This window comes from Rhodococcus sp. ARC_M5 (genome assembly GCF_022810405.1).
GTDB classification, from domain to species: domain Bacteria; phylum Actinomycetota; class Actinomycetes; order Mycobacteriales; family Mycobacteriaceae; genus Rhodococcoides; species Rhodococcoides navarretei.
The window spans coordinates 173,015-230,685 of the sequence record NZ_JALGQE010000006.1; the positions used below are offsets into that span (position 1 = coordinate 173,015).

The following is a 57,671-nucleotide window of genomic DNA, read 5'->3' on the forward strand; positions in this document are numbered from 1 at the left end:
GAACTGCCGATGGAATACGCGCTCGAGCTCAACCGGCTCATCGAGCTGCAGATGGAAGGGTCGGTCGGATAAGTGAACAACCCTCTCACCGGAGTGATGGGTGCCGTGGCATCCGAAAACCCCGAAGCGGCCAAGGAAGACAAGTCGAAGCTGGTCGAGAACAAGGGCACTCAGTTCACGTCCTACGACGTGAACGCGTTCGAGGTCCCGTCCGGTCGTGACGAGCTGTGGCGTTTCACGCCGCTGCGTCGGCTGCGCGGCTTGCACGACGGTTCCGCCGTCGCCGACGGGGCCGCTCAGGTCACCGTCGGGGCCCCGGAATCGGTGGTCGTGGAGACCGTAGGCCGTGACGACGAGCGACTGGGCAAGGCCGGCGTTCCGGCCGATCGTATTGCCGCTCAGGCATTCTCGGCGTTCACCGAGGCCACGATCGTCTCCGTGCCGAACGAGGTCGAGGTGGCCGATCCGATCGAGATCACCGTCGACGGCCCCGGTGTCGACCACGTCGCCTACGGGCACGTGCAGATCAGGCTCGGCACGTTCGCTCGCGCCACCGTCGTGATCGACCAGCGGGGCAGCGGCACGTACGCCGAGAACGTCGAGTTCGTTCTCGGTGACAGCTCGCAGCTGCACGTCGTGCTGATTCAGGACTGGCAGTCCGACGCCGTGCACGTCGCGGCGCATCATGCGCTGCTCGGACGCGACGCCGTGTTGCGGCACTACAACGTCAGTCTCGGTGGAGATCTGGTGCGCATCAGCCCGACCGTGCGCTACGGCGCCCCCGGCGGCGATGCGAACATGCTCGGTGTGTACTTCGCCGACGCCGGTCAGCATCTCGAGCAGCGTCTGCTCGTCGACCATTCGGCTCCGCATTGCAAGTCCAATGTGATGTACAAGGGCGCACTGCAGGGCGAAACCGGACCCGGCACCGTCGACGCGCACACCGTGTGGATCGGAGATGTGCTGATTCGAGCCGAGGCCGAGGGAACCGAGACCTACGAGCTCAATCGCAACCTGGTGCTCACCGACGGCGCTCGCGCCGACTCGGTACCCAACCTCGAGATCGAGACCGGCGAGATCGTCGGAGCAGGCCACGCCAGCGCCACCGGCCGTTTCGACGACGAGCAGCTGTTCTACCTCCGCGCTCGTGGCATCTCGGAGGAAGTCGCTCGTCGACTCGTCGTGCGCGGGTTCTTCCACGAGATCATCGACAAGATTCCGGTCCCCGCCGTACGCGAGCGTCTCGACGCCGCCATCGAGACCGAACTCGCCGTCGTCGGCGCGTAGGTCCACCCGAACTTTTCTCGACTGCACAAAGGAACTGTGATGTCCACACTCGAAATCCGCGATCTGCACGTCAGCGTCGCCAACACCGATTCGTCCGCCGAGCCGATCAACATCCTCAAGGGTGTCGATCTGACCGTGAAGTCCGGCGAGACGCACGCGATCATGGGACCCAACGGTTCCGGCAAGTCCACCTTGTCGTATGCCATCGCAGGCCACCCGAAGTACACGGTGACCTCCGGCACCATCACCCTCGACGGTGAAGACGTGCTCGAGATGAGCGTCGACGAGCGCGCCCGCGCCGGCCTCTTCCTGGCGATGCAGTACCCGGTGGAGGTGCCCGGCGTCTCGATGTCGAACTTCCTGCGTACCGCCGCAACCGCTGTGCGCGGTGAGGCCCCCAAGCTGCGGCACTGGGTCAAGGAAGCCAAGACCGCCATGAGCGAGCTCGAAATCGAGGCCAACTTCCTCGAGCGCAACGTCAACGAAGGCTTCTCCGGAGGCGAGAAGAAGCGTCACGAGATTCTTCAGCTGGGACTGCTCAAGCCGAAGATCGCCATCCTCGACGAGACCGACTCCGGCCTCGACGTCGACGCTCTGCGAGTGGTGTCCGAGGGCGTCAACAAGTACAAGGAGCGCGAAGAGGGCGGAGTGCTGCTGATCACGCACTACACCCGCATCCTGCGGTACATCAAGCCAGATTTCGTCCACGTCTTCGTCAACGGTGAAATCGTCAAGTCCGGCGGTGCCGAGCTGGCCGACGAGCTGGAAGCCAACGGATACGTCGGCTACACGCAGGCCGCGACCACCGGAGCATGAGCATGGCTGCACCGGCAGCTGTGGCGGTGGCGGCATCGTTCGATGTCGCCACGGTTCGCCGCGATTTCCCCATTCTCTCGCGCACCGTTCGCGACGGAAAGCCGTTGGTGTACCTCGATTCCGGTGCAACTTCGCAGCGGCCGGTTCAGGTACTCGACGCCGAGCGCGAATTTCTGACCACATGCAACGCTGCGGTGCACCGTGGGGCGCATCAGCTGGCCGAGGAGGCCACCGACGCGTACGAGGGTGCCAGGGCGGCCATCGCGTCGTTCGTCGGGGCCGACGTCGACGAGATCGTGTTCACCAAGAACGCGACCGAGTCGCTGAACCTCGTGACCTACGTTCTTGCGGATCAGCGATTCGATCGCCATCTCGGTCCCGGCGACGAGATCGTCGTCACCGAGCTCGAGCATCACGCCAATCTGGTGCCGTGGCAGGAGCTTGCAGCTCGGACCGGTGCCACCCTGCGTTGGTACGGCGTGACCGACGACGGACGGATCGATCTCGACTCGCTCGAACTGTCGTCCGCCGTCAAGGTTCTCGCGTTCACGCATCAGTCCAACGTGACCGGTGCGGTGGCTCCGGTCGAGGAGTTGGTTCGTCGAGCCAGGTCGGTGGGTGCATTGGTCGTCCTCGACGCGTGCCAGTCGGTGCCGCACATGAAGGTCGACTTCCACGGCCTCGACGTCGACTACGCCGCATTCTCCGGGCACAAGATGCTCGGCCCATCGGGTGTGGGCGTGCTCTACGCCAAGTCCGCACTCCTCGAATCGATGCCGCCGTTCATCACCGGTGGTTCGATGATCGAGACCGTCACCATGGAGAAGACGACGTTCGCCGCGCCGCCACAGCGGTTCGAGGCCGGCGTGCCCATGACCTCGCAGGTCGTAGGACTCGGTGCCGCTGTGCGATACCTGGAGAACATCGGCATCGACGTTATCGCCGCGCACGAAAAGGCCTTGGTCGCAGCAACTCTCGCCGAGTTCGCGAAGATCGACGGGGTCCGGGTGATCGGCCCGACCGAGAATGTCGACCGCGGATCGGCTGTGTCGTTCGTCGTCGACGGTATCCACGCCCACGACCTCGGACAGATTCTGGACGACGAGGGCGTCGCCATTCGCGTCGGGCATCACTGCGCGTGGCCCCTGCATCGTCGGTTCGGCGTCGCCGCGACCGCGCGCGCCTCGTTCGCGCTGTACAACACGGTCGAGGAAGTGCAGGTCCTCGCGCGAGCAATTCGCCGCGCACAGTCGTTCTTCGGCACCACCGACGTCGGCGGGGGAGGTCAGCAGTAGATGCGCATGGAACAGATGTATCAGGAAGTGATTCTCGATCACTACAAGCACCCGCACGGCCGCGGACTGCGCGAGCCGTTCGGCGCGGAGGTACACCACGTCAACCCCACCTGCGGCGACGAGGTCACCCTGCGCGTGCACATCGAGAACGGCACCGTCGCGGACGTCTCGTACGACGGCCAGGGCTGCTCGATCAGTCAGGCAGCGACATCGGTGCTCACCGACCAGGTCGTCGGACTGAGCGTCGACGATGCGCTGAAGACGGTGGACGCGTTCAGCGACATGGTCGGCAGCAGAGGTACCGTCGAGGGTGACGAGGACGTCATCGGTGACGGAATCGCGTTCGTCGGAGTCGCCAAGTACCCGGCTCGCGTGAAGTGCGCATTGCTGGGCTGGATGGCTTTCAAGGATGCGGTTGTTCAAGTAGTGGACGCAGATACGACAGCTACGACGGGCGGGACCGCCCAGACGGCACTTTCCGGAGGACAGCAATCATGACCGAAGCAACAGAGACCACACCGGCTGTGACCGCGACGCCGGTGGAACTCACCGCAGACGAGATCAAGGTGCTCGAGGACCTCGAAGAGGCGATGCGCGACGTCGTCGACCCCGAGCTGGGCATCAACGTCGTCGATCTCGGTCTGGTCTACGACATCAAGATCGATGCCGAAGACATCGTCACGGTCGACATGACGCTCACCTCTGCGGCATGTCCGCTGACCGACGTCATCGAGGACCAGGCCAGGGGCGCACTCGTACGCAGCGGACTGGCTGCCGACCTGAAGATCAACTGGGTCTGGATGCCGCCGTGGGGCCCGGACAAGATCACCGACGACGGTCGCGAGCAGCTCAGGGCCCTCGGCTTCACTGTCTGACCTGCGGCCGAGTCGGCCTCCTACGCACCTTTTGCTTCGTCGGCCTTGGTGTCGGCGGACTTCGTGGAGGTCGACTTCTTGGCCGCTGTCTTCTTGGCCGGGGCCTTTTTGGCAGCGGTCTTCTTCGCCGGCGCTTTCTTGGCAGGCGTGGACGCGGTGGATCCTGCTTTCGCGTTCTTACCGGCAGCCTCGACGCTGCGCTGCAGCGCGGCCACCAGATCGACGACCTCGGCGTCCTCGCCGTCGTCGTCCTTCTTCGACTCGGTGTGGACGACCTTCTCGCCCCCGTTGGCCAGCGTCTCGTCGATCAGCTTCCGTAGCTCGGTCTGGTAGTCGTCCGTGTACTCGGTGGGATCGAATTCCGAGGACATGCTCTCGACCAGGGACGTCGCCATTTTCACTTCCTGGGGACGCGCGGAGGGCGCATCGTCGAGCGACGGGAATTCTGCGGCCCTGACCTCGTCCGGCCACAGCAATGTCTGGATCACCAGGATGTCGTCGCGCACGCGCAGCGCAGCCAGCCGGGTTTTCTGCCGCAGAGTGAAGTGAACCAGCGCAGTGCGCTCGGTTTCTTCCAAGGTCTCGCGCAGCAGCACATAGGCCTTCGGTGACGCTGAATCCGGCTCGAGGAAGTAGCTCTTGTCGTAGAGGATCGGATCGATCTGCTCGGTCGGCACGAATTCGAGTACCGGGATCTCGTGCTTCTCCGCCGCCGGCAGCTTGTCGAAGTCCTCGTCGGTGAGAATCACGCGTTCGCCGTCGGGGGAATCGTAGGCCTTGTCGATGTCGGCGAACTGCACCGACTTGCCGCATTCTTGGCAGATCCGGTCGTACTTGATGCGACCGCCGTCCTTCGCGTGCACCTGATGGAATCGGATGTCGTGCTGCTCGGTGGCCGAGTAGACCTTCACCGGAACATTGACCAGTCCGAAGGCGATCGAGCCCTTCCAAATGCTGCGCATCTGTCCATGATCGCCGACCGGGCGCCCGCGTGTCGACCGATGGGAAGAAACTCAGCCGCGGCCCGGAGTCCGCATCATCGTGCGCGCGATCGCGAGCCTGGCCGAGGACGGGAGTGTCGGGAACATCTTGAGCATCGCCGTCATCGTCCCGGCGGCGTCGTCGTGGCCGGACAGGTACGAGCGCTGCAGTTCGACCGGGAGCGAGAAGAAGCTGGAGAAGAACTGAGGAACCATCTCCGGGTCGAGACTCAGCGCTGTCCGAAGGCCGAGATTGCGAAGCTTCTGGACCGTCCAGACATGTATCGGGCGGGCGAGGCGTGACCGACCGCCGCCACTGAACCTCTCGACGAGGTGATCTGCCGATGCGAGCGACGCCGCGACGCTGTACCCCGTGGCGGGATGCATCAGATTCGAGCGAGAGCCGAACAACACCGGACCGCTTGGCCCGGTGTGCAGTCGTGACCGAGGCGGCGGTTCGACCGAGAAGCGCACTCGCTCGATGTCCTCGTGGCCGGTCGGTTCCAGATCCCGGTGGGCCAGACGGTGGTGCAGCCGTGATCGAAGCACTGCGAGTTCCAGCGGGGGTCGGCCGACCAGACAGGTCTCTTCGAGCAGAATCCGATCTTCGTCGAGCGCCACGGCGTACAAAAAACTCGGTGCTTCGCCGGGCCGAGCGCCGTTGTCGGTGCGCCAGTCCATGAACCAGGCGTCGGATCCTTCGAGGATCGGTTCGGCGCGGTGCCGTTCGACGACGATGCCGTACGCCGTCTGCTGTGCAAGGTCGCGCGAGTCGAGCGTGCCGCGGGCGTCGACGACGTGCCGAGCATCGACGACGGTGCCGTCGGCCGTGGTAACGCGAGATCCGGTGACGTCGACGGCCGTCCCCGCCAGCACTCGCACGCGGTCCAGAGACAGGGTCGCCTGCAGGGCAGGTGTGTCCAGCACGCAGTACGTCCGGTCGATGATCCGATGACGATCGGTCCATACCGCAGGCTTCTGCGCAACCGAGGCGACGGCGGTCTCGGGCAACCACGACGGCAACTCGTCGGCCCAGGCGGAATACGTCGGTGTCCAGGTACGCGACGGATGCGGATCGACGACGACCACGTCCAGGCCGGCCTCGGCGCATCGGTGGGCCACCGACCGTCCCGCGGGACCGAGTCCGACCACCGTGACGTCGGCCGAGAAATCGTTCACATTCCGCCGGTGGCGAGCAAACCACCGTCCACGCGCACGGTCTCGCCGGTGATCCAGGAGGACGCGTCCGACACCAGGAACGCCACCAGAGCCGCTACGTCCTCCGGGTTTCCGAGGCGCTTCATCGGGTAGCCGGCCGCTGCCGCGTCCTCGCCGTTCGCGACGAGCGCTTCCGCGAACTTCGTCTTCACCACGCCCGGTGCCACGGCATTGACACGAATCCGCGGACCGAGCTGCCAGGCGAGCTCCTCGGTGAGGCGGATCAGAGCGGCTTTGGATGCGCCGTACGCGGCGATCACGCCGGTGGAGCGGATGCCTGCCACGCTCGCGACGTTGACGATCGCTCCGCCGTGCTCGCCCATCCAGGCATGAAACGCCTGCTGGACGAAGCCGAGAGTACCCACGACGTTGGTCTCGAAGATCTTGCTCACGCCCGCCAGGTCGGCATCCATCAGCGAGCCGTAGACGGGATTGATGCCGGTGTTGTTCACCAGAATGTCCAGTGATCCGAATGTCTCGACGGTGCTCGCCACTGCGTTGCGTCGGTGCTCGGGGTCGCCTGCATTGCCGTCGATCGCGAGCACGGAATCGCCGAGCTCTGCGGCTGCGGCAACGAGAGGTTCGCGCTTGCGTGCGGTGATGGCGACATTTGCGCCGCGAGCGAGCAGTTCGGCGGCGATGGCCTTGCCGATGCCCCGGCTGGCGCCGGTGACGAGAGCGGTGCGCCCGGTGAGATCGGGGATCGGCGCGCTGGGAGGGCTGACTGTTTCGGAGGCGTCGGTCATCGGTCAGACGTTACCGGTGTCACCGTCGTTCCTGGGTGGGGCCACGTGAATGCTGAGCTAAAATGGGGGTTTACTGTGCCGTACTTCGGCGCACCTGAGGTTTGCTCGTCGGTCGACGGGCAACGATGTTGTTCTGCAATCGCTAGGAGCTCACGCGTGATCACCGCCACCGACCTGGAAGTTCGTGCCGGTGTGCGGACCCTTCTGTCCACCGAGGGGCCTGCGCTCCGCGTACAGGCAGGCGACCGCATCGGATTGGTCGGTCGTAACGGTGCCGGCAAGACCACCACTCTGCGCATCCTGGCAGGAGAAGGCGAGCCGTACGCGGGCGAGGTCGTGCGTACCGGAGAGCTCGGCTACCTACCGCAGGATCCCAAAGAGGGCGATCTCGACGTGCTGGCCAAGGACCGAGTGCTCTCGGCCCGGGGTCTCGACACGCTCCTGCACAAGATGGAGAAGCAGCAGGCCCTGATGGCCGAGGTGGCCGACGAGGCCCTGCTCGACAAGGCCGTTCGCAAGTACGGCGAACTCGAAGAGCGTTTCGCCTCGCTCGGCGGCTACGAAGCAGAGAGCGAGGCTGCGCGCATCTGCAACAGTCTCGGCCTGGCGGACCGCATCCTCGGTCAACCGCTGCGGACTCTCTCCGGTGGCCAGCGCCGGCGCGTCGAACTGGCTCGCATTCTGTTCGCCGCGTCCGACGGCAGTGGTGGACGCTCGAACACCACGTTGCTGCTCGACGAGCCAACCAACCACCTCGACGCCGATTCCATCACCTGGCTGCGGGGTTTCCTGCAGAACCACGAGGGGGGACTCATCGTGATCAGTCACGATGTCGAACTGCTCGGAGACGTGGTGAACAGGGTGTGGTTCCTGGACGCGGTGCGCGGCGAGGCCGACATCTACAACATGAACTGGAAGAAGTACCTCGACGCCCGCGCCACCGACGAGCAACGCCGCCGCCGCGAACGCGCCAACGCGGAGAAGAAGGCGGGGGCGCTGCGCGTGCAGGCCGCCAAGATGGGTGCCAAGGCGACGAAAGCCGTTGCAGCACAGAACATGGCAAAGCGCGCGGACAAGCTGATGGCCAACCTCGACGCGGAACGCGTGTCCGACAAGGTGGCGCACATCCGCTTCCCTGAGCCCGCACCGTGCGGCAAGACGCCGCTGATGGCGAAGAACCTGACCAAGATGTACGGATCGCTGGAGATCTTCGCCGGCGTGGACCTCGCCATCGACCGAGGCAGCCGCGTGGTGGTACTCGGGCTCAACGGTGCAGGCAAGACGACGCTGCTGCGCATTCTGGCCGGCACCGAGAAGGCCGATACCGGAGAGATCGAGCCCGGCCACGGCATGCGCGTCGGGTACTTCGCACAGGAACACGACACCCTCGACGACCTTGCGTCGGTCTGGGAGAACATCCGTCACGCTGCACCCGACACCGGCGAGCAGGAACTACGGTCTCTCCTCGGTGCCTTCATGTTCACCGGCCCCCAGCTCGACCAGCCTGCGGGAACACTGTCCGGCGGTGAGAAGACCCGCCTGGCACTCGCCGGATTGGTGTCTTCCGCCGCGAACGTTCTTCTGCTCGACGAGCCGACCAACAACCTCGACCCGATTTCACGCGAGCAGGTCCTCGATGCGCTCCGCAGCTACAAGGGAGCCGTCGTACTGGTGACCCACGATCCCGGTGCCGCCGAAGCGCTTTCACCGGAACGGGTCATTCTCCTCCCCGACGGTACCGAGGACCACTGGTCGCAGGAATACCTGGAACTGATTCAGCTGGCGTGAACGGCCGGGGTCAGTCCTGCCGCCGGACGGATTCCTCGACGAGATCGAGGATCGCTGCGAGGTTGGATCTGCCGTGGCCGGACGCTATGCGCGCCACCAGGCCGTCCAGTACCAGATCCAGGTAGTCGGCCAGGACGTCGTTGGGCACATCGTCACGCAGTCTTCCTGCGGTCTTCTGACGCTCGAGTCGCCCGAGTGTCGCGTCGGTCAGCTCTGCCGACCGTTCGGCCCAGCTGCTCCGGAAGTCCGCGTCGGTGCGCAGTCGTCGGGTGATCTCGAGTCGGGTGCCGAGCCATTCGAATTGCTCGGGTTGCGCCAGCATGTCTCGCATCACCTGCACCAGACCCTGAGTGGCCGCAACCTCGGCCATGCGTCGAGCGTCTTCCTGTGCCAGCGCCAGGAAGAGGCCGTCCTTGTCCTTGAAGTGATGGAATATGGCTCCGCGCGACAGGCCGGTGGCCTCTTCGAGACGTCGCACCGTCGCGCCTTCGTAGCCGAACTCGCCGAAGCACCTGCGCGCGCCGTCGAGAATCTCGCTACGGCGGGCCGCCAGGTGGTCTTCGCTGACCTTGGGCACGTGTGGGTTTCCTACTTTCGATGAGGGCCTCGACCGATACGGCGATGGGCCCGGAAACACGTTCTCGGTTCCGGGCCCATCGCCGTTCGAGGCGTACGTCAGACGACGCGCACTCAGCCTCTGATCATGTTGCGCAGCACGTACTGCAGGATGCCGCCGTTGCGGTAGTAGTCCGCTTCACCGGGGGTGTCGATGCGAACCACAGCCTCGAACTCGACCTTGGTGCCGTCTTCCTTGGTGGCGATCACGGTCATCGTCTTCGGGGTGGTGCCCTCGTTCAGCTTCGCGACGCCGACGATGTCGAAGGTCTCGGTGCCGTCGAGCTTGAGCGACGACGCGCTCTCACCGGCCGGGAACTGAAGGGGAACGACGCCCATGCCGATGAGGTTGGAGCGGTGGATGCGCTCGAACGACTCGGTGATGACGGCCTTGACGCCCAGGAGCGAGGTTCCCTTGGCCGCCCAGTCGCGTGAGGAGCCACTGCCGTACTCCTTGCCACCCAGCACGACCAGCGGGATGCCGGCCTTCTGGTAGTTCTGCGACGCGTCGTAGATGAAGGACTGCGGTCCGCCGTCCTGCGTGAAGTCGCGGGTGTAGCCGCCCGAGACGTCGTCGAGGAGCTGGTTCTTGAGGCGAATGTTCGCGAACGTTCCGCGGATCATCACCTCGTGGTTACCACGACGCGAACCGAGCGAGTTGTAGTCCTTGCGCTCGACACCGTGCGAATCGAGGTACTGCGCGGCAGGCGTGCCTGCCTTGATCGGACCTGCCGGGCTGATGTGGTCGGTGGTGACCGAATCGCCCAACAGAGCCAACACGCGTGCACCCGTGATGTCCTCGACAGGAGCCGGGTCCATCGTCATGCCGTCGAAGTACGGAGGCTTACGCACGTAGGTCGACTTGGGATCCCACTCGAACGTGTCGCCCTCGGGGGTCGACAGGTTCTGCCAGCGGCTGTCGCCGGCGAAGATGGTCTCGTAGGACTTGCTGAACATGTCCCGGCTGATCGAGGACTTGATGGTGTCTTCGATCTCCTGCGAGGACGGCCAGATGTCCTTCAGGAACACGGGGTTGCCCTCGTGATCCTCGCCGAGTGGGTCGGTCTCGAAGTCGAAGTCCATCGTGCCTGCGAGGCCGTATGCGATGACCAGCGGCGGTGAGGCCAGGTAGTTCATCTTGACGTCGGGGGAGATGCGACCCTCGAAGTTGCGGTTGCCCGACAGCACTGCGGTGACCGAGAGGTCGTTGTCGTTGATCGCCTTCGAGATCGGCTCGAGCAACGGGCCGGTGTTACCGATACACGTGGTGCAGCCGTAACCACCGAGGTAGTAGCCGAGCTTCTCGAGGTACGGCCAGAGGCCGGCCTTCTCGTAGTAGTCGGTGACGACCTGCGAGCCGGGGGCCATGTTGGTCTTGACCCAGGGCTTGGTGGACAGGCCCTTCTCGACGGCGTTGCGGGCGAGCAGTGCTGCGCCGAGCATCACCGACGGGTTCGAGGTGTTGGTGCAGGAGGTGATGCCTGCAACCACGACGGCACCGTGATCGAGGACGAACTCGCCTGCCTCGTCGGTGGTGACCCGGATCGGCTTGCTCGGACGACCCTCGGAACCGTATGCGGCAGAACGAACGTCGACGGAATCCTCTTCGGCGAAGCTCAGCGAAGCGGAGTCGCTTGCCGGGAACGATTCGTCGAGGGCCTCGTCGAGCTTGCTGTCACCCTCGTGCTTCGGGTGGTTCTCCTCGACGTAGTTGTGGATGTCCTTGCGGAACGCAACCTTGGAGTCGGACAACAGGATTCGGTCCTGCGGACGCTTCGGTCCTGCGATGGACGGGACGACCGTGTTGAGGTCGAGCTCGATGTACTCGGAGTACACGGCCTCGTTCTTCGGGTCGTGCCACATGCCCTGTTCCTTGGCGTACGCCTCGACGAGCGCGAGCTGCTCGTCGCTGCGGCCGGTGAGGCGCAGGTAGTTGATGGTTTCCTCGTCGATCGGGAAGATCGCTGCGGTGGAACCGAACTCGGGGCTCATGTTGCCCAGGGTGGCGCGGTTCGCGAGGGGAACCTCGGCCACGCCCTCGCCGTAGAACTCGACGAACTTGCCGACGACGCCGTGCTTGCGCAGCATCTCGGTCGCGGTCAGCACCACGTCGGTCGCGGTGACGCCGGGCTGGATCTCACCGGATAGCTTGAAGCCGACGACGCGGGGGATGAGCATCGAGACGGGCTGGCCGAGCATGGCAGCTTCCGCTTCGATGCCGCCGACGCCCCAGCCCAACACACCGAGGCCGTTGACCATCGTGGTGTGCGAGTCGGTGCCGACACAGGTGTCGGGGTAGGCCTGGCCCTTGCGGGTCATGATCGTCGGCGCGAGGTACTCGATGTTGACCTGGTGCACGATGCCCATGCCCGGGGGGACGACCTTGAAGTCGTCGAACGCGCCCTGTCCCCAACGCAGGAACTGGTAGCGCTCACCGTTGCGCTCGTACTCGAGGTCGACGTTGCGCTCGAGAGCGTCGGCGCGGCCGAAGACGTCGAGGATGACCGAGTGGTCGATGACCATGTCGGCGGGGGAGAGGGGATTGACCTTGTTGGGGTCGCCGCCCAGGGTGGTGACGGCTTCACGCATCGTGGCGAGGTCGACGATGCACGGAACGCCGGTGAAGTCCTGCATGATGACGCGTGCAGGGGTGAACTGAATTTCGACACTCGGGTCGGCCGCGGGGTCCCACGACGCGATCGAGCGAATGTGGTCGGCGGTGATGTTGGCACCGTCCTCGGTGCGAAGGAGGTTCTCCGCGAGGACCTTCAGCGCATAGGGCAGTTTCTCGGCACCGGGCAAGGCCGACAACCGGAAGATCTCGTACGAGTTCTCTCCGACTTCGAGGGTGCCCTTTGCACCGAATGAGTTATTACTTGCGGTCACTTCAGCTCCACTCGTCTATGAGGCACACCGCCGACGGGGCTGTGTCGACGGTTGAAGCGAGGCCCTGTCCGTGCGTCGCGGCATGACATCCGGTGTGCAGATTGCCTGCGGACGCTCGGCCAGTGTCTCGATGGAAGTCTAACAGTACGCTTGTCCTGTGAAAACGTGCGGGTCCGTTTCGCCAGGGATGCCGAGAGAACGACCCACGTCACAATCCTCACGTAGTGCTTCGTGCGACGCAATGAAGGGCGGCCTCAGTTGCGGCATCGGGCGTCCGGCCCTCCCCGGAATCGAGAGCGGCGTGACGTAGGGTTCGACGCGACTGGTTCCTACCGACTGGACGAGAGATGCCTGAGCCGATTCACGCCGTATCCCCACTTGCCACCGATATCCCGGCAGGTCTGGACGTCGACAGCATCGTCGCCACGGTCCGCGAGTCCGGCGTCAGCGCCCCCGCCGACGAGGAAGCCGGATTGTCCGCAGCCGTTGCTCGTGCCGAGGACAACGGTATCGATCTGAGCATCGTGATCGTGCCGACCGAACCTCGCCACGACTCGCAGCTGCGTGATCTCGCGACAGCGGTCGGAGCACGCGAGGGCGGGACTGTTCTCGTACTGAGCCCCGGGCAGGTGGGTACGTTCAGCGACTCGATCAGTCGGGTGACCCTCGAGGCCGGCCAGGACCGGACCTACACCGGCGACCACGTCGTTGCCGCGGACAACTTCGTCGACACCCTCGTCGAGGACCAGACTCCCTGGGGCTTGCTGACGGGCGGGCTGGTCGTGATCGTCGCCGCGGTGGCAGCACTGACAGCCGCCGTGAAGGTGCGTCGATATCGTGCGCGGTCGGCCACTGCCGCCCCGCACGATGCACAGCCCGTCGAGCGCTGACGTCACGCGCGGATTCGTCATTCGACCGACCGACGCAGACGGGGCACTGCGCCGTCGGATGTCGGTTCGGAAAAAGTCCGAAAAATTGTTTTCGGCAAACACCGAGTTCACGGCATTGTGCCTGGTGAAATTACAAATGTGTCATTTGTGACTGGAGTTTCTTTAGTGTGCGAAGTGTCGTACGGTGCCATTGGCACTGCTGGGGAAGGAGTGTCGCAGAAGGCAGGTGTCATCCGTGGGGAACTCGGGAGGCCACTGCTTCGGGTGTGACTGACGTGGTTCGCACCTGTCGTGTCGCTGCGCGCCCCTTTCCCGCCCGGCGAACATGTTCACCGTCACCTGCGGTCGGGGTGGAGGACGGAGAGCACCTCGGCGGCACGACTGTCCTCTCGGGACCGGAGTGAATGCCGGACCCGAGGGAGACATTTGTGAGCCGACGTCCAGTTCGCGGCACGCGCCGCAGAGCGCTCGTCCGTACCCGATTCGTGCTGGCAGGTGCCGGTCTCGTTCTCGCGCTGACGGCGACCATGCCCGGAGTCGCCGCCGCGGTACCTCCGCCTCCCCCCAATCCGTCCGACACCGACATCGCCGCTGCCGGAAGTGCAGTCGACTCCCGTCTGGGGCAGGTCGGGCAGCTGATCGACGCGATCGCGTCCGCCAACCAACAACTCGCACAGCTCGACGACGAGGTCGCCGTGAAGCGAGAAGGCGTCAACAAAGCCCTGGTCGATCTGCAGAACGCACGGGACGCCGCGGACGTTGCCGCAGCCGTCGTGGGAGCAGCCCAGCAGGCGCTCGCCGATGCCGGCACGCAGATTCAGGCAGCTCAGCGCAAGTTCGACGAATTCGCCAAATCGAGCTACACCCAGGGCTCGGGCGTCGCCTCGATGGCGTCGTTTCTTGGATCGAGCGGACCGGACGACGTCCTGGACCGCGCCCAGGTCCTGAAGGTTCTGTCCAACAGCCAGAATGCAGTACTGGACGGCTTGCAGCGCGCCCGTACCGAGCAGGCGAACCGCGACTCGGCGGCGCGTGAGTCCAAGCAGCAGGCCGACGCGGCAGCGTCGGAAGCCGAGGCAAAGAAGGCCGAGGCCGAGCAGGCGATCGCCGAGGCGCAGGCCGCGCTGCAGGCAGAGGCCGACCGCAAGGCCACGATCGAATCCCAGCGTGATTCGGCGCAGACCGAGCTCGATGCCGCCCGCAGCAACGTCGCAGGTCTGCAGGACCAGCGTGCGGCGTACGGCGACTGGGAGGCGCAGAAGGCGGCCGAGGATGCCGCCATCGCCGCCGCCACCGCCGCAGCCAAGGAAGCTGCTGTGCAGGCAGCTGCCCGAGTGTCGGCCAACCTTGCGGCGCAACAACGCGCGGCGGCCATTGCCGAGGGGCAGCGCTCGCACGTCGACGTGGACGACGATTCCAGCACGTCGACCGATACGGACAGCTCCACCACAACCACACCCACGACACCGAAGACGACCACCACACCGAAGACGCCCACGAAACCGAAGACGTCCACGACGCCGTCGGTCACCGGAAGCGCCGCCGTCGAATTGGCGATCGACCGCGGAATGAGCCAACTCGGCGTGCCGTACTCGTGGGGTGGCGGAGACGAGAACGGACCGACGAAGGGCATCAGGGACGGCGGAGTCGCAGACAGCTACGGCGACTACAACAAGGTCGGCTTCGACTGCTCGGGATTGATGATCTACGCGTTCGCAGGCCTGGGAATCTCGCTGCCGCACTACACCGGCTACCAATACACCGCGGGCAAGCAGGTGCCGTCCTCGGAGATGAAGCGTGGCGACATGATCTTCTACGGACCCAACGCCAGCCAACACGTCGCGCTCTACCTCGGCGACGGCAAGATGCTCGAAGCGCCCCAGTCCGGTTCGGTGGTCAAGGTATCCGACGTGCGATACAGCGGTATGACCCCCTACGCCGTACGCATGGTGTCCTGACTCCCGAGCACTCCTGCGGTCCCACTCCGGTACTTCTGCGTCGTTCCGCAGGCTCCACTCCGGTACTTCTGGTCGTTCCGCAGGCTCCACTCTCGAGCTATTGCGTCGTTCCGCAGGCTCCACTCCGGAGCCACTGCGTCGTTCCGCAGGCTCCACTCCGGCGCGCGCGGCGGGGGCGCCTTTCGGCACGCACGCAGATCACCTGGAATAGTTGATTGCGGCGGTATGAAACGTGCCCGACGACGATCGACTGAAAGCGGTGAATTCTTGGTGACATCACGTGACGGCCGGATTTCGAACGACGAGGGGTCGACGGCAGTCGAGTCTCCGACTCCGAATCCACCGAGTGGGGAGCCGAAGCGGGTGGACAGTCCGGCCCTCGCCGAGGACGTCCAGCTTCTCGAGAAGGCCGTGTACGAGGTCAAGCGCGTGATAGTCGGACAGGACCGTCTCGTCGAGCGCATTCTGGTGGGGTTGCTCGCACGCGGACACGTCTTGCTCGAAGGTGTGCCTGGCGTGGCCAAGACCCTTGCAGTCGAGACCTTCGCGAGGGTCGTGGGCGGCTCTTTCTCGCGAGTTCAGTTCACCCCTGATCTCGTTCCGACCGACCTCGTCGGAACCAGGATCTATCGTCAGGGCCGGGAGGAGTTCGACACCGAACTCGGACCGGTCGTGGCCAACTTCGTTCTGGCCGACGAGATAAACCGAGCGCCGGCGAAAGTCCAGTCCGCACTGCTCGAGGTCATGGCAGAACGACACGTGACCATCGGTGGCAAGACGTTCTCGATGCCCGATCCGTTTCTCGTGATGGCCACGCAGAACCCCATCGAGAACGAGGGTGTCTACCCCCTACCCGAAGCTCAGCGCGACCGATTCCTGTTCAAGATCGTCGTCGACTACCCCACGATCGAAGAAGAACGCGAGATCGTCTACCGCATGGGTATCAAGGCGCCCGAGCCCAAGCAGATCCTCGACCCGGTCGAGCTGGTTCGGCTGCAGAATCTGGCCAGCTCGGTGTTCGTGCACCACGCTCTCGTCGACTACGTGGTGCGAGTCATCTCCGCTACGCGAACGCCGGAGCAGTTCGGTATGGACGACGTGGCCAGCTGGATCGCGTACGGCGCGTCACCGCGTGCCACGCTCGGAATCATCGCGGCGTCCAGGGCGCTTGCTCTGCTCCGGGGTCGCGATTATGTCGTTCCGCAGGACGTCCTCGAGGTCATCCCCGACGTCCTCCGGCACCGTCTGGTGTTGTCCTACGACGCTCTGGCCGACGAGGTGACTCCCGAAACGGTCATCTCCCGGGTTCTGCAGACCGTCGGGTTGCCACAGGTATCACCGCAGGCGGTCCCGGTGCCGCAGAGCAACGGAGCCGGCTCGGAAGGTCCGCACGTCGACGGACGTCAGCCGCAGGGGCAGTATCCGCCGCAAGGGCAGTTCCCCGCTGCCGGCCAGTACCCCGGCCGAGGACAGGCCCCTACTCCTCAGCAGCCCGCGCCTCAGCACCCGCAGGGTGGCCAGTACGGCCAACCGGCACCATCTCTGCAGAAGCCGTCGGGTGACGGCCCGGCGATCGGTACGCCGGGGCAGTGAGCGGATCCGACACCGCTCCCGAGACCACACGCCGACCCGTCGTTTCTCGGCCGCCGTCGTTTCGATCGGGTGAGCTTCGCGACCCCAAGTTGGCTGCGGCGCTGCGGACCCTCGAACTGACGGTACGCAGACGGCTGGACGGGGTACTGCACGGCGACCATCTCGGATTGATCCCCGGTCCCGGATCGGAACCGGGTGACGCCAGGGAATATCAACCGGGCGACGACGTCCGTCAGATGGACTGGTCGGTCACCGCACGCACGACGCATCCGCACGTACGGCAGTCCGTGGCCGACCGCGAGCTGGAGACCTGGCTCGTGGTCGACCTGTCCGCGAGCCTCGATTTCGGCACCACCGGGTGCGAGAAGCGGGATCTAGCGGTCGCGGCCTCGGCTGCGATCACGCATCTGTCCGGTGGCGGCGGAAACCGAATCGGTGCGGTGGTGGCCACCGGTTCCGATACAACCCGGATCCCGGCACGGGGCGGCCGCGTGCACACCCAGTCGATGCTCCGAGCCATCGCCACGACACCGGCTGCGGCCGACGGGGTGCGCGGCGACCTGCGCGCTGCCATCGAAGCACTGCGACGGCCCGAACGCCGCCGCGGGATGGCCGTGGTGATCAGCGATTTTCTCGGTCCGATCGACTGGGAGCGCTCGCTCCGGGCAATCTCGGCGCGGCACGACGTGTTGGCCGTCGAGGTGCTCGATCAGCGTGATCTGGAGCTACCCGACGTCGGTGACGTCGTGCTGCACGATCCCGAATCCGGCCGTACCCGTGAATTCAGCACGACGCCGCGGCTGCGTGCCGACTTCGCGCGCGCTGCAGCAGCACACCGCGACGACGTGGAGAAGGCGCTACGACGGTGCGGAGCACCACGCCTGACGCTGCGCACCGACGGCGACTGGATTGCCGACGTCGTACGGTTCGTGACCGCACGCAGGCACACCATCGGGTCCGGGTTCACCAACACCGCTCGGGCGGCGCGATGAGCCTGACCGATTTCGCTTCGCCCTGGTGGCTGGGCTTTCTCCTCGTCGTCATCGCGCTGACGGTCGGCTACGTGTGGATTCAGCGGCGCAAGCAGAAGCACGTGCTGCGGTTCTCCAACATGGAGCTGCTCGAGTCCGTTGCGCCCGATCGGCCCAATCGGCTGCGGCATGTGCCGACGGCCCTCGTGCTGGTCGGTCTGATGTTTCTGACCGTCGCGTTGGCCGGTCCGACGGACGACCAGCGCGTGCCACGGAATCGGGCGACCGTCATGCTCGTGATCGACGTGTCGCTCTCCATGGAGGCCACCGACGTCGAGCCGACTCGCTTGGCGGCCGCACAGGATGCAGCGAAATCCTTCGCCGACGGTTTGACACCCGGGATCAATCTCGGATTGGTCGCCTTTGCCGGCACGGCGTCGGTCCTGGTGTCTCCCACCGCCAATCGCGAGGCCACCAAGTCCGCCATCGACAAGTTGCAGCTCAGTGAACGAACGGCCACCGGTGAGGCGATCTTCACCTCGCTCCAGTCGATCGACACTCTCGGAGCGATTCTCGGTGGCGGCGATGCGGCACCTCCTGCGCGCATCGTGCTGCTCTCGGACGGCAAGCAGACCGTTCCCCAGAACCTCGACGACCCACGCGGTGGGTACACCGCCGCGCGTGCCGCCAAGGACAAGAACGTGCCGATCTCCACGATTTCGTTCGGCACCAGCTACGGCTCGGTGGAAATCGAGGACGAGGCAGGCGTCGAACGAGTCCCGGTACCGGTCGACGATCCGTCGCTGCGTGAGATCGCAGACCTCTCGGGCGGTAGCTTCTTCACCGCGTCGTCCCTCGAGGACCTCAGAGACGTCTACGACACCCTCGAAGAGCAGATCGGATTCGAGATCACCCGCGGCGACGCGTCGCGTCCCTGGTTGATCCTCGGTGTCCTGTGTATCTCTGCCGGGCTCGGTTCGGCGTTGGTGATGCGGCAACGTCTGCCGTGATCGTTGTTCTTACTCACCAGTAAGTTTTGCTTTCTCATTCCATGACGAACAGATAGGTTGCTAGGCATGTCCACACCTGACTTCATCGCGCGATCGGTACTCGTCACCGGAGGCAACCGAGGTATCGGTCTCGCCATCGCCCAGCGGCTCGCCGCCGACGGACACAAGGTGGCCGTCACCCACCGCGGATCCGGGGCCCCCGACGGATTGTTCGGGGTCGTCTGCGACGTCACAGATTCCGCCTCGGTCGACGCAGCCTTCAAGGAGGTCGAGGAGAAGCAGGGGCCCGTCGAGGTTCTGGTGGCGAATGCGGGAATCACCGACGACACGTTGCTCATGCGAATGACCGAGGATCAGTTCCAGCGCGTCATCGATGCCAACCTGACCGGAGCGTTCCGAGTTGCCAAGCGCGCCAACCGCGCCATGCTGCGCGCGCGCTGGGGCCGGATGATCTTCCTGAGTTCGGTCGTGGCCATGGCCGGCGGACCGGGCCAGATCAACTACGCGGCGTCCAAGGCAGGCGTCATCGGAATGGCTCGATCGATCACGAGGGAACTGGGTTCGCGATCCATCACGGCGAACGTCGTGTCCCCGGGGTTCATCGAAACCGACATGACTGCAGAACTCTCGGACGATCTGCGCGGCAAGGCAAAGGAATACATCCCGCTTCAGCGCCTCGGTCAGCCCGAGGACGTCGCAGCAGTGGTGAGCTTCCTCGCCGGCCCGGACTCGTCGTACGTGTCCGGTGCTGTCATCCCGGTCGACGGTGGCATGGGCATGGGGCACTGAAGGCCTACTCGCACAACGATTTCGATAGACGCACACCTCCGAATTAAGGAACACAGCACTATGGGCGGATTGCTCGAAGGCAAGACCATTCTCATCACCGGCATCATCACCGATGCCTCCATCGCATTCCACGCCGCTGCCATGGCGCAGGAGCAGGGTGCCAAGGTGATCATCACCGGGTTCGATCGGCTTCGACTCATCGATCGCATCGCACAGCGTCTGCCCAAGGAGGTGCCGCCGGCGATCGAGCTCGACGCCACCAACGAGGAGCATCTGGCAGCGCTGGCCGACCGCGTACGCGAAGTGGCGCCCGAGGGCATCGACGGGGTCCTGCACTCGATTGCCTTCGCGCCCCGCACCCTGATGGGTCCGGACGCCAAGCCGTTCCTCGACGGCCCCGGCCCCGATGCTGCGAGGGCGTTCGAGATCTCCGCGTGGAGCTATGCGTCGCTGGCTCGCGCTGTTCTGCCGGTCATGAACGAGGGTGGCTCCATCGTCGGAATGGACTTCGATCCCCGCACGTCGATGCCGTACTACAACTGGATGGGTGTCGCCAAGGCTGCACTCGAATCGGTCAACCGCTACGTCGCTCGGGAAGTGGGCGCGGCCAAGCGAATTCGCTCCAATCTCGTCGCGGCAGGACCGATCAGAACCCTTGCCGCCAAGGCAATTGCGGGTACGGCTACCGGTGACGCGGCCAAGATGGACCAGCTGAACGTGTACTGGGACGGTGCCGCTCCCATCGGTTGGGATGTCAACGACCCCACCGTGGTCGCCAAGTCCATCGTCGCCTTGCTCTCCGATTGGCTGCCCGGCACCACCGGATCCATCGTGTACGTCGATGGCGGAGCCAGCCACAACACGTACCTGCCCGAGAACATGTGACACCGCGGTGGGCGGAACCACACGTGCGCCCACCGACATGTTTCGTTCGCCGACCGGACCCCCGCCGGGGCCGGTCGGCGGCGGGGGCACAATGGAAAACATGACCACCCCTGGAGACTTCGACGCATTGTTGGTGCTCTCGTTCGGCGGACCGGAACAGCCCGCCGACGTACGCCCGTTCCTGGAGAACGTCACTCGTGGGCGCGGAGTGCCGCCCGAGCGTCTGGACGCCGTTGTCGAGCACTACATGCACTTCGGAGGCGTCTCTCCGATCAACCGGCTCAACCGAGACATCATCGATGCGCTTCGTGCTGAATTCGATTCCGCCGGAGTGGATTTGCCGATCTATTTCGGAAACCGCAACTGGCATCCGATGATCGAGGACACCGTCGCGACGATGGCGTCGGACGGCATCAGGAACGCACTGGTCTTTCCCACCTCCGCGTGGGGCGGGTACTCCGGATGCAGGCAGTACCACGAGGACATCGCCCGAGCCCGCGCCGCGGTCGGGGACGATGCACCGCATCTGCTCAAGATCCGGCAGTACTACGACCACCCGTTGATGGTCGACACGTTCAGCGACGCGGTCGCATCAGCGCGAGCCTCACTGCCGGAACAGCACCGAGCCGGTGCGCGTCTGGTGTTCACGGCCCACTCGATTCCGTCGGCCGCCGACGCCAATGCCGGCCCGCCCGCGGATGGCGGGAATCTCTACAGCCGTCAGGTGGCCGAGGCATCGAGGCTCGTGGCCGCTGCGTCGGGTGTCGACGACTACGACCTGGTGTGGCAGTCCCGTTCCGGACCGCCTCAGGTTCCGTGGCTGGACCCCGACATCTGTGATCATCTCGAAGCGCTGTCGGCGAAGTCCGTCGACGCCGTGATCGTGTGTCCGATCGGATTCGTGTCCGACCATCTCGAGGTCGTGTGGGATCTCGACACCGAGGCGGAGGAGAAGGCCCGCGAACTCGGAATGGCCTTCGCCCGCGCAGGCACCCCGGGATCCGACGCGCGTTTCCCGCAGATGATTCGGGAACTCGTCGACGAATACCGAGTCGGTGGCCGATGCCGCGGACTCGGCAACGTGCCCGGCTACGGGTCGACATTGGACGGAAGTCGCTGCGCCGTCGGCTGCTGTGAGCAGCTCACCCGCCCCTCCAGGCCTGCGGCTGCCACGTCGTGAGCGTGGCTGCCTGACACCCTGCTTCTCCGCAGGGTGTCAGGCAGAATGCATAGCTGCTTCGATGCTGGTCGCGACAGCGATGGTGCGCGCGGTACGCACTGCAGCCCAGAGCGGTCGAACAAGTTCTTCACGTGCTGCGGTTGCGGACGCGGTCGGTGCCTCCGTCGGAGCCGATCCCGCTGCGACCGTCAGAATGGCGGCGACCCGATCCGCGGATTCGAGGACGCGGAACGCCCTGTCGGACATCTCAGCCGGGTAGCGATGCCGTGCCGCGTCGGCGATCAAAGCGGCGATACGGGTGCGCGGATCGACGTCGAGGGTTCGGGTGGGCAGCGACTGCATCTGCGCGAGAGCGTCCGCCGCGCCCCGCACGGCTTCCCGCATCTCGTACTCTGCCTCGCCCAACCCCTGATCCCGATGACCGTGTTCGGGGACGACGATCGAATACACGGTCCAGCGCAGCACGTCCGGTCCCTCCACGACGGGTACCAATCCGATTCCGGCGTTGCCCGAGGTTCCGATCACCACCGCCTGACCGGCGTCGAGGGCAGCTCGCGAGAAGTCGGTGCCGGCGGGGAGGCCACTCACCGCACCGGGGGCAGGCAGAACCAGCTTGACCCGATCGTCCCCGATGGCGGGCGTGGACGCCGTTGCGGCCGCCCTGATCGCGTGCAGCAAGCCCGCGATTCCCTCGTCGTAGCCGGGATGTTGCAGCCCGAAAACGGTTGCCGCCTCCGCATCACCCGCACCCACGAGATGCATCGGTGCCCACTCGGACAAGGCGTCGATGACGTCGTCCGGTGAGCTGGCACCGGCCAGCCAGGAACTGGCCCACAGGGCAAGACTTGCACTCGAAGAACACACGACTCACGAGCATAGGTCGGCGTGGCGAACCGTGCTCGGGACGCCGGTGTCGCTAGCGTTGACCGCCGTGAACGACATGTACGGCGGAGACATTCTCAAAGGGCACAGTCGCATGCGCAAGGTTCCGGCACCGGAAGTTCCGGCCGAACGCGGACTGGTGGTCGAAGACGCCGGAACCGGCTATTGCGGTGCGGTGGTCGGCTTCGAGCGCACCTACGACGGAGACTTCGTCCGACTCGAGGACGGTGCCCGGACGACGCGGCTGTTCGCTCTGCGCGAGGCAGCATTCCTGATCGACGGGCGTCGGGTCACCCTCGTTCGGCCCAAGCCTGCCCCTGCGGTGCCGCAACAGACGCGGTCCGCCTCCGGTTCGACCAAAGTCGAGGGCCTACGTGCCCGAACGGCACGCGCCAGCCGCATCTGGGTCGAGGGTGTGCACGACGCGGCCCTGGTGGAAAGCGTGTGGGGACACGACCTTCGGGTGGAGGGCGTGGTCGTCGAGCATCTGGAGGGTCTGGACAATCTCGGGGAACGGTTGGCGGATTTCGGTCCCGGACCCGGCCGTCGCGTCGGCGTCCTGGTGGACCATCTGGTGACCGGGTCCAAGGAGTCGAAGTTGACGAGGTCGCTCGGCGAGCACGTGCTCGTCACCGGTCATCCGTTCATCGACGTCTGGGAAGCGGTCAAGCCTGCTGCTGTCGGTATCGATGCCTGGCCGACGATTCCGCGGGGTGAGGACTGGAAGACCGGAATCTGTCGAGAGCTGGGGTGGGGGAGTCCGCGAGAGGGGTGGCGTCGGGTGTATTCGTCGGTGTCGAGCTTCCGTGATCTCGAAGCACCACTGATCGGGGCCGTCGAACAATTGGTCGACTTCGTGACCGAGTAGGGCTGTGTCCAGCAACGCACCGGCAATTGTCCGATTCGTGCTTGGATGGAGGCTGTGGCAGCGATCATTTGGCTCATAGCGGCAGTGGTACTCGCCGGTGCGGAGGCACTGACGGGCGACTTCTTTCTTCTGATGATCGCCGGCGGCGCGCTCGGCACCGCCGGCGTCTCGGCTCTGACCGATTTCCCGGTGTGGGCCGATGCGATCGTCTTCGGCGTCCTGTCGTTGGCGTTGGTGCTCGGTTTGCGCCCGATTTTGTTACGCCGCTTCGCGACTCCGCCCGATACGCCGATGGGGATGGCCGCGCTGACCGGTAAGAATGCGGTCGTGCTGGAACAGATCACTGCCCACCAAGGCCAGATCAAGCTCGGTGGGGAGGTGTGGACCGCTCGCCCACTCGACGAGACCGAGGTCTATGCCCCGGGTACCACCGTGACCGTGATGGAAATAGACGGCGCTACCGCCGTCGTATGGAAGGGACCGTAGCCAGTGGAAGCACTTATCGCACTGGCCGTCATCGTCGCGTTCGTCGCGGTGTTGATGGCCAAGTCCATCTCGATCGTCCCGCAGGCCGAAGCTGCCGTCATCGAGCGACTCGGCCGCTACACCCGCACCGTGTCCGGACAGCTCACGTTCCTCGTGCCGTTCGTCGACCGCATCCGCGCCAAGGTCGACCTGCGTGAGCGGGTCGTGTCGTTTCCGCCGCAGCCGGTGATCACCAAGGACAACCTGACAGTGTCCATCGACACCGTCGTCTACTTTCAGGTGACCAACCCGCAATCGGCCGTGTACGAGATCAACAACTACATCGTCGGCGTCGAGCAGCTGACCACCACCACGCTGCGTAACGTCGTCGGCGGAATGACGTTGGAAGAGACCCTCACCTCGCGCGACTCGATCAACGGACAACTTCGCGTCGTGCTGGACGAGGCGACCGGACGCTGGGGCCTGCGCGTGGCCCGAGTCGAGCTCAAGAGCATCGATCCGCCGCCCTCCATTCAGGAGTCGATGGAGAAGCAGATGAAGGCCGATCGCGAGAAGCGAGCGACCATCCTCACCGCCGAAGGTCATCGTGAATCGGCGATCAAGACGGCCGAGGGCGACAAGCAGAGTCGAATTCTTGCAGCCGAGGGTGGCAAGCAGGCATCCATTCTCACCGCCGAGGGTGAGCGGCAGTCGCGCATCCTGCGGGCACAGGGTGATCGAGCTGCGAAGTACCTCGAAGCTCAGGGCCAGGCCAAGGCCATCGAGAAGGTGTTCGGTGCCATCAAGGCCGGTAAGCCGACACCGGAGTTGCTGGCCTACCAGTACATGCAGACGCTGCCGCAGATGGCGCAGGGCGATGCGAACAAGGTGTGGATGATTCCGAGCGATTTCGGCGATGCGCTCAAGGGCTTCGCCAAGACACTCGGTGCGCCCGGCGAGGACGGTGTGTTCCGGTACGAGCCCAACGAATCGGCCGGCAACGAGCCCAAGCCGGAGGACGACTCGGACGAGGTTGCCGAGTGGTTCGAGACCAAGACGGATCCGGCGGTCGCCGAGGCGGTCAAGGCTGCAGAAGCGGTGGCGCGCAAGCCGGTCGACACGTCGTTGGCGTCCGCACCCGAGCTGTCGAAGGGTTTCGACGTCGGTGCCCTGTCGGCGTCACCGGAGGCAGAGCCGGAACAGCGCTGATCACGTGATCAGCGCGGTGCCTACTCCGGCTGCGGCGAGCGCCCACAGGACGCTGGCGAAGGTTCCGATGATGAATTGTTCGGAGGCATGTGATTCGCGCAGTTCGGGATAACGCGCAAGTCCCTTGACTGCCAGTACGACGGCGATGCCTTCCGGCCAACCGGCGAGGATCGACACTGCAACGGCCACGCGTTCGAGAACGCCGATCGTCAATCCACCACGTAGCGGCTCTACCGGATCACCTCCGGTGGAGTCGCTACGTCGTCGTGCGACTCGGAACACCGTCGGTACCGATGCCGTCCCTCCCGCGGCTGCAGCGACAACGCTGAGGACGACTCCGACGGCATGCCCGAGACCGTAGGCCGGCCCGGCCATGGTTGCCAGGATTGCGGCTGCGGCGAGCAGGCTCGACGCGACCGCGGTGGGCAGCCACCGGCGGACGCCGTCTGCGGTGGGGACGGTAGCGGCAACTGCAGACAGTGCGAGCAGGACGAGGGTGGCGACGATCATGACCGGTGGCTTCCTGTTCCGTCAGCTGTCTCGAGCAGTCGGGTGGCCAGGGTGCGGCCTGCGCTCTCGATGTGCCAGCCCGCGACCGAGAGTCGTTGTGACATTGCTTGTTTGCTGATCTTCAATTGTTCGGCGGCCTCGGTCTGCGTCAGCCCGCGCTCCATCAGTGCAACTGCTTCTCGCCCCTGGTCCGATCGTCGATTGATGAGGAGGGCAACCAGGGTCGAAGCGGTCTCCGCATCCTCGGCGGCCGCGGATTCGGGGCCGCTGACCGCGAGTGCGGCAGGGGTATTCTTGGCTCTGGTCACAGCATCTCGGGCGGCTTCGAACGCCGGTCCGCGACCTGCCCGCGTCGTTTCCGGGAGCGGGAGTTCAACGGACCCGATACCGATTCCCACGCTCCAGTGCGGGGTGGCGACCAGTTCGAGAGCTATCGAGACCACGGTGGCTGCGTCCTCGCAGACGGCTTGTACTTCGTCGCCTGCGGTGCGATCGAAGGGGCGAACCAGCTGGTGGGCGCGATAGTGCTCGAGCAGGTCGGGTACGCGATCGATATCGCGTCGGCTGCGACGTTGATCCACGGTCAGCACGAACATGAGACAAGGCTAGAACATTGATTTGACGTAGTCAAGCTTCATAACTTGATTCCTCGTAGTCAAGGTTCCGACGTTGTCGGCCCGCTCACGGATACGGGCTCGGATCGCGCGCTACGCGACAGACGCCAATCCACCACCAAACCGCTCAGACCGACGGCGATGCAGACCGCGGACAGAACCAACAGTGCTGGATGCGTCTCGCCTCCGATCGCTCCGCCGATCACGACGATTCCGAGGGTGCCGGGCAGCATTCCGACGGCGGTAGCCAGGGTGAACGGCCCGGGACGAACCGCCGACACGCCGCAGGCGTAGTTCACCAGCGAGAACGGCACCGGGGCGATCAGGCGCAGGGAGCCGACAGCTAGCCAACCGCGTCGGCGCAGGCTGTCGTCGATCGAATCGAGGGCCGAATGCGACATCCGCGCTGCCACAGCATCCCGACCGATCGCGCGAACCAGCAGCAGGGCCAGAATCGCGCTGACCGTCGAGGCTCCGATCGTCACCGCCAGACCGGTCAGCGGCCCGAACAGCACTCCTGCACTGAGCGTGAACAGGGTCCTCGGGACCGGGGCAACGGTCACGATCGCGTGCACGCAGAAGAACACGAGCGGGAACGCCGGGCCGACGGAGGTGCCCCAATCACGAATCTGTTCGACACTCGGATGGGGCGCGAACACGGCCACCAGAGCGAACACGACGATCACCGCCAACAGCGCGATCAGTCGGAGGTCGCGCAGGTGCCGGGTCACGAGAGGTCAGCGTACCGGCGCGAGGTGACAGACTCGGTTTCACCGAGTCGGAGGGCCGAGCCGCACGACCGAACGTGAGGTGATCCTCACGATAGCGTGCAAAGAGCTGGGGTTAGCATCACTTCAAGTCGGGTGCAGGACTACCCGCCGAACCGAGGGAGCAGCACACGTGTCCATCGCGTCGCACGAAGATGCCGCACGCAGCGCTCATGCGGCCTGGCAGAAGGCAGTGGCCGGTGTTCTGGCCAAATCCCGTCGGGTCGAGGTGGCCGATCTGCCCGCCGATGCCGAGCATCTTCTCGATTCCACGACGTACGACGACATCACGGTGTCCCCGTTGTACACCGCGTTCGACGAGCGACCGGAAGGTCCGCTGCCCGGGCAGTTTCCCTACCTGCGGGGCCGCGACCCGCATCGCGACGTCAACGCCGGTTGGAAGGTGTGCACCCGCCACGGCTCGCTCGGTGATGCAGCCGATGACGCCTCGACGCTCAATACCCAGATACTCGATTCCCTCTCCAACGGCACCAGTGCCCTGTGGTTGACGGTCGGCGGCGGTGGCGTCGATCCGACTGCTCTGCCGGAGGTACTGCGTGGGGTGTTTCTCGAGCTCGCACCGCTCACGCTCGATGCGCGCGCGGATGTTCGCGCAGCGGCCACCGCGGTGTTCGGGGTGCTCGATTCGGCCGATATCGACGATCGCGCCGCGGTCGATGTCCGGCTCGGCGTGTCCACTCTCACAGCGGGGTTGGGCGCAGCCGAGTCGATCGAGTTGGCCGAGGCGCTCGAGTTGGTTCGCGAGTCGATCGGCCGCGCCGAGACGGTTCGTACGATCACGGTCGAGGGCACCGTGTTCCACAATCTCGGTGGCGGTGACGCGCAGGAGATCGGTGCGGCGATCGCCGCAGGCCTCGAGTACCTCCGGTCCATGACCGACGCCGGTATCGACATCTCGGATGCGCTGCGACAGATCGAGTTCCGGTTCGCCGCCACCGACGATCAGTTCCAGACCATCGCGAAGTTCAGGGCCGCTCGCACGCTGTGGGCGCGGATCGCGCAGGTGTGCGGGGCGCCCGACGCCGGTGATGCTCCTCAGCATGCGGTGACCTCGGAAGCGATGATGTCGCAGCGGGATCCATGGGTGAACATGCTCCGGACCACCCTGGCGTCGTTCGGTGCGGGAGTGGGCGGTGCCGACTCGGTGACCGTGCTGCCGTTCGACGCGGCACTGGGCGGCGGCGCAGCCGGCGTGTCGAAGACGTTCGCGGCCCGCATCGCCAGGAACACCCAGCTGTTGCTGCTCGAAGAAGCGCATCTCGGGCGGGTTCTGGATCCCGGTGCCGGGTCCTGGTACATCGAGGAGCTGACGTCGGCGGTCGCCGCGAAGGCCTGGGAGTTCTTCCAGACCATCGAAGAGTCGGGCGGATTCCGGGCCGCCGTCGACGACGGTTCGCTCGTGGCCGCGATCGAGAAGACCCGCACCGAACGCGATTCCGACGTCGCACACCGACTGACCCCGCTCACCGGCGTCAACGAATTTCCCAACCTGGCCGAGGCTGCACTGAGCCCCGAACAAACCGCGCAGCAGGGCACGGCAACGGTGTATCGGTACGGACGGGCATTCGAGACGCTGCGAGACCGTTCGGATGCCTTTCTGGCCGAGCACGATTCTCGCCCCGCAGTGCTATTGGTCCCGCTGGGCAGCGTCGCCGAACACAACGTCCGAACGACGTTCGCGTCGAACCTGTTGGCGTCGGGCGGAATCGAGGCCGTCAATCCCGGCCCGCTGACCGTCGACGGTATCGCCGGATCGGTCGAGACGTCCGGAGCTCGGATAGCCGTCGTGTGCGGCACCGACAAGCGATACGCCGACGAGGCCGCCACTGCCGTGGACGCGCTCCGGGCCGCAGGCGTCACGCAGGTTCTGCTCGCCGGCCCCGAGAAGATCTTCGCCGGCATCGAGGGAACCTCGCGTCCCGATGGATTCCTCACCGCGAAGGTCGACGCCGTCGCCGTGCTGACCGAACTTCTCGACACCCTGGGAGCCTCGAAGTGACGACCGACGAGAACCGAACTTCACACACCATCGGCAGTTTCGCCGACGTGCCACTGGTCGATCCCGACGAGCCGACGCCGACGCCGCCGTCGGCCGAGGACGTCGCCGCCCATGTGCAGCAGGGTGCGAAGGCCAACTTCTACACGCCCGAGCAGGTGGTGTGGTCCACCCCCGAGGGCATCGACGTCAAGCCGGTGTTCACCGAGGCCGATCGCGCCGCCGCCGAGGCCGAGGGCTACCCGCTGCACAGCTACCCGGGTGCCCCGCCGTTCCTCCGCGGGCCGTACCCCACGATGTACGTCAATCAGCCGTGGACGATCCGCCAGTATGCCGGCTTCTCCACCGCAGCCGAGTCCAACGCCTTCTACCGTCGGAACCTCGCGGCCGGTCAGAAGGGTCTGTCGGTGGCGTTCGACCTGGCCACCCACCGCGGCTACGACTCCGACCACCCGCGTGTGCAGGGCGACGTCGGAATGGCCGGAGTCGCCATCGATTCCATCTACGACATGCGGCAACTGTTCGACGGCATCGACCTGGGCAGCGTCTCGGTCTCGATGACCATGAACGGTGCGGTGCTGCCGATCCTGGCGCTGTACGTCGCGGCCGCCGAGGAGCAGGGCGTCGGGCCGGAGAAACTCGCCGGCACCATTCAGAACGACATTCTCAAAGAGTTCATGGTTCGCAACACCTACATCTATCCACCGAAGCCGTCGATGCGCATCATCTCGGACATCTTCGCGTACACCAGCGAAAAGATGCCCAAGTACAACTCGATCTCCATCTCCGGCTACCACATCCAAGAGGCCGGTGCCACAGCCGATCTCGAGCTTGCCTACACCCTCGCGGACGGTGTCGAGTACATCCGGGCCGGTCTGGATGCGGGCTTGGACATCGACACGTTCGCGCCGCGTCTGTCGTTCTTCTGGGCCATCGGAATGAACTTCTTCATGGAGGTCGCCAAGCTGCGGGCCGGACGCCTGCTGTGGGCCGAGCTCGTCCAGCAATTCGAGCCCACGAGCGCCAAATCCCGTTCCCTGCGCACTCATTCGCAGACGTCGGGTTGGTCCCTGACGGCACAGGACGTGTTCAACAACGTCGCGCGTACCTGTGTGGAGGCGATGGCGGCCACCCAGGGCCACACCCAGTCGTTGCACACCAACGCCCTGGACGAGGCACTTGCTCTGCCGACGGACTTCTCGGCGCGCATCGCTCGAAACACTCAGCTGCTCATCGCTCAGGAATCGAACACCGTTCGACCGATCGACCCGTGGGGCGGCTCGCACTACGTCGAGTGGCTCACCCATCAGCTCGCGAATCGAGCTCGCGCACACATCGCCGAGGTCGAAGAAGCAGGCGGCATGGCTCAGGCCATCGGCGAGGGCATTCCCAAGCTGCGCATCGAGGAGGCGGCGGCCCGCACCCAAGCGCGCATCGACTCCGGCCGTCAGCCCCTGGTGGGCGTCAACAAGTACGTGCCCGACGAGCCCGACACCATCGAGGTGCTCAAGGTCGAGAACTCCAAGGTTCGGCGTGAGCAGATCGAGAAGCTCGAACGACTGCGGGCCGAGCGGGACACCGCCGAGGTCGAGGCCGCGCTTGCCAACCTGACCAGAGCTGCAGCCTCGGATCAGCCGGGGATGGAGAACAACCTATTGGCTCTGGCCATCGACGCGGCGCGCAAGATGGCCACCGTCGGCGAGATCTCCGATGCACTCGAGAAGGTCTACGGGCGCCATCAGGCCGAAATCCGGACAATCAGTGGTGTGTACCGCGACGAGGCAGGCAAATCCGAGAACATCACCCGCGCCACCACGTTGGTCGAGCAGTTCGCCGAGGACGAGGGCCGTCGGCCTCGTGTCCTGGTGTGCAAGATGGGGCAGGACGGGCACGACCGAGGCCAGAAGGTCATCGCAACGGCGTTCGCGGACATCGGCTTCGACGTCGACGTCGGGCCGCTGTTCCAGACCCCTGAGGAGGTCGCTCGCCAGGCCGCCGACAACGACGTGCACGTCGTGGGAGTGTCGTCACTGGCGGCAGGCCATCTGACGCTGGTGCCCGCCTTGCGGCAGGCCTTGGCCGACGTCGGGCGCGAGGACATCATGATCGTCGTCGGTGGCGTCATCCCGCCCGGTGATTTCGACGAGCTCTACGCGGCGGGTGCCGCGGCGATCTTCCCTCCGGGCACCGTCATCGCCGACGCGGCGATCGGCCTGGTGGAGAAGCTGTCCGTTGCGCTCGGGCATGCACCGCGCGAGGCCAACGCCTGAATATGAACTCTCCGAACAAAGGCCGCGTCATCGACATCGATGCGGTGGCCGAGTCGGTCCGAGCGAACGAACGATCCGGGCTGGCGCGTGCCATCACCCTGGTCGAGTCCACCCGCTCGGATCATCGCGATCTGGCGCAGCAGTTGCTCCTTCGGGTGTTGCCCGATGCGGGCGGCTCCCATCGGGTCGGCATCACCGGAGTGCCGGGCGTCGGCAAGTCGACGTTCATCGACGCGCTGGGGATGCGGTTGATCGAGAAGGGGCACCGAGTCGCGGTGCTTGCGGTCGATCCGTCGTCGACGCGTACCGGTGGTTCCATCCTGGGAGACAAGACCCGGATGTCGCGTCTGGCGGTGCAGAAGAACGCGTACATCCGGCCGTCTCCGACGTCGGGAACTCTGGGCGGAGTCGCACGTGCGACGCGAGAGACCATCGTCTTGCTCGAAGCAGCAGGCTTCGACGTCATTCTGGTGGAGACGGTGGGCGTCGGGCAGTCCGAGGTGACGGTCGCGAACATGGTGGACTGTTTCACGTTCCTCACGCTGGCGCGGACCGGAGATCAGTTGCAGGGCATCAAGAAGGGCGTTCTCGAGCTCGCAGATCTGGTCGCAGTCAACAAGGCCGACGGCAAGCACGCGACCGACGCGAAGAACGCAGCGCGGGAGTTGGCGGGAGCACTGCGGCTGATCTACCCGCACGACGCGATCTGGAAGCCCCCGGTGTTGACGATGAGTGCCATCGAGGGCACCGGACTCGACGAGTACTGGGACACCGTCCTTCGGCACCAGCAAGTACTCAGCGACGCAGGCGAATTCGCAGAGAAGCGTCGCAAGCAGCAGGTCGATTGGACGTGGACCATGGTCAACGATCAACTGCTGCGCCGGCTGGCGCAGAATCCATCCGTCAAGGCCATTCGCGGCGACGTCGAAGCTCGTGTGCGCGACGGTTCGCTGACCGCCGCGCTCGCCGCTCAGGAACTACTCGACGCGTTCGATTCCTGAATCTGCTTGGGCTGCCGGCGTCGCGGGGTAGAGCCGGGCGGCGAGCGCTCCGACCCGTTCGATCAGCCGGTCGAAGAATGCCTCCGGATCGGTGTGCGTGGCGATCGCGGCGTTGGGGGCCTTGCCCCACATGCCGCGCCAGTCCGCGACGGTCGTTCCCCGCGTGAGGGTTCCGAGCAGTTCGACGTCGACGGTCGCATGACGGTAGGTGGCGATATCGGTATCCAACGCGACAGCCGCAGCGAAGGGATCGTGCATGTGTGCCAGGAATCCCTGATCGTGATCGCGATGGAATTCCATGTAGAACCGCACCGCGTCGGAGAAATGCCGCACGATCGGGTTCGACGCGATCGATCGAACACCTGGTGCGTCGTCGGTGGAGATCGACTCCACCGGAAGGCTTTCCGCTCGCGCGGCCAGTCGACCGACGTGTTCGGGGGTCATTTCGATGGTCTCGGTGATGTCGAGCGCGCAGACGATGGGATGCCGTTCCGGCGGTAGTCCGGAGAAGGCCGCGAACACTTCTGCGGCTGCCTCGGGGTCCACGGCGATGTTCCATTCGCTGGTCGGTGTCGTGTTGCCCTGGTGTTGAAAGGCTCCGCCCATCAACACCAGTCGCTTCAGCAGTCGAGGTAGCTCGGGGTCGCGGCGAATTGCCAGCGCGAGATTGGTCAGCGGACCGGTCACGAGCCCGGTGATCTCGCCCGGACGGGAACGAACCAGCTCCACCCACATCGTGGTGGCGTCGCGGTCGGAGAGCGGCCGCGACGACACCGGAAGCTCCGCGTACCCGATGCCCTGCGGCCCGTGGGTGTCCTCGGTGGTCATCAGCGGTGCCACGAGCGGCACCTGCGCACCGAGCGAGACCTCGACATCGCCCGCGCGGCACAGGTCCAGCCAGGCGAGATTGTTCGCGGCCACCTGGTTCACCGGCACATTGCCCGCGGTGGATGCGATGCCGAGTATCTCGGCATCCTCGCTGGCCAGCAGATACAGCAATGCAAGAGAATCGTCGATTCCGGTGTCCACGTCGACGATCAAGGGGACAGTCACGACGCCACCTCCGTAGTCGGGGTGTGCCGCACCGGGAAGTTGACCGATCGCGCGATGAAGCACTTCGACGACGCGGACGCGTGCAGTTTCTCGGCGCGCGGCACCATCGACGGGTCCACGACGGTCACGACCGGAGCCAGGGTGACCTCGACGAACTGACCCGAACCGTCGGATTGCTCGGTCATCACTCCGGTGGGGGAGTCCGTGTAGTGGGTGACGACGATGCCCGATGCAGCGGCGAGTCCGAGGTACCACAGCATGTGGCAACTCGACAGCGAGGCAACGAGCATCTCCTCGGGATTCCAGCGTTCGGGATTGCCGCGAAAGCTCGGATCGGAGCTCGCGTGGAGGTCGGGCTTCCCCGGCGCCGAGACGATGTGATCGCGGTCGTAGGCTGCGGCGCCGGTGGTACCGACGCCGCGGTTGCCCGTCCAGTTCACCGTCAGTCCGTAGTTGTGGTTCGGCACGGGTCCATCGTGCCAGTACCCAGCCGTTCGGTGACAATCCGCCGCGGAGGTAGCTGTCCGAATCGACTGGAATGCCTCGATTGCCAAGGCGGTGTGGCACATTCGTCGTCGCACCTGTTCACCTGGGCATTCGTGGAGGTGTGTGCATCGATCTGCACCGATCTCGTTTGAAAACCGATCGTTCGCCTGGCTAACGTTGGACGAATGACATCATCGCCCAGTCTCGAATCCAGCCGAGAACAGGCCACGTGGGGACGCCGCCACGTCCAGCATCTTCGACGCGACGCGTTCTCGAAACGAATGCGCACGAAGCCGGCACTCTCGGAGGAGAGCATCACTGTGGTCGATCAGCCGATGCTCAAGCGTGCCGTCTCGGCAGCTGCGCTCGGCAACACGATGGAGTGGTTCGACTTCGGTGTGTACGGCTACTTGGCCGCGACTCTGGGCAAGGTGTTCTACCCCGACGCAACCCCGGCGGTGCAGCTCATCTCGACGTTCGCCACGTTCGCGGCAGCGTTCGTCGTTCGTCCTCTCGGAGGCCTGTTCTTCGGCCCTCTCGGGGACCGAATAGGGCGCCAGAAGGTCTTGGCCGCCACCATGATCATGATGGCGATCGGCACGCTGGCCGTCGGCCTCATCCCCAGTTACGCGACCATCGGGATCTGGGCACCGATCCTGCTACTCGTTGCACGCTTGGTCCAAGGGTTTTCGACCGGCGGCGAGTACGGCGGTGCCACCACGTTCATCGCCGAGTACTCCCCGGACAAGCGTCGCGGGTTTCTCGGTAGCTGGCTCGACTTCGGTACCTTCGTCGGCTACGCCATGGGCTCGGGCCTGGTGACGATCCTCAACGCGGTGTTGGGCGACGCCACCATGGTCGAATGGGGCTGGCGCATACCGTTCTTCGTCGCAGGTCCGATGGGGCTGATCGGACTGTACCTGCGGCTCAAGCTGGAAGACACGCCAGCGTTCCGCAAACAACTCGACGAACACGACAACAAGGTCAAGGCGCAGGAGAGCGGCAGTAGGTCTATCGGAAAGATCTTCACCGACCACTGGCGGGCGTTGTTGATCTGCATGGGAATCGTGTTGCTGTACAACGTGACCAACTACATGGTGACGTCGTACCTACCCACGTACTTCACCGAAGTCGTCGGCCGCAGTCAGCTCAGCGCCGACTTGCTCGTGCTGTCGGCGATGGTCGTCGTGGTGAGCGTCATCGTCGCTGTCGGCAGGCTCACCGACCGAATCGGCCGCAAACCGGTGTTCGTCTTCGGCGCAGTCGGGCAGATCGTGCTCGCCGTACCCTGCTTCTTGTTGCTGCGCAGCAGCGGGTGGATGGGGCCGCTGATCGCGTGCCTGCTACTCGGCCTCGTTCTGGCGTGTTTCGCGGCACCGAGCGCATCGACCCTACCGGCCCTGTTTCCCACCCGGATTCGCTACGCGGCGCTTTCGATCGGGTTCAATCTGTCGGTATCGATATTCGGAGGTACCACCCCTCTGGTCACCTCCGCGTTGGTCAGCGCAACGGGTAGCCCGATGATCCCTGCGTACTACCTCGTCGTGAGCGGTGTCGTCGGCCTCGTCGCCGTCGGATTTCTGCGCGAGTCGGCCACTCAGCCTCTGGAAGGCTCACCGCCACAGGTCGACTCGACCGAGGAAGCCAAGGAGCTCTACTCCGAGGTCTCCTCGGCCTCCCCGCGGTCGTAACGGCCGCCGTCGATCAGTTTCGCTTGGCCCAGATCTCCATTCCGGCAGCGTTGAGACGGTCCACGAGGACGTCGCCGATCGCAGTGGCGGGCGTCAGAACTCCGCTGGCCTTCGGCAAGGCATCGCCGCCGTGTACGAGCGCGAGTGCCGACTCCGCCAGCATCACTGCGGTGGCCTTGTAGCCGGGGTCGCCCGAGGCCTTGACCCGCGCCCGGTAGCGCGCACCGGAGGTGGTGAGGGTGTACAGGTCGACCGTGAAATGTCCCTTCTCGCGGGCTTTTTCACTGGGGCCGGTGCCCGGCTTGGGCAGAATACGGTCGAGCACCTTGGCCGGAAGAACAGTCATGGCGGACACACCGACGAACAGCCCCGCAGACAGTGCACCGGCAAGGACGGGGCTGGCGAACGACGAGCCGACACTCATCACCTCGCTGTAGCGGAACTGCTTTCCGTAGGCCCAGTCGCGAAGTGCGTTGGTGCGCCGCACGACTCGGGTGTTGTACGAGGCCATCACGAAGGGGGCTTTCCAGCCACGCAGGCTGGGGTCGATCTTCTTGCCGTCGATCAGCACGGTGTCGAGCTGACGGCCGAGTTGCGGCTCGAGGCCGCGATCGGGACTGAGCGAGTAGGGCCGAGCGGCGATGCGTCGGGCCCGCTTGTCCTTCTTCATCGCCTCGATCTGCCCACGAAGCGAGTCGATGGTGCCGCCGCTGACCCCGCCGGACATCGACGTGACCACCAGGGTCGTGTCGGTCAGCTCACCGGCGTTGTCCGCGGTCACGGCCTCGTACAGGGCGTGTACGCCGATGTCGGACGGGATGGAATCGAAGCCGCACGAATGGACGATGCGGGCCCCGGTGCGCTGAGCGATCTCGTGGTTGGTATCGATACTCTCGCGGGCGAACAGGACCTCGCCCGTGAGGTCGACGTAATCCGTCCCGGCCTCTGCGCATGCCGTTGCCAGTTCCAAGCCGTACTTGGCGTACGGACCGACCGTGGTGATGACGACTCGGGTCGATCGGGCCATGGCCTCGAGCGATGCGACGTCGGTGGCGTCGGCCTCGAGAACGGACCACTGCTGAGCCCTGGAGCCCAGTTCCTTCCTGGCGGCCTCCACCCGCGCCGTCGAGCGCCCTGCAAGGGCGATCCGGGTGTCGGCCGGTGCGTGCTCGGCGAGGTACTTCGCCGTCAATTTCCCGACGAAGCCGGTGACGCCGTAGACGACGATGTCGTGAGTGCGATCGGGGGAGTCGGATGCAGGCGAGTTCATACCAGCGACACTAACGCGGGTCACCCCGGCGAGTCGACGCGCCGTCAGTTCGTCCAGGTGTGCACGGGTTCTCCGGCATTCATGAGGGTGACGTAATCGCCGAGCATTCCCGCAAGCGCTCTATCGCGCTTCTCACCGGCGCGTTCGCGGGCGACGACGGCGTTGCGCTGCCACACCGAGCCGGACTGCTTGGCCAGGCACCGCGCTTCGATCACCCCGAGATAGCGGTCGCGGACCGTCGCGTCCACGCCGTAGGCGGCCAGCCCGGCGTCGGCCAGTGGCAGCAGCCGACGCAACACCAGTTCTTGCGGACTCACCCAGCCCACCTCGGGCCAGTAGAGCATGGAATCGAACCCGCCGCGGGCGGCAGAGTGCACGTTCTCCTCGGCGGCGTCGAACGACATCTGGGACCACAGCGGGCGGTCTGCATCGGCCAGTGCGCGGACGGTTCCGTAGTAGAACGCCGCGTCGGCGAGAGTGTCCACCACCGACGGTCCGGCCGGGAGTACACGATTCTCGAGCCTGATGTGGTGGCCGTCGCCGGACCGGTCGTAGATCGGCCGGTTCCACCGGTAGACGGTTCCGTTGTGCATGCGCAGTTCGGACAGCGACGGTGTCTTGCCCTCGGCCAGCGCAGCCTTGGGGTCCTCCTCGCTGCAGACGGGAAGCAACGCCGGGAAGTAGCGCGAATTCTCCTCGAACAGATCGAAGATCGAGGTGATCCACCGTTCGCCGAACCACACCCGTGGTCTGACTCCCTGATTCTTGAGCTCCTGCGGCCTGGTGTCGGTGGCCTGCTCGAACAACGGAATACGGGTCTCGTGCCACAGCGCGCGACCGGCGAAGAACGGCGAGTTCGCGGCGAGTGCCACCTGTACGCCCGAAAGAGCTTGCGCTGCATTCCAATACGACGCGAACTCGTCCGGAGCCACCTGGAGGTGCAGCTGAACCGACGTGCAGGCCGCCTCGGGCAGGATCGTGTCGGTCACGATGTCGAGGTCCTCGGCCGCAGCGGCACCGGGTAGCCGAACTCCGCCGATCTTCAGTTCGATGTCCTCGCCGCGAGCGGCGAAGATCTGTTGGTTGAGGAGGTCGTAGCGCGGATTCGCCGAGAGCCACCGGTGCTCGAAGTGCTCCTCGTCCAGAGTCGGGAGCATGCCGATCATGGCGAGACGACTACCCGAGGTGCGGGCGCGTTCGTCCGCTGCATTCAGCGATCTGCGCAGGTCCGTCTCCAACTCGGCGATCGAGGCACCGCGCAGTGGCCGAGGGTCGACGTTGATCTCGATGTTGAACTGGCCGAGCTCGGTTTGATAGTCGGGGTCGGCGATGGCGTCGAGCACCGCCGCGTTGGCCATGGACGGCTCCATGTCGTCGTCGACGAGATTGAGCTCGATTTCCATGCCGATCTGCGGTTCACCGACGTGGAAGGTCTCGTCGGCCAACATGACCGCCAGGGCATCGAGACAGTCCTGGACCTTCTGGCGGAACTCGTGCCGGTCCTGCCTGGTGAACTTACGGCGCTCGACGTCCTCGCCCATGGTGACCGCCTATCGGTGCGTGAAGAAGGGCCGTTCGCTCACGCGCAACGACTTCGAGTTACGAGTATCGCAGTCCGCGTTCACCGAGGGGGACGCACGCGAAAATCACCAGGGCGACGGCTGGTAGTCCTTGAGGAACGAGCCGTACAGATCGTTTCCGAGCTCTCCCTGCACGATCGGGTCGTACACCCGGGCGGCACCGTCCACCAGGTCGAGTGGAGCGTGGAAACCTTCGTCGGCGAGCCGCATCTTGGTGGGGTGCGGTCGTTCGTCGGTGATCCAGCCGGTGTCGACGGCGGTCATCAGGATTCCGCTCTCGAGCATCTCCTTCGCGCTGGTGCGCGTCAGCATGTTCAGCGCGGCCTTGGCCATGTTGGTGTGGGGATGCCCCGGCCCCTTGTAGGCGCGGCCGAATTGGCCCTCCATGGCCGAGACGTTCACGACGTACTTGCGTCGTGCCTCCGAGGCCTCCATCGCGGTACGTAGCCGCGAGACCAGGATGAAGGGTGCGACGGAATTGCAGAGCTGGACCTCGAGCAGTTCCACCGGGTCGACCTGCTCGACGGTGTGGATCCAGCTGTTGGTCTCGGCGAGATCGGGTACCAGACCCCCGGCGTCGATGGCGAGCCCGCTCTCGATCCTCTCGGCCGTGACCGAGCCGGCGACCATGGCGAGCGAGGCCACGTCGTCCGCGCTCAGGGCAGCAGTCGATGTGCCGCCGATCGCGGTGGCGGGCAACGAACTCGCCAGTGACGCGGGGTGCGCATCGCTGGTCTTGCCGAACGTGATGCGCTCCGGCCCTGCGCCCTCGGTCAAGGCCGCGGGCAGCGGTTCGGCTTCCGCATCGGCCAGTGCGCTGTAGGAACCGGGGGAGCGCTTGACGGTCTGTGCGGCGTTGTTGATCAGGATGTCCAGAGGTCCCTCGGCCGCGACGGAATCGGCAAGTGCCACAACCTGAGCCGGATCGCGAAGATCGATACCGACGACGCGCAGACGGTGCAGCCACTGATCGCTGTCGTCCATCGCGGCGAAGCGACGTACGGCATCGTTGGGGAAGCGAGTGGTGATCGTGGTGTGAGCACCGTCGCGGAGCAGTCGAAGTGCGATGTACATGCCGATCTTCGCGCGCCCACCGGTCAGCAGCGCCCGCCGACCGGACAGGTCGGTGCGAGCGTTGCGCTTGCCGCGATTGAGCGTCGCGCACTCCGGGCACAGCTGGTGATAGAACGAGTCGACGTGGGTGTAACGCTGCTTGCAGATATAGCAGGGACGGGCCTTGATCAGCGTGCCTGCGATATCTCCCTCGGCGCGTGAGGACAGGGACAGTCCTGCGGTCTCGTCGTCGATCCGGTCAGGGGATCCTGTTGCGGTGGCGGCGACGACGGCACGGTCGGCCGCGTTGACGGCGTTGCGCGCCGCGACGCGTCGAGCACGCTTGAGATCTTTGAACATGGCACCGGACGCGCGCTGCACGGCGATCGAATCCGGATGGTTCTTGTCCAGCTCTGCGGCCTGCTGCAGCACGCGCAGGCACGTCTCGAGATCGGTGGGGTCGATCGCGTCCATCGTCAGTCTCCTAGCATCGGCCCGGTCGAGCCGAAAGAAACGAGTGCAGAACGAAAAAGACCCCGATTCCGAAGAATCAGGGTCCGTTTCGTCTGTCTCAACTCAGATCTGTGAGAATCTCTGTCTGTCTACATCTTTCAGACGGTGTCCGAGGGGGGACTTGAACCCCCACGTCCGTTAATAGGACACTAGCACCTCAAGCTAGCGCGTCTGCCATTCCGCCACTCGGACAAGTGCGACCGCTGTCGCATATTCTTTTGTTGCTTTCACAGCCGGCCGCTGTGTGCTGCGTAAGATTATCCGACGGGTTCCCGATAACCCAAATCCCCACGTCAGTTCATGCTCGGGGCCGTTTCTCATGGTGCCCGGAGTGGATTCTGGTGGTAGGAACGACGTGTGCCCAACGATGTGAGCAATCCCGGAAACACAACCGATATCGACGCCACCGTTGCCCTCGACGAAGTCGTGGATCTCGTCAGTTCCCTCATCCGGTTCGACACCTCGAACACGGGTGAGCTCGACACCACGGTCGGCGAGAAGGAATGTGCCGAGTGGGTGGCGAGCAAGCTCGAGGAGGTGGGGTACGAGACGGAGTACGTCGAGTCCGGTGCCCCCGGCCGCGGCAACGTGTTCGCGTGGCTGCGCGGAGCTGACTCCTCTCGCGGCGCGCTGCTGGTCCACGGACACCTGGACGTCGTGCCTGCAGAACCTGCCGACTGGAGCGTGCATCCGTTCTCCGGAGCCGTCGAGGACGGGTACGTGTGGGGCCGCGGTGCCGTGGACATGAAGGACATGGTCGGCATGGCCCTCGCGCTGGCCCGGCAGTTCAAGTCCACCGGAACCGTCCCACCTCGCGACATCCTGTTCGCGTTCCTCGCCGACGAGGAAGCGGGTGGCAAGTACGGATCGCACTGGCTGGTCGACAATCGACCCGATCTCTTCGAGGGTGTCACCGAGGCGGTCGGCGAGGTCGGCGGGTTCTCGCTCACCGTCGCTCGCCCGGACGGCACCGAGAAGCGGCTGTACATGGTCGAAACCGCCGAGAAGAGCCTGGCGTGGATGCGGCTGACCGCGAAGGCACGGGCCGGGCACGGATCGTTCCTGCACGACGACAACGCCGTGACGTACCTGGCCGAAGCAGTGGCCAAACTGGGCAATCACACCTTCCCGCTGGTGCTCACCGAATCGGTCTCGCAGTTTCTGCAGGCGGTCTCGGAGGAATCGGGTCTCGATTTCGATCCGACGTCACCGGACATCGACGGAACCCTGCTCAAACTCGGCAGCATCGCCCGCATCGTCGGCGCAACCCTGCGCGACACGGCGAACCCCACGATGCTCTCGGCCGGCTACAAGGCCAACGTGATTCCGCAGACCGCGACTGCCGTGGTGGATTGCCGCGTGCTGCCCGGACGGCAGGCGGCATTCGAGAAGGAGGTCGACGAGTTGATCGGCCCGAATGTCGAACGCGAGTGGATCACGAAGCTCGAACCGTACGAGACGACGTTCGACGGGGATCTCGTCGATGCGATGAACGACGCCGTCCTCGCGCACGACCCCAACGGCCGTACCGTGCCGTACATGCTGTCCGGCGGCACCGACGCAAAAGCGTTCGCGCGCATCGGCATTCGCTGCTTCGGGTTCGCTCCACTGAAGCTTCCGCCGGAACTCGATTTCGCCGCGTTGTTTCACGGCATCGACGAACGAGTACCCGTGGAGTCGTTGGAGTTCGGTACACAGGTACTCGAACACTTCTTGCTGCACAGCTGATACGAAAGGAACCATCGTGGCGTACAACCCATACGACTCGCTTCCGGACCTCCCGACCTTCGAGTTGACGTCCGAGGATGTCGAGGACGGCAAGACCCTGAAGGACCAGCAGGTCAGCGGAATCATGGGAGCCGGTGGACACGACAACTCCCCGCAGCTGTCCTGGTCCGGATTCCCCGAGGGCACCAAGAGTTTCGCCGTCACCGTCTACGACCCCGACGCGCCGACGGCATCCGGCTTCTGGCACTGGGCAGTGGCCAACATCCCTGTCGGAACGACGTCGCTGGTATCTGGAGCCGGCGACGACGGCGGAACCGGAGTTCCCAGCACCGCGGTGACACTGAAGAACGACGCCGGTCTGTTCCGCTACATCGGTGCAGCCCCGCCCGCAGGTCACGGACCGCACCGGTACTTCATCGCCGTTCACGCGGTGGACGTCGAGCGACTGGAAGTCGACGAGACGGCCACCCCGGCCTACCTCGGCTTCAATCTGTTCTCGCACGCCATCGGTCGTGCGGTCCTCACCGGCATCTACGAGGCCTGAGCTCGCTCGTCGGGTGTCGGAAGATTCGTTTCGACACCCGACGGTTCAGGGCCTGTTCGCGGAGCCCACCGCCTCGGCGATCGTGGCGAACCCGTGTTTCTCGAGCCGAGCTGCCAGTCCCCGGTGAATGCCCTTGATCCACAGCGGGCCGCCGTAGATGAACCCCGTATAGCCCTGCACCAGAGAAGCTCCCGCAGTGATGCGCTCCCAAGCTTGCGCCTCGGTCTCGATTCCCCCGACGGAAATCAACGTCAGCTGGGTGCCCACTCGGCGGTAGAGACGCCGCAGCACCTCCAGTGATCGCTCTGCCAGCGGAGCTCCGGACAGGCCTCCAGCGCCCATTCCGGCAACCAGTTCCGCATCGCTGCGCAGGTCCGCGCGCGAGATCGTCGTATTCGTGGCCACGATGCCGTCGAGGCCGAGTTCGACGGCCAGGTCGGCCACCGCGTCGATGTCCTCGTCGGAGAGGTCGGGGGCGATCTTGACCAATACCGGCACTGTGACAACCGACTGAACCGCCACCAGGATCGGCCGCAGCGATTCGACGGCCTGAAGGTCACGCAGACCCGGAGTGTTGGGGGAGCTCACGTTGACGACCACGAAGTCCGCCAACGGGCCCAGAAGCCGCGCGCTGACCGTGTAATCCGCCGCAGCGTCGGCCGGCTCCACGATCTTGGTCTTGCCGATGTTGGCACCGATCGGGATGCGCGTGCGCCGGCCGCGCAATCGGTCCGCAGCGTGTTCGGCACCGTGATTGTTGAAGCCCATGCGGTTGACGATGGCGCGGTCGAGAGGCAACCGGAACAGTCGAGGCGTGGGGTTACCGGGCTGGCTCTGCGCCGTCACCGTGCCGATCTCGGCGAAACCGAATCCGATGGGCTCCCAGGCATCGATGCCGTCTGCATTCTTGTCGAAGCCGGCCGCAAGACCGAGGGGAGCGGGAAAGTCGACGCCGAACACCGTCGAGCGCAGTCGCGGATCATCGACCACGAACGCCTTCTCGGCCAGAAAACGCAGCGGCGGCGCGACGGCCACGGCGCGGAGCACCCCGAACGCGAGGTGGTGAATCTTCTCCGGTGGCACGAGGAACATCAAGCGCAGCAAGGCGCGGTACAGACGGTCTCCCACGTTCTTCTTTCCGATCGATCCGGCTCGGTCCAACATCCTGCGGTGGAACAGTACTGCCGTCGGGCTCAGATTCCGGGCTCCGGGATGTGATGCGCGGTCTTCTTGCGCTTGAGCAGCACGCGTCTGCTGCCGTCGGTGTAGAGGCGAACCCGCGACAGTTCCCAGCCGCCGAACTCGGCTTGAATCGCCAGCCGCATCGACGCGGTCACCCTGGTCACGTCCGGGGGCAATCTCAGCGGCACGTATTCCCAGTCGTCGGAAGGCGACACTTCCCATCCGACGGGCATCTTCGCTCGACCAGGAGTCGAACTCTCGTGTGTGCTCACGTGTCTCCTTCGTCACCAGAGTGGTTGTGGCAGAACCCCGGTTCAACGACCCGCAGCGGGGATGCGCTGCAGGCCGTCACCGGTTGCCGATCCCACGTACAGGTCGCCGGTGTCGGCGTCGACGGCCATCGAATCGGGCTGCCGCACAGTGGCCAACCGCTCGACTTCGACAGGAATTCCGGTGTCGAGTGTGTACCCGACCACCTCGTTGAGGGCCGGCAATGTCACCCATGCGATACCGGACTGCTCATCGTAGGTGATCGCCCACGGCTGTGCGCCGACCGGAAAGCGTTGCCGCATCAGCAGATCGTGCGAGGTGAAAACGAGCAGCTCGGTTCCGGTCGAGTCGGTGACCAGCAGGCGGCCGAATTCGTCGCTGGTCATCTCCGCGGCGCCTTCGCCTGCACGCAGGGCCACGCCGAGGGTGCCGTCGTCCAGGTTCAGATCGGTCACCGATGTCTGTCGACGGTCGAGGACCGAGACGCCTTTCGGTGTACTGGCCAGTGCGTCGGCCGAGGTCAGGCTGCCGCCGGATACCGTGGCGGTGACCTGGCCGTTCGTATCGAGCACGCGGACCGTTCCGCTGTCGTCGCCGACGGCCGTCGTGCCGTCGGGCAGGTCTGCTGCGGACAGCGCGTCGGCGTCGACGGTCATATCGGTGCGGCGACCGTCCGCCACGCCGATCCTCGCGACGGCACCGTCCATCGGAACGAGCACTGTCGAGTCCCGCCCGGCGACGAGTTCTGCTCCCGTGGAGCCCAGGTCGACCACACGGGTCTCCGCCGTGGCTTCGTCGACCAGGGTGACAGTTGTCGATGCGTCGGTCAGCGCCACCAGGGTGCGGGTGACAGGGTCGAAGGTGAGGGCGTCCACCGGGGCGAACGCGCTGACGGTTCCGGCGGGGGTCACGGTCGCCTCGGGGGACTCGGCAGGCGGTCGGGGTTCGACGGAGATGTCGTCGGCGTTCTCGTCGTCGCTGGAACACCCGCCGACCGACAGGACTGTGACGAGGGCGAGCGCGGACGCGACTGCCGCCCGAATCGAACGAGCCGACGGTGTTCGCATGAGGCCGAACCTACTTCCTCGAGAAGATGCTGCCTGTGGAGGCGCTGCCACATCTGTACCAGCGTGCGGCGATCTCGGCGAAATCGACCGCGCCGGATCTGTTGTCGTCCGGCCGCGTCCGAGGAAGCGGTAGCGTGATCGTCCGAGGTGAATGCACGACATGGGAGTGGACGTGGGATCCGAGGAAACACACTTCGTCGTCGAGGAAGTGAACGCGGGAACGCATGCGAACGGCTTCGGGCGGACCGATGACGGCCGTGCGTTCGCGTTTCGCGTGCACAGAAGCACCCTGTACGTGGAGATATACCGAGCCGATGTGCGGTCTCCCGTACCGGACCGGTCCGAGGTCGAGGCGGTCGCCGAGCATTCGGTCACCGAAGTCGATCTGACCGACGAACGCAGCATTGTCGGCGTGGTGCGTGATGCGGTCGCACACGCGCAGCAGCTGTCCGATGCGTCACAGCGAGACACCACGGCGGTGCGTGCTTTCTTCGATCGGGTCAATTCCGTGCTGGAGGGTTTCTGACGCGGTGGGGAACCACCAGCTGTTCGCCCGTCTCGGGATGATCGAACACATCGACGGGGTGCCGGTAGACCCGGCCCAACCGCTCGGCGGTGAGCACCTCCCGCGGCGGACCGGCAGCAATCGATCGTCCCGAATCCAGGATCGCGACGCGGTCGGCGTACGCCGCTGCGAGTCCGAGATCGTGCAGCACGACGACCACGGCGCGGCCCTGTTCGGCGAGTGAGCGCACCACGGCCATCACCGACTCCTGATGTCCCACGTCGAGTGCGGCGGTGGGTTCGTCCAGCATGATCGTTGCGGTGTCCTGCGCTATGACGCGCGCCAACGCGACCCGGGCCTGCTCACCTCCCGAGAGTGACGCGAACGGTCGACGCGAGAACTCCGATACATCACAGGCGGACATGGCTGCGGCGACGCGGTCGTCGTCGTTGCGTGCTGCCGACGTGCCGACCCAGGGAGCTCGACCCATTCGGACGATTTGGCCGGCCGTGAACGCGAACCCGACGCTGTGTTGTTGAGGGAGCACAGCGCGGCGCCTGGCCAGGTCCACCGTGCGGATGCGGGTCAGCGGTTCGTCGCCCAGCAGAACCGATCCGGCACTGGGTTCGGTATCTCCCGCCAGGACCGACAGCAGCGTCGATTTGCCCGCGCCGTTGGGGCCGACCAACGCCAGTATCTCGCCGGCCACCACGTCGAGGTGGACATCGGACAAAACGGTGGCGTCCCCGCGCCGTGCGGAGACTCCGCGGGCGACGAGGGCGCTCGAACCCGGTTTCGGCGCGGCCGGGATGTCGCGGCGCGCGGTGCCGATCAGTCTCGTCACGCCCAGCCGCCCTGGCGAGCACGGGTACGGCGGAGCAGCCAGAAGAAGAACGGCGCACCTGCCAGCGAGGTCACCATGCCGAGCGGTAGGTCGACGTTCGCGACGAGGGTCCGCGTAACGAGATCGGCAGCGACCAGCACGACGCCCCCGGCGAGGGCGCTGGCCGGAATCAGGAGTCGATGGGCGGGACCGAGCACCATCCGCATGGCGTGCGGAACCACCAGACCCACGAACAGGATGATTCCGGTGAAGGCGACTCCGGACGCGACGAGCAGGGCGACGACGACGATGGCGAACTGCCTGAGTCGTTCGACGTTCACGCCCAGATGGCGTGCCACGTTCTCTCCGAGCGCAAGCAGGTCGAGTCTGCGGGCGATCGCCATGGAGGCACCGATTCCGAGCAGTGCGAGCGGGCCGACCACGGCCACCGACTGCCAGGTTGCGCCCGCGAGCGACCCCAGCTGCCAGAACACGATCTGATCGCGGGCGGCGGGACTGGCGACGAAGGTGAAGAACGCGATGATGCCGCCGGCGAAGGCATTGACCGCAACGCCCGTGAGGATGAGCGTCACCACTTCGGTGCGACCTGCGTCACGAGCGAGGAAATACACGGCGATCGTGGTGACGAGCCCGCCGACGAATGCAGCGAACGCCACACTCCAGACTCCGGCGAAGCTGCCACCGAGCACGATGACCGAGCTGGCTCCGACGGCGGCACCAGAGGAGACCCCGACGACACCCGGCTCGGCCAGTGGATTGGCGAACACCCCCTGGAGCAGCGCACCCGCGCAGCCCAGGCACGCGCCGACGACGACAGCCAGCGTCAGCCGCGGGAATCGGACCTGCCACAGCGTCACCTCACCGCTGGGATGGGCGGGCATCGGGCCGATGTCGAGTCCCACCCGATGTATGAGACTGCCCAGTACTTCCAGCGGAGTCGTCGGAACCTGCCCCACGACGGCCGAGATCAATGCCAGGCCCACCAGCGCCGCGCCCAGGGCTCCGAATGTGGCAAGAACCTTCCCTCGGCCCGTGCGTGGTTCGGCGAGTGTCCGGTCCGTCATGACGCCGGGTCGTACACGGCCTTCGACAGTGCGCCCAACACCTTTCCCGTGTTCGGGCCGAAACTGAGGATGGTCCCGTCGTCCATGTCCACCACCCGGCGTTCTCGGCCTGCGGGGGTCTGGGCGATTCCGGGGATCTGCTCGAGACCCTCGATTCCGCCGATCGATTCGAGGCCCCTGGTCATCATCAGAATGACGTCGGGTGCTGCGGCGATCAAGGCTTCGCTGGTGACCGGCACGAATTGCTCGGTCAGACCCGATTCGACACCGGCATCCCTGGCACCGAGAGCCTCGATCAGTGCGTCTGCTCCCGAGCCTGGCCCGGCGAGCATCTTGATTGCCGGGCCGCGCATGTACAGAAACGCGATCTTCAGTGGTTCGGAGGAGCCTGGAGCGTCGTTCGCCGCTGCCGAGATCTCGGTGGTCGTTCGTTCGGCGAGGGCGGCACCGGCGTCGGGCACCCCAAGGGCGGCTGCCACGGCCTCGATCTGGGTTGCGACGCCGGCCAGAGTCCGCGTGGGGTCGAAGTACACGACGGGAATGCCCGCGGCTCGGATCTGATCCTGCACAGCGCGTGGACCGATGCTGGTGTCGGTCAGCACGACGGTCGGCGACAGCGCCAGAATTCCCTCGGCGCTCAGGGAATGGCCTGTCGGGGTGACATCGGGCACGTCCTCGGCCGCAGGAAATGTGGCAGAGGTGTCCCGACCGACGAGGTTGTCGCCGAGGCCCAGCGCGAAGACGGTCTCGGCGAGCGTGCCGTACTGGTCGGCAGCGACGATGCGGGTGTTGTCCGTCACCGTCACGGCGACGCCGTCGAACCCGGTCACGGTGACGGGGAGTACCGCCGCTGGATCGGCCGTGACGGGCTCCGGGTCCGGGTCGTCGACGACGGCGGTCCGTGGGCCGATGGAGCCCGGCAATTCTGCGGCGGGGGTGTTCGCCGAGCAGGCGACCAGAAGTCCGGCGACGAGGAGCACGGCGGCGAGACGGTTGACGGTCACAACGGAAGGTTAGCCTGTCCGATGTTGGCGGGTCTTCAGGCGCTGACGTCGTCAAGCGCCGATGCGATCGCGGGCGGCAGCTCGAGTTCCTCGGCCATCAGTGCGCCCATCAGTTGCGCGAGGTCCCGCGCTCCCACGATGGCGCTGCTCACTCCGGGTCGGTCCCGCGCCCATGCGAGTGCAACCACCAGGGGAGAAGTGGCCAGCCCGTCGGCAGCGGTGACGGCCGCGTCGACGACGCCCACAGCGGAATCGGTCAGGTACGCGTGCACGGCCTCGGCGTGCAGTTCGTCGGCCCCACGGGAGTCAGCGGGTACGCCGTTGCGGTACTTGCCCGTCAGGACGCCGCCTGCCAGGGGGACCGCGGCGAGGATGCCGATGCCGTGGTGGTGCGCGGCCGGAACCAGCTCGTCCTCGATTCCGCGCGCAAGCAGCGAATACTCGGCCTGAGTGGCCACGATGTGTCCGGTACCGGCCGCGCCTGCCGCCGTCGCGAGTTGCCAGCCGAGGTATCCACGGGCACCGGTGTAGCGGACCCGTCCGCTGGTCACGGCGTAGTCGAGCGTCGCGGCGACCTCGTCGACCGGGGTCATCGGGTCCCAGGCCGCCACCTGCCAGAGGTCGAGGTAGTCGGTCCCGAGCTCGCGCAGAGTGGCATCGAGTTGGCCGAGCAGGCCGCGGCGGGAGCAGTCGACGTGATAGCGGCCGTAGCGAGAACTCAGTCCCGCTGCGCTGCTGATCACCAGTTCGTGCCGGGGGACGACGTCGTCGAGCAACTCGGCGAGCACACGTTGCGCGCGTCCGTCCCCGTACGCCGGAGAGGTGTCGACGAGCGTGCCGCCGGCCTCGGCGAACGCCGACAACTGTGCTGCCGCGTCGTCACCGTCGGTTCCGCTACCCCATCCGAGGGTGCCGAGGCCGAGTCGGGAGACTCGGAGTCCGCTGGTACCGACCGATCTCTGCTTCATATGTGCCGAATGTCCTTTTACGTGTGATCGTCGCTGTCGAACTGCACTGCCGCCAGTGCACAGTAGTGCGCCGCGCCGCTCGGTGCGCAGGTGCCGCGCCGGGTACGGTCGTGCCCGTGAATCGCGAATTCAGGGGGCAGGCCGTCGGCCGCGCATCGGTAGTGAACAGTTCATCGACACCGATCTCGAAGGGTGACGCAGCATGATCGACATGACGTGGCTGCAGGCGATCATCCTCGGTGCAGTGCAGGGCTTGACCGAATTCCTACCGATCTCCTCGTCCGGGCACCTGCGCATCGTGTCCAGTGTGTTCTGGAACGAGGACGCCGGTGCCTCGTTCACCGCGGTGACCCAGCTCGGCACCGAAGCCGCTGTGCTGCTGTTCTTCTGGCGAGACATCGTCAGAATCGTCAAGGCGTGGTTCGTCGGCCTGAAGAAGAAGGAAGAACGCGGACTCGATTACCGCATGGGGTGGTACGTGATCATTGCCACCATCCCCATCGGCGTTCTAGGCCTGCTGTTCAAGGATCAGATCCGCACCGGTGCGCGAAACCTCTACCTCATCGCTTTCATGCTGATCGCGTTCGCCGTCGTCATCGCGATCGCGGAGAAGGTGGGTCGCAAAGAACGCCCGATCGAGAAGCTGACCACCCGGGACGGCATCGTCATGGGTCTGGCGCAGTGTCTCGCGCTGATCCCCGGAGTGTCCCGTTCCGGGGCGACGACCAGCGCAGGCCTGTTCCTCGGGCTCGAACGCGAGGCAGCGGTTCGCTTCTCGTTCCTGCTCGCCATCCCGGCGGTCACCGCCTCCGGCCTCTTCTCGCTGCCCGACGCCTTCGAGCCGGTCGGCTCCGGCCTGGCCGCGTCGGGTCCGCAGCTGTTGGTGGCCACGATCATCGCCTTCGGGCTCGGCTACGCCTCGATCGCCTGGCTGCTGAAGTTCGTCGCGAACCACTCGCTGTACTGGTTCGTCGGATACCGCATCGTGCTGGGCGTCGTGGTGCTCGGCCTGCTGGCCGGTGGGGTCGTATCTGCAACGTAGGTTCGTCCTCATTAGGCTCGTTGCAATGACAGTCATCTTGCTTCGGCACGGCCGCTCGACGTCGAACACCGCGGGCACCCTCGCGGGGCGGAGCGCGGGAGTCGAGCTCGATGATCGTGGGCGTGAGCAGGCGCAGGCGGTGGCGGATCGCCTCGGCGAGCTTCCCGTGTCCGAGATCGTGCGCTCGCCGTTGCTGCGGTGCGAGCAGACGGTCGAGCCGTTGGCTGCCAAGCTGGGGCTCTCGCCGGTGGTCGAGGATCGGTTGGTGGAGGTCGACTACGGGCAGTGGACCGGCCGGACGATCAAGGAGCTGCTGGCCGAGCCGCTGTGGAAGGTCGTTCAGCAGCATCCGTCGGCTGCGGTTTTTCCGGAAGGCGAGGGCTTGGCGACGGTTCAGCAACGCGCGGTACAGGCCGTGCGCGAGCACGACGCCCGGTTGGCCGCGCACCACGGCCGCGACGTGTTGTGGGTGGCGTGCTCGCACGGTGACGTCATCAAGTCGGTGCTCTCGGATGCGATGGGTGCCCACCTCGATTCCTTCCAGCGCATCGTCGCCGACCCAGCATCGATCAGTGTCGTGCGCTACACCTCGACGCGGCCTTTCGTACTGCGGACCAACGACACCGGGTCCGATCTGAGTGCGTTCGTCCCGAAGGCCGAGGAGCCCAGCACGCCGGAATCGGGTAACGCGGACTCTTCCGACGCGGTCGTCGGTGGTGGGGCAGGCAGCTAGAGCGCCGATTCGGCGCCGACACCCCGATCGGTGGCAGGCTGGAGGGCAAGCAATACCGACCATGGTCGATCTGTGGTCGATAATGAAAGTTCCGGAAAGTGCTTCGCGGAGCTGTTCGAGTCGTTAGGAGGTGCAATGCCGCGCGCCATACACGTTTTTCGCACCCCTGATCGTTTCGTTGCCGGGACCGTTGGGGAACCGGGCGACCGAACGTTCTTCCTTCAGGCGGTGCACGACGCCCGAGTGGTGTCGGTCGCCTTGGAGAAGCAGCAGGTCCAGGTACTCGCCGACAGGATGGGGCTGCTCCTGGAAGAAGTGCACCGCCGCTTCGGAGCCGACGTTCCGGCCGAGGAGACCGACCAGGTCGACACCAGTCCGTTGCTGACTCCGATCGACACCGAGTTCCGCGTCGGGACGATGGGGCTCGGCTGGGATGCCGACGCCAACGCCGTCGTGGTGGAACTTCTCGCCGTCAGCGAGGTCGAGGTGGACGAATCCGTCGTTCTCGACGACACCGACGAGGGCCCGGATGCCGTCCGCGTGTTCCTCACTCCGGTACAGGCCCGCGAGTTCGCGGTGCGGTCCGAACGCGTCATCGCGGCGGGCCGTGCACCGTGCCCACTGTGTGGACAACCACTGGCCCCCGAGGGACACGTCTGCATCCGAACCAACGGCTACCGCCGCGGTGCGACGTTCGGACCGGTGACCGAGGCCGACGAATCTTGACCGTCGAACTGCCGCCGTTCGAGGGCCGCGAAACCATGGAGACCGGCGACCTGACCGTCGTCGGTCGTGTGGTGTCGGCCAGCAACGCCACGTTGGTGTGCGAGGCGGGCGAGGGCGACTCGGCCGTGCGGTGCGTCTACAAACCCGTTCGTGGGGAGGTGCCGCTCTGGGATTTCCCGGACGGCACTCTCGCGGGCCGCGAAGTGGCGTCGTACGAGATCTCCGAGGCCCTCGGTTGGGGTGTCATTCCGCCCACGGTGCTGCGCGACGGGCCGTTCGGTCCCGGCATGGTGCAGAAGTGGATCGACACGCCGGAGGAGCGCGCCGAGGGACGCGTCGACCTCGTCGACATCTGCCGTCCCGATCTCGTGCCGGCGGGATGGATTCCGGTACTGCAGGCGTACGACGGCGAAGGCGAGGAAATCGCACTCATCCATGCCGACGATCCGCGGCTGCAGCGGATGGCGGTTCTCGACGTGATCCTCAACAATGCCGATCGCAAGGGTGGGCACGCACTCGAAGGCCTCGACGGCTACGTGTACGGAGTCGACCACGGAATCTGCCTGCACGCCGAGAACAAGTTGCGCACGGTGCTGTGGGGTTGGGCAGGCCAGGCTGTGGACGACGCACTGATGACGGACGTGGTCAGGTTCGTCGAGACGTTCGATGCGGTCACCGCGCCACGTTTGGTCGACAAGATCACCCTGACCGAAACGGTCGCGGTGCTCGATCGGGCGCAGGAGCTCATCGCCCGCCCCGTCATGCCGGAGCCTCGCTCGAGCAGACCCATACCCTGGCCCGCCTTCTGATCGGGCTCGGATAGGCTCGGCTGCATGCATTCTTGGTCGAGCCCGGAGATCCCGACAATTCCAGGACAGGGTCCAGCGCTTCGATTGTTCGACACCGCAGACCGCCAGGTGCGCCCCGTGACCCCAGGTTCGACGGCTCGGATGTACGTCTGCGGAATCACCCCGTACGACGCCACCCACCTCGGGCACGCGGCGACGTACCTGACGTTCGACCTGATCTACCGGTTGTGGCTGGACGCGGGAACGGACGTGCACTACGTGCAGAACGTCACCGATGTCGACGATCCACTGTTCGAGCGCGCCGACCGCGACGGCGAGGACTGGCGCGATCTCGGAGCTCGTGAAATCGAACTCTTCCGCGCCGACATGGAAGCCTTGCGGGTGCTCCCTCCGCGCGATTACATCGGTGCCGTCGAATCCGTCGACGAGGTCGTCGAACTGGTGGAGAAGCTGGTCGCGTCCGGTGCCGCGTACGTCGTCGACGACGACGAATACCCGGATGTGTACTTCCGCGCCGATGCGACCCAGCAGTTCGGCTACGAGTCCGGTTACGACCGCGCCACGATGGATACGTTCTTCGCCGAACGCGGGGGCGATCCCGATCGGGTCGGTAAGCGGGATCCACTCGATGCGTTGCTCTGGCGCGCGGTGCGGCCGGGCGAGCCGTCGTGGCCGTCGCCGTGGGGTCCGGGTCGGCCCGGGTGGCACATCGAATGCGCTGCCATCGCGCTCAACCGCATCGGTACCGCCTTCGACATCCAGGGCGGCGGAAGCGATCTCATCTTCCCGCACCACGAATTCTCGGCCGCGCACGCCGAGGCGGCGACCGGTGATCCGCGTTTCGCCCGGCACTACGTGCACACCGGAATGATCGGGCTCGACGGCGAGAAGATGTCCAAGAGCCGCGGCAATCTGGTGTTCGTCTCGAAACTCCGGGCCGAGAATGTGGATCCAGCAGCCGTACGACTCGGTCTGCTCGCCGGCCATTACCGGCAGGATCGGCCGTGGTCCGACGAGGTCCTCGAACGCGCGCACACCCGACTCGCGCTGTGGCGTCGGGCTGCTGCGCTCGACAGCGCAGCCTCGGCCGACGACGTGATCAACCGGTTGCGCCAACATCTGGCCGATGATCTGGACACCCCCAAGGCGCTCGACGCTCTGGACGCCTGGGCGAGCTTCGCAGTCGAGCGCGGCGGATCGGATGCGGGCGCACCTGGTGCCTTCGCCGATGCGGTAGACGCGCTGCTCGGAGTGCCGCTGCGTTAGGTCGAATCTCCGGTTCGCAGATCCGTCAACAGATCCGGGATCAGTCGTTCTTCCATGACTGCTCGGCCCGAATCGCAAAGGGCAGCAGTCAGTTCCGGATCCCACGGACTGTCGGTCGGATGCCCCTTCAGTGGTTCGGAGTTCCGTGCATCGAGTGCGCGCCGGTAGGAGTCGACGTCCATCCGCCAGGGCGACGCGTCGTACCGGTCCACTGCTCGTTTCACCATGTGCACTCCGGCCCAGTCGAAGTCGGCCCGCCATTCGATCGTGGTGCCGGGCGCGCGGGAGGCCAGCAGCCGGTGCACCGCTGCGGAGGGCTGGCCGTCGGTGCAGATCAGGCTCGCGCAGTTCGAGCCGAGGGTGCGGGCTGCGGCGGCGAGCACCGCCACGTTCTCGCAGACGAACACCGTGGACGAGGTGTTGGTGAGTGGACCGCGAGTGAGCATGTCCACGGTGACCGGGAAGGGGATGCCCTCGTCTGCTGCATCGTTCAGCCATCGAGCCACGGTGTGGGTCTCGTCGACGCGGTAGCCGAGCACCAATACGCGGCTGGACAGCGGATCGACGGACACGCCAGCGGTTTCCCACAGCGCTTTGATGCCGACCGGATCGACGGGGCGGGGTACGTTCTCGCGCAGCGACAACGCGTCGAGGACGAGTTTGGGGGCACCGCCGCCCGAAAGCGCCTTGGTGTCACCGCAGGCCAGCTCCGCGAGTTCGGTGAGAGACATCCCGTCCACCGGAAGCAGCGCGAGAACCTGTGTCGCCACCGCGAGCGCTTCGACGGCGACGCGGCCCCCGAGGGTGCCGTCCTGATTGAGCAGCGACGCCATCCAGTGCTCGATCCACTCGCGATCGGTACCGCCGCCGAGAACATCCCTGGCCCGGTCGAGCGCATCCGCGCGGACCTGAGCCTTGTCGGCTGCGATCCGCTTCTTGTCCTGCAGCGGGGCCTGCTGGGTGAGCGTGTCGATCAGTCCGAGCCCACCGTTGAGCGGATGGCTCAGCCACGCGTCGAACCGCTCGAGGTCGAGCCTGGTGCTGCGCGCCCGAGAATGCAGACTGGAGTTGGACCGAGAGATCGCGCTGCACAGACGCCACAGCTCCGGGGCGTCGCTCAAGTCGACGGTGATGTTGCCGCCGACGCGAAGCCAGTTGGACTCCAACTTCTTTCGTGCCGCGTCGAGCAGAGCAGCCAATTCGACGCTGTCGCGCCACTCACTGTTACCGGTCAAACTCCAGCCCACCTTCGGTTCGGGTCGGCACCCGGCGCGTCAACGGCGACCCGAGCGCGGCCGCGAGGTCGGTACCGTCGTGTTCGGCGAACAGTTCGCCGTTCTCCCACACCAGAAGTGCTGCGCTGACGGTGTTCTCGGCTGTCGAATGTGCAAGGTCGTAGTGGGCGCAGCCGGGGACGTCCCCGTAGGTGATCCACAGGTCGTATCCGGTCATGAACAGATCGAGATCGAATTGCACACTGAGGCCGAGCAATTCACTGCGGCCGTTGTCGTCGACACCGGCAAAGGCCTCGTCCAGCGCGAGCAACCGAGGCGAATGTGGATCGGCGGACGAGAGCATCACGTGCGCCGCGGCGAACAGTGGCAGGTGCAGCGAGACCGACTGCTCACCGCCCGAGAGTGCACTGTGGCGTGCGACGGTGAGGCGATCCTCGTTGCCGTCGCCGCTGATGAGCGTGAAGGCGAACACGCGCCAGCGGCGATAATCCAGTGTGGTGGAGAGGATCTCGGGATAGGACCGTTCCGGATGGGCCGCGCGCGCGATCCTGATCTCGGACGCGAAGTGGGCGCGCATCGCGGCCAGATCGTCCTGGTTCAACGCCGAGGCGTCGCGGTCGAGCAGCTTGGACACCGCACGGGCCCCGTCGTCGAGGTTGTCCGCGAGCACCCAGTGCACACCGATCGTGTTGCCCGAGGACATGCGGCGCTGCTTCATCTCGGCGGACATCTGCGCGATCAGCTCGCGTGCGTCGACGGTGCGTTCGTGAATCTGCTGCGCCAGACCGGTCAGCAGTGCATCTTCGAGAATACGGCGCTCCTGCTCGGTCAGCAGCAACTCCTGATCGGCCCTCGCCGCACCGATTCGGTCGGCGAAGTCACCGACCGACGAATAGCCCTGCTCGTCCTGAACACGGACCACGGTCAAACCGTCCGGCGCATCCCACTGCAGACGGTAGTCCTGACCCGAGGCGGCGAGTTGCGAGTCGAACTCCTGCAGCGCGCTCGTCAGCGCCGTCCGAGTCGACTTTCGGCTCGAGTCACTCACTTTGACCGACGCCGTCGCCGCATCGAGCGCCGAATGCAGCGCGCGCACCACCGGCGGAAGTACCGGAACCTCCTCGTCGGGACCGTCGGCCTGCTGGACGCGATACAAGATCTGTTCGACGCTCAGCCACGCCGAATCACTGGCCGGCCACGCATACGCCTCGTGGACGCCGAGAATGGCCAGTAGATCCTTGCGAGCGTACGGCGCGAGCCGTCCGGCATCGTTCAGGGTTTCGGTGACGGCACCGCGCAGGCTTTCGAGCGCCGTGTTGCACGCTCCCTCGGCCTTGCCGATCGCTTCACCGGCTTCCTTGTCCGCTTTGCGGGCGGCTCGTTGCTCCGCGCGACACTTCTCGATGCTCTCGCGAGCGTTCTCGAGATCGGTGTCGATCTGTTCGGCGGTGGCACCGAGCTTTTCGGTCAGCAGCTCGAGTCGCTGCACCTGCTGCCGATAGCTTTCGTCCGCGATCGCGGCTTCCTCGGCGAGCTCCTCGGCCAGACCGCTCGCTTCGTCGAGCCGGTTGGCTGCCTCTCGCGCGCGTTCGGCCTCGCGTGTGTGATCGCTGCGCTTGCGGATCACCGCCGAACCCTGATGCTCGAAGTGCCGAATCGCCGCGGCGAGGGCATCGATGTCGCGGCCGATGTGCGGGGTGCGATGAGCCACGGCGACGGTACGCAGCTGCTTTTCTTTCGCCGAGAGGTCTGCGATCGAGAGGTCGAACTCACGGTCCGCGGCTGCGGCCCCCTCCTTCGAGGTGCGCAGCGCCCCTGCGGCGGCTGTGACGGCGCGTTGCGCCTTGACGATGGCCGAGACCCGAGGAAGTTGCTTGGCGGCCGCGTTCAGTGCGTGCACCAACTCACGCGCAGTCCGCTCATCGGCCGTCGCGGTCTCGAGCGCGGTTGTTGCGGTGTCGATCGCCGTGCCGAGTTCGGCGATGCGTTGCTCTCGCCGACGCGCCCGCGCCGTCGCACCGATGTACTCGGCATCGGTTTTGGTGTGGCGACCCTGCTGCACCCCCTGCCAGTACCGGCCGTCGACGCCTACCGAGACCGCACGGTCGGCGGCGGTGCTCGTATCAGATTGCAGTGCAATCGAGTTCAGCAGTTCGAGGATCCGCGATTCGGGTACGGCGGTGCCGGGCTCGGGCTCGAGCACCGATGCCAAGGTAGCGCCGGCCGGCCGGTCGGCCTTCGGTAGCGGTGAGAGATACTGCTCGGACCTGGAGTCGACGGGGAAGTCCGCGACCGGGTGAAGCCAGCCGTCGAGAAGATTCGCCGCCTGCAGCGCGGATTCGATCCCCGCAGCGTCGGCGGAGGAGACCGAGTCGGCAAAGCGAACCAGTTGCCACAGCGGCGCTCCCGACAGTTCCGCACGAGAGTCGGTCCGCGCGGCGAACGGCGGCGGAGCGTCGTCGTGTTCGGCTCGCACCAGAGCCAGTTCGTCGTTCAGCGTGCTCAGCTCGGCCTTGCGGGTGGTCACGTCGACCCGCGCCTGAGCCTGCCGGGCGCGAATGGCGTCGACCCCGTCTGCGGTCTGTTCGGCGAGAACGGATTCCAGGCTCGGGGCGTCGTCGTCGCCGATACCTGCCAAGGCCGCGTCGAGGGC

General features: G+C 65.7%; 53 protein-coding genes and 1 tRNA gene (2 of these 54 running past the window's edge). 30 read left to right on the forward strand and 24 right to left on the reverse strand.

Annotated elements, in window-relative coordinates:
* The 6 genes in view from sufB to MTX34_RS12010 are tightly spaced (at most 39 nt apart) and all read left to right on the forward strand, a layout consistent with a single transcriptional unit that may run on beyond the window.
* Positions 1-72, forward strand: the end of a protein-coding gene (gene sufB / locus MTX34_RS11985; RefSeq protein ID WP_243593097.1) for a Fe-S cluster assembly protein SufB. It extends 1,374 nt beyond the left edge of the window; the window shows 72 of its 1,446 coding nt (coding positions 1,375-1,446); its start codon lies off the left edge, out of view; its stop codon occupies positions 70-72.
* A gap of 24 nt (positions 73-96) precedes the next feature.
* Positions 97-1,287 (forward strand): Fe-S cluster assembly protein SufD, encoded by a 1,191-nt coding sequence (sufD, locus tag MTX34_RS11990; RefSeq protein WP_243609660.1) that lies wholly within the window; start codon positions 97-99, stop codon positions 1,285-1,287.
* A gap of 39 nt (positions 1,288-1,326) precedes the next feature.
* Positions 1,327-2,103, forward strand: coding sequence for a Fe-S cluster assembly ATPase SufC (sufC, locus tag MTX34_RS11995; protein WP_243593096.1), 777 nt, complete (start codon positions 1,327-1,329; stop codon positions 2,101-2,103).
* 2 nt (positions 2,104-2,105) lie between these two features.
* Positions 2,106-3,398 carry a cysteine desulfurase gene (locus MTX34_RS12000; protein WP_243609586.1) on the forward strand — a complete coding sequence of 431 codons (1,293 nt, stop codon included), beginning with the start codon at positions 2,106-2,108 and terminating at the stop codon, positions 3,396-3,398.
* Positions 3,399-3,896: a Fe-S cluster assembly sulfur transfer protein SufU gene (gene sufU / locus MTX34_RS12005; RefSeq protein WP_243593094.1), complete on the forward strand. Its 498-nt coding sequence runs from the start codon at positions 3,399-3,401 to the stop codon at positions 3,894-3,896.
* Positions 3,893-4,273, forward strand: a complete 381-nt coding sequence (locus tag MTX34_RS12010) for a metal-sulfur cluster assembly factor (protein WP_243609587.1) — start codon at positions 3,893-3,895, stop codon at positions 4,271-4,273. Before sufU ends, MTX34_RS12010 begins: the two co-directional genes overlap by 4 nt.
* A 20-nt stretch (positions 4,274-4,293) precedes the next feature.
* On the opposite strand, the gene MTX34_RS12015 is transcribed toward MTX34_RS12010, so the two are convergent.
* The 3 genes from MTX34_RS12015 to MTX34_RS12025 are packed head-to-tail and all read right to left on the reverse strand — an operon-like array spanning position 4,294 to position 7,217.
* Positions 4,294-5,235: a Ku protein gene (locus tag MTX34_RS12015; protein ID WP_243609588.1), complete on the reverse strand. Its 942-nt coding sequence runs from the start codon at positions 5,233-5,235 to the stop codon at positions 4,294-4,296.
* Positions 5,236-5,286: 51 nt separating this feature from the next.
* Entirely contained in the window at positions 5,287-6,432 is a 1,146-nt protein-coding gene (locus MTX34_RS12020) for a lycopene cyclase family protein (RefSeq protein WP_243609589.1), read from the reverse strand.
* The gene (locus tag MTX34_RS12025; RefSeq protein ID WP_243609590.1) at positions 6,429-7,217 is read right to left on the reverse strand and encodes an SDR family oxidoreductase; all 789 of its coding nucleotides are present in this window, start codon (positions 7,215-7,217) and stop codon (positions 6,429-6,431) included. The genes MTX34_RS12020 and MTX34_RS12025 overlap by 4 nt, the downstream gene beginning before the upstream one ends.
* A gap of 156 nt (positions 7,218-7,373) precedes the next feature.
* Here MTX34_RS12025 and MTX34_RS12030 point away from each other — a divergent pair, with 156 nt between their 5' ends.
* Positions 7,374-9,005, forward strand: a complete 1,632-nt coding sequence (locus tag MTX34_RS12030) for an ABC-F family ATP-binding cassette domain-containing protein (protein WP_243593089.1) — start codon at positions 7,374-7,376, stop codon at positions 9,003-9,005.
* A gap of 10 nt (positions 9,006-9,015) precedes the next feature.
* Here the strand turns inward: MTX34_RS12030 and MTX34_RS12035 are convergent, their stop codons facing one another.
* Positions 9,016-9,582 (reverse strand): TetR/AcrR family transcriptional regulator, encoded by a 567-nt coding sequence (locus MTX34_RS12035; RefSeq protein ID WP_243593088.1) that lies wholly within the window; start codon positions 9,580-9,582, stop codon positions 9,016-9,018.
* A gap of 113 nt (positions 9,583-9,695) precedes the next feature.
* On the reverse strand, positions 9,696-12,506 hold the full coding sequence (locus tag MTX34_RS12040) for an aconitate hydratase (protein ID WP_243609591.1): 2,811 nt from the start codon (positions 12,504-12,506) through the stop codon (positions 9,696-9,698).
* A 347-nt stretch (positions 12,507-12,853) separates the two neighbouring features.
* Between MTX34_RS12040 and MTX34_RS12045 the strand changes: the two genes are divergently transcribed.
* The 8 genes from MTX34_RS12045 to MTX34_RS12080 all read left to right on the forward strand — a co-directional run bounded on the left by MTX34_RS12045 (position 12,854) and on the right by MTX34_RS12080 (position 21,782).
* The gene (locus MTX34_RS12045) at positions 12,854-13,396 is read left to right on the forward strand and encodes a DUF6676 family protein (RefSeq protein WP_243609592.1); all 543 of its coding nucleotides are present in this window, start codon (positions 12,854-12,856) and stop codon (positions 13,394-13,396) included.
* Positions 13,397-13,800: 404 nt separating this feature from the next.
* Positions 13,801-15,354, forward strand: a complete 1,554-nt coding sequence (locus MTX34_RS12050; RefSeq protein WP_374639443.1) for an NlpC/P60 family protein — start codon at positions 13,801-13,803, stop codon at positions 15,352-15,354.
* 270 nt (positions 15,355-15,624) lie between these two features.
* A complete protein-coding gene (locus MTX34_RS12055; protein ID WP_374639445.1) occupies positions 15,625-16,947 on the forward strand; it encodes an AAA family ATPase in 1,323 nt (440 codons plus the stop codon).
* Positions 16,944-17,939 carry a DUF58 domain-containing protein gene (locus tag MTX34_RS12060; protein ID WP_243593084.1) on the forward strand — a complete coding sequence of 332 codons (996 nt, stop codon included), beginning with the start codon at positions 16,944-16,946 and terminating at the stop codon, positions 17,937-17,939. Before MTX34_RS12055 ends, MTX34_RS12060 begins: the two co-directional genes overlap by 4 nt.
* On the forward strand, positions 17,936-18,928 hold the full coding sequence (locus tag MTX34_RS12065) for a VWA domain-containing protein (RefSeq protein WP_243593083.1): 993 nt from the start codon (positions 17,936-17,938) through the stop codon (positions 18,926-18,928). The genes MTX34_RS12060 and MTX34_RS12065 overlap by 4 nt, the downstream gene beginning before the upstream one ends.
* A gap of 66 nt (positions 18,929-18,994) precedes the next feature.
* The gene (fabG1, locus tag MTX34_RS12070) at positions 18,995-19,717 is read left to right on the forward strand and encodes a 3-oxoacyl-ACP reductase FabG1 (RefSeq protein WP_243593082.1); all 723 of its coding nucleotides are present in this window, start codon (positions 18,995-18,997) and stop codon (positions 19,715-19,717) included.
* A 60-nt stretch (positions 19,718-19,777) separates the two neighbouring features.
* Entirely contained in the window at positions 19,778-20,602 is an 825-nt protein-coding gene (gene inhA / locus MTX34_RS12075; RefSeq protein WP_032377850.1) for an NADH-dependent enoyl-ACP reductase InhA, read from the forward strand.
* Between the two features lie 100 nt (positions 20,603-20,702).
* Positions 20,703-21,782: a ferrochelatase gene (locus MTX34_RS12080; RefSeq protein ID WP_243593081.1), complete on the forward strand. Its 1,080-nt coding sequence runs from the start codon at positions 20,703-20,705 to the stop codon at positions 21,780-21,782.
* A 36-nt stretch (positions 21,783-21,818) separates the two neighbouring features.
* Here the strand turns inward: MTX34_RS12080 and MTX34_RS12085 are convergent, their stop codons facing one another.
* Complete coding sequence (locus tag MTX34_RS12085; RefSeq protein ID WP_243593080.1) at positions 21,819-22,646, reverse strand: hypothetical protein; 828 nt, start codon at positions 22,644-22,646, stop codon at positions 21,819-21,821.
* 76 nt (positions 22,647-22,722) lie between these two features.
* Here MTX34_RS12085 and MTX34_RS12090 point away from each other — a divergent pair, with 76 nt between their 5' ends.
* From MTX34_RS12090 to MTX34_RS12100, 3 genes are read left to right on the forward strand one after another with little or no spacing between them, the layout of a single operon-like run.
* Complete coding sequence (locus MTX34_RS12090; protein WP_243593588.1) at positions 22,723-23,532, forward strand: DUF3097 domain-containing protein; 810 nt, start codon at positions 22,723-22,725, stop codon at positions 23,530-23,532.
* Between the two features lie 54 nt (positions 23,533-23,586).
* The gene (locus tag MTX34_RS12095) at positions 23,587-24,018 is read left to right on the forward strand and encodes an NfeD family protein (RefSeq protein ID WP_243593079.1); all 432 of its coding nucleotides are present in this window, start codon (positions 23,587-23,589) and stop codon (positions 24,016-24,018) included.
* A gap of 3 nt (positions 24,019-24,021) precedes the next feature.
* Positions 24,022-25,206, forward strand: a complete 1,185-nt coding sequence (locus MTX34_RS12100; protein WP_243609594.1) for an SPFH domain-containing protein — start codon at positions 24,022-24,024, stop codon at positions 25,204-25,206.
* On the opposite strand, the gene MTX34_RS12105 is transcribed toward MTX34_RS12100, so the two are convergent.
* Genes MTX34_RS12105 through MTX34_RS12115 form a run of 3 tightly spaced genes read right to left on the reverse strand, consistent with a single transcriptional unit; the run spans position 25,207 to position 27,061 of the window.
* Positions 25,207-25,716, reverse strand: a complete 510-nt coding sequence (locus MTX34_RS12105; protein WP_243593077.1) for a hypothetical protein — start codon at positions 25,714-25,716, stop codon at positions 25,207-25,209.
* Entirely contained in the window at positions 25,713-26,312 is a 600-nt protein-coding gene (locus MTX34_RS12110; RefSeq protein WP_243609595.1) for a SatD family protein, read from the reverse strand. Before MTX34_RS12110 ends, MTX34_RS12105 begins: the two co-directional genes overlap by 4 nt.
* A gap of 59 nt (positions 26,313-26,371) precedes the next feature.
* On the reverse strand, positions 26,372-27,061 hold the full coding sequence (locus tag MTX34_RS12115) for a TVP38/TMEM64 family protein (RefSeq protein ID WP_243609596.1): 690 nt from the start codon (positions 27,059-27,061) through the stop codon (positions 26,372-26,374).
* Positions 27,062-27,230: 169 nt separating this feature from the next.
* On the opposite strand from MTX34_RS12115, the gene MTX34_RS12120 reads away from it, so the two are divergent.
* From MTX34_RS12120 to meaB, 3 genes are read left to right on the forward strand one after another with little or no spacing between them, the layout of a single operon-like run.
* Positions 27,231-29,117 (forward strand): methylmalonyl-CoA mutase family protein, encoded by a 1,887-nt coding sequence (locus tag MTX34_RS12120; RefSeq protein WP_243609597.1) that lies wholly within the window; start codon positions 27,231-27,233, stop codon positions 29,115-29,117.
* Positions 29,114-31,384 (forward strand): methylmalonyl-CoA mutase, encoded by a 2,271-nt coding sequence (scpA, locus tag MTX34_RS12125; RefSeq protein ID WP_243609598.1) that lies wholly within the window; start codon positions 29,114-29,116, stop codon positions 31,382-31,384. The genes MTX34_RS12120 and scpA overlap by 4 nt, the downstream gene beginning before the upstream one ends.
* Before the next feature lie 2 nt (positions 31,385-31,386).
* The gene (gene meaB / locus MTX34_RS12130; protein WP_243609599.1) at positions 31,387-32,385 is read left to right on the forward strand and encodes a methylmalonyl Co-A mutase-associated GTPase MeaB; all 999 of its coding nucleotides are present in this window, start codon (positions 31,387-31,389) and stop codon (positions 32,383-32,385) included.
* Here the strand turns inward: meaB and MTX34_RS12135 are convergent.
* Positions 32,362-33,438 (reverse strand): nucleoside hydrolase, encoded by a 1,077-nt coding sequence (locus MTX34_RS12135; RefSeq protein WP_243609600.1) that lies wholly within the window; start codon positions 33,436-33,438, stop codon positions 32,362-32,364. The two genes, meaB and MTX34_RS12135, sit on opposite strands and share 24 nt — an antisense overlap.
* Positions 33,435-33,905, reverse strand: a complete 471-nt coding sequence (locus tag MTX34_RS12140) for an OsmC family protein (RefSeq protein WP_243609601.1) — start codon at positions 33,903-33,905, stop codon at positions 33,435-33,437. Before MTX34_RS12140 ends, MTX34_RS12135 begins: the two co-directional genes overlap by 4 nt.
* A gap of 204 nt (positions 33,906-34,109) precedes the next feature.
* Here MTX34_RS12140 and proP point away from each other — a divergent pair, with 204 nt between their 5' ends.
* On the forward strand, positions 34,110-35,615 hold the full coding sequence (gene proP, locus MTX34_RS12145; RefSeq protein WP_243609602.1) for a glycine betaine/L-proline transporter ProP: 1,506 nt from the start codon (positions 34,110-34,112) through the stop codon (positions 35,613-35,615).
* Between the two features lie 13 nt (positions 35,616-35,628).
* On the opposite strand, the gene MTX34_RS12150 is transcribed toward proP, so the two are convergent.
* The 4 genes from MTX34_RS12150 to MTX34_RS12165 all read right to left on the reverse strand — a co-directional run bounded on the left by MTX34_RS12150 (position 35,629) and on the right by MTX34_RS12165 (position 40,223).
* A complete protein-coding gene (locus MTX34_RS12150) occupies positions 35,629-36,885 on the reverse strand; it encodes a trans-acting enoyl reductase family protein (protein WP_243609603.1) in 1,257 nt (418 codons plus the stop codon).
* A 44-nt stretch (positions 36,886-36,929) separates the two neighbouring features.
* The gene (locus tag MTX34_RS12155; RefSeq protein WP_037189336.1) at positions 36,930-38,426 is read right to left on the reverse strand and encodes a glutamate-cysteine ligase family protein; all 1,497 of its coding nucleotides are present in this window, start codon (positions 38,424-38,426) and stop codon (positions 36,930-36,932) included.
* A 105-nt stretch (positions 38,427-38,531) separates the two neighbouring features.
* Entirely contained in the window at positions 38,532-39,992 is a 1,461-nt protein-coding gene (locus MTX34_RS12160; RefSeq protein WP_243609604.1) for an SDR family NAD(P)-dependent oxidoreductase, read from the reverse strand.
* 145 nt (positions 39,993-40,137) lie between these two features.
* Positions 40,138-40,223: transfer RNA gene (locus MTX34_RS12165), tRNA-Leu, on the reverse strand.
* A gap of 204 nt (positions 40,224-40,427) precedes the next feature.
* On the opposite strand from MTX34_RS12165, the gene MTX34_RS12170 reads away from it, so the two are divergent.
* The gene (locus MTX34_RS12170) at positions 40,428-41,759 is read left to right on the forward strand and encodes a M20/M25/M40 family metallo-hydrolase (RefSeq protein WP_243609662.1); all 1,332 of its coding nucleotides are present in this window, start codon (positions 40,428-40,430) and stop codon (positions 41,757-41,759) included.
* 16 nt (positions 41,760-41,775) lie between these two features.
* Positions 41,776-42,303 (forward strand): YbhB/YbcL family Raf kinase inhibitor-like protein, encoded by a 528-nt coding sequence (locus tag MTX34_RS12175; RefSeq protein WP_243593066.1) that lies wholly within the window; start codon positions 41,776-41,778, stop codon positions 42,301-42,303.
* Positions 42,304-42,348: 45 nt separating this feature from the next.
* On the opposite strand, the gene MTX34_RS12180 is transcribed toward MTX34_RS12175, so the two are convergent.
* The 3 genes from MTX34_RS12180 to MTX34_RS12190 all read right to left on the reverse strand — a co-directional run bounded on the left by MTX34_RS12180 (position 42,349) and on the right by MTX34_RS12190 (position 44,822).
* On the reverse strand, positions 42,349-43,419 hold the full coding sequence (locus MTX34_RS12180) for a quinone-dependent dihydroorotate dehydrogenase (protein WP_243609663.1): 1,071 nt from the start codon (positions 43,417-43,419) through the stop codon (positions 42,349-42,351).
* Positions 43,420-43,496: 77 nt separating this feature from the next.
* Positions 43,497-43,718 (reverse strand): DUF5703 family protein, encoded by a 222-nt coding sequence (locus MTX34_RS12185; RefSeq protein WP_032377864.1) that lies wholly within the window; start codon positions 43,716-43,718, stop codon positions 43,497-43,499.
* An 81-nt stretch (positions 43,719-43,799) separates the two neighbouring features.
* On the reverse strand, positions 43,800-44,822 hold the full coding sequence (locus MTX34_RS12190; protein WP_243609605.1) for a YncE family protein: 1,023 nt from the start codon (positions 44,820-44,822) through the stop codon (positions 43,800-43,802).
* Positions 44,823-44,982: 160 nt separating this feature from the next.
* On the opposite strand from MTX34_RS12190, the gene MTX34_RS12195 reads away from it, so the two are divergent.
* Positions 44,983-45,348 carry a hypothetical protein gene (locus MTX34_RS12195; RefSeq protein WP_243609606.1) on the forward strand — a complete coding sequence of 122 codons (366 nt, stop codon included), beginning with the start codon at positions 44,983-44,985 and terminating at the stop codon, positions 45,346-45,348.
* Here MTX34_RS12195 and MTX34_RS12200 read toward each other — a convergent pair.
* The 4 genes from MTX34_RS12200 to MTX34_RS12215 all read right to left on the reverse strand — a co-directional run bounded on the left by MTX34_RS12200 (position 45,323) and on the right by MTX34_RS12215 (position 49,207).
* Complete coding sequence (locus tag MTX34_RS12200) at positions 45,323-46,177, reverse strand: heme ABC transporter ATP-binding protein (protein WP_374639498.1); 855 nt, start codon at positions 46,175-46,177, stop codon at positions 45,323-45,325. The two genes, MTX34_RS12195 and MTX34_RS12200, sit on opposite strands and share 26 nt — an antisense overlap.
* A complete protein-coding gene (locus MTX34_RS12205) occupies positions 46,168-47,235 on the reverse strand; it encodes an iron ABC transporter permease (protein WP_243609608.1) in 1,068 nt (355 codons plus the stop codon). Before MTX34_RS12205 ends, MTX34_RS12200 begins: the two co-directional genes overlap by 10 nt.
* A complete protein-coding gene (locus MTX34_RS12210) occupies positions 47,232-48,194 on the reverse strand; it encodes an ABC transporter substrate-binding protein (protein ID WP_279393204.1) in 963 nt (320 codons plus the stop codon). The genes MTX34_RS12205 and MTX34_RS12210 overlap by 4 nt, the downstream gene beginning before the upstream one ends.
* A gap of 80 nt (positions 48,195-48,274) precedes the next feature.
* The gene (locus MTX34_RS12215) at positions 48,275-49,207 is read right to left on the reverse strand and encodes an aldo/keto reductase (protein ID WP_243593061.1); all 933 of its coding nucleotides are present in this window, start codon (positions 49,205-49,207) and stop codon (positions 48,275-48,277) included.
* A gap of 211 nt (positions 49,208-49,418) precedes the next feature.
* Here MTX34_RS12215 and MTX34_RS12220 point away from each other — a divergent pair, with 211 nt between their 5' ends.
* From MTX34_RS12220 to mshC, 5 genes are all read left to right on the forward strand, one after another.
* Positions 49,419-50,249, forward strand: a complete 831-nt coding sequence (locus MTX34_RS12220; protein ID WP_374230224.1) for an undecaprenyl-diphosphate phosphatase — start codon at positions 49,419-49,421, stop codon at positions 50,247-50,249.
* Between the two features lie 25 nt (positions 50,250-50,274).
* The gene (locus MTX34_RS12225) at positions 50,275-50,982 is read left to right on the forward strand and encodes a histidine phosphatase family protein (RefSeq protein WP_243593059.1); all 708 of its coding nucleotides are present in this window, start codon (positions 50,275-50,277) and stop codon (positions 50,980-50,982) included.
* A 135-nt stretch (positions 50,983-51,117) separates the two neighbouring features.
* Positions 51,118-51,708 carry a DUF3090 domain-containing protein gene (locus tag MTX34_RS12230; protein WP_243593058.1) on the forward strand — a complete coding sequence of 197 codons (591 nt, stop codon included), beginning with the start codon at positions 51,118-51,120 and terminating at the stop codon, positions 51,706-51,708.
* A gap of 35 nt (positions 51,709-51,743) precedes the next feature.
* A complete protein-coding gene (locus tag MTX34_RS12235; RefSeq protein WP_243593584.1) occupies positions 51,744-52,517 on the forward strand; it encodes an SCO1664 family protein in 774 nt (257 codons plus the stop codon).
* 24 nt (positions 52,518-52,541) lie between these two features.
* Complete coding sequence (gene mshC, locus MTX34_RS12240; protein WP_243609610.1) at positions 52,542-53,783, forward strand: cysteine--1-D-myo-inosityl 2-amino-2-deoxy-alpha-D-glucopyranoside ligase; 1,242 nt, start codon at positions 52,542-52,544, stop codon at positions 53,781-53,783.
* Here mshC and MTX34_RS12245 read toward each other — a convergent pair.
* Together MTX34_RS12245 and MTX34_RS12250 are read right to left on the reverse strand one after the other, a co-directional pair.
* A complete protein-coding gene (locus tag MTX34_RS12245; RefSeq protein WP_243609611.1) occupies positions 53,780-55,018 on the reverse strand; it encodes a DUF2399 domain-containing protein in 1,239 nt (412 codons plus the stop codon). The genes mshC and MTX34_RS12245 overlap by 4 nt on opposite strands.
* Positions 55,008-57,671, reverse strand: partial view of a TIGR02680 family protein gene (locus tag MTX34_RS12250; protein WP_243609612.1) — the 3' portion only. It continues 1,521 nt past the right edge of the window; the window shows 2,664 of its 4,185 coding nt (coding positions 1,522-4,185); its start codon lies off the right edge, out of view; it ends in the stop codon at positions 55,008-55,010. The genes MTX34_RS12245 and MTX34_RS12250 overlap by 11 nt, the downstream gene beginning before the upstream one ends.

Coding starts and splice junctions, on each gene's coding strand:
- sufD (WP_243609660.1), top strand. CDS start 97: ATGGGTGCCGTGGCATCCGAAAACCCCGAAGCGGCCAAGGAAGACAAG.
- sufC (WP_243593096.1), top strand. CDS start 1,327: ATGTCCACACTCGAAATCCGCGATCTGCACGTCAGCGTCGCCAACACC.
- MTX34_RS12000 (WP_243609586.1), top strand. CDS start 2,106: ATGGCTGCACCGGCAGCTGTGGCGGTGGCGGCATCGTTCGATGTCGCC.
- sufU (WP_243593094.1), top strand. CDS start 3,399: ATGCGCATGGAACAGATGTATCAGGAAGTGATTCTCGATCACTACAAG.
- MTX34_RS12010 (WP_243609587.1), top strand. CDS start 3,893: ATGACCGAAGCAACAGAGACCACACCGGCTGTGACCGCGACGCCGGTG.
- MTX34_RS12015 (WP_243609588.1), bottom strand. CDS start 5,235: ATGCGCAGCATTTGGAAGGGCTCGATCGCCTTCGGACTGGTCAATGTT.
- MTX34_RS12025 (WP_243609590.1), bottom strand. CDS start 7,217: ATGACCGACGCCTCCGAAACAGTCAGCCCTCCCAGCGCGCCGATCCCC.
- MTX34_RS12045 (WP_243609592.1), top strand. CDS start 12,854: ATGCCTGAGCCGATTCACGCCGTATCCCCACTTGCCACCGATATCCCG.
- MTX34_RS12050 (WP_374639443.1), top strand. CDS start 13,801: ATGCCGGACCCGAGGGAGACATTTGTGAGCCGACGTCCAGTTCGCGGC.
- MTX34_RS12065 (WP_243593083.1), top strand. CDS start 17,936: ATGAGCCTGACCGATTTCGCTTCGCCCTGGTGGCTGGGCTTTCTCCTC.
- fabG1 (WP_243593082.1), top strand. CDS start 18,995: ATGTCCACACCTGACTTCATCGCGCGATCGGTACTCGTCACCGGAGGC.
- inhA (WP_032377850.1), top strand. CDS start 19,778: ATGGGCGGATTGCTCGAAGGCAAGACCATTCTCATCACCGGCATCATC.
- MTX34_RS12080 (WP_243593081.1), top strand. CDS start 20,703: ATGACCACCCCTGGAGACTTCGACGCATTGTTGGTGCTCTCGTTCGGC.
- MTX34_RS12090 (WP_243593588.1), top strand. CDS start 22,723: ATGTACGGCGGAGACATTCTCAAAGGGCACAGTCGCATGCGCAAGGTT.
- MTX34_RS12105 (WP_243593077.1), bottom strand. CDS start 25,716: ATGATCGTCGCCACCCTCGTCCTGCTCGCACTGTCTGCAGTTGCCGCT.
- MTX34_RS12110 (WP_243609595.1), bottom strand. CDS start 26,312: ATGTTCGTGCTGACCGTGGATCAACGTCGCAGCCGACGCGATATCGAT.
- meaB (WP_243609599.1), top strand. CDS start 31,387: ATGAACTCTCCGAACAAAGGCCGCGTCATCGACATCGATGCGGTGGCC.
- proP (WP_243609602.1), top strand. CDS start 34,110: ATGACATCATCGCCCAGTCTCGAATCCAGCCGAGAACAGGCCACGTGG.
- MTX34_RS12150 (WP_243609603.1), bottom strand. CDS start 36,885: ATGAACTCGCCTGCATCCGACTCCCCCGATCGCACTCACGACATCGTC.
- MTX34_RS12155 (WP_037189336.1), bottom strand. CDS start 38,426: ATGGGCGAGGACGTCGAGCGCCGTAAGTTCACCAGGCAGGACCGGCAC.
- MTX34_RS12160 (WP_243609604.1), bottom strand. CDS start 39,992: ATGGACGCGATCGACCCCACCGATCTCGAGACGTGCCTGCGCGTGCTG.
- MTX34_RS12185 (WP_032377864.1), bottom strand. CDS start 43,718: ATGCCCGTCGGATGGGAAGTGTCGCCTTCCGACGACTGGGAATACGTG.
- MTX34_RS12190 (WP_243609605.1), bottom strand. CDS start 44,822: ATGCGAACACCGTCGGCTCGTTCGATTCGGGCGGCAGTCGCGTCCGCG.
- MTX34_RS12195 (WP_243609606.1), top strand. CDS start 44,983: ATGGGAGTGGACGTGGGATCCGAGGAAACACACTTCGTCGTCGAGGAA.
- MTX34_RS12205 (WP_243609608.1), bottom strand. CDS start 47,235: ATGACGGACCGGACACTCGCCGAACCACGCACGGGCCGAGGGAAGGTT.
- MTX34_RS12215 (WP_243593061.1), bottom strand. CDS start 49,207: ATGAAGCAGAGATCGGTCGGTACCAGCGGACTCCGAGTCTCCCGACTC.
- MTX34_RS12220 (WP_374230224.1), top strand. CDS start 49,419: ATGACGTGGCTGCAGGCGATCATCCTCGGTGCAGTGCAGGGCTTGACC.
- MTX34_RS12225 (WP_243593059.1), top strand. CDS start 50,275: ATGACAGTCATCTTGCTTCGGCACGGCCGCTCGACGTCGAACACCGCG.
- MTX34_RS12230 (WP_243593058.1), top strand. CDS start 51,118: ATGCCGCGCGCCATACACGTTTTTCGCACCCCTGATCGTTTCGTTGCC.
- MTX34_RS12235 (WP_243593584.1), top strand. CDS start 51,744: ATGGAGACCGGCGACCTGACCGTCGTCGGTCGTGTGGTGTCGGCCAGC.
- mshC (WP_243609610.1), top strand. CDS start 52,542: ATGCATTCTTGGTCGAGCCCGGAGATCCCGACAATTCCAGGACAGGGT.